This window comes from Rhizorhabdus argentea, from assembly GCF_037861105.1.
GTDB classification, from domain to species: Bacteria; Pseudomonadota; Alphaproteobacteria; order Sphingomonadales; family Sphingomonadaceae; genus Rhizorhabdus; species Rhizorhabdus argentea.
In genome coordinates, this window is the sequence record NZ_JBANFK010000020.1 from 1 (window position 1) to 52,842 (window position 52,842).

The window sequence follows — 52,842 nt, forward strand, 5'->3', positions numbered from 1 at the left end:
GGCGAACATCGCGCTCGCGCTGGAACGGCCGGAGATCGCGGACTCGATCCGGGCGTTCATCAAGGATCTGAGATAAGGCTAGCGAAGCCTGCTCAGGCGAACTCCTCGGTCGTCACGGTGGCCTGCATCGTGGGATTATAACGGCTTCCCGATACCGTCCGCTGGTTGATCATGGCGTCGAGTTCCGCGATCTGAGCCGGTGTGAGGCTGACGTCGGCCGCGCCGAAATTCTCCTCCATATAGGCAATATTCTTGGTGCCCGGGATCGTCACCAGATCGGGGTCGCGATGCAGCAGCCAGGCGATTGCGAGCTGCGCCGGGGTGCAGCCGATCGTCCTGGCCAGAGCGCGAAATTCTTCCAGCAAGACCAGGTTTCGATCATAATGCGGCTCCTGGAACCGCGGCATCACCCGGCGCATGTCATTCTGGCCGAAGACATGGCCCGAGCCGAGCGCTCCGCCCAGGAAGCCGCGCCCCACCGGCGAGAAGGCGACGAACGCCGTCCCCAGTTCCCGGCATGCGTCGAGCACCGCGATCTCGGGATTGCGGGTCCATAGCGAATATTCGGTCTGGAGCGCGGCGATCGGATGGATGGCGTGCGCGCGGCGCAGCTGGTCCGCCGAAACCTCGGACAGGCCGATCGCGCCGATCTTGCCGGCCTCGACCGCGCGGGCCAGTGCGCCGACCGACTCTTCGATCGGCACCTTGGGATCCGGGCGGTGAAGGTAATAGAGGTCGATATGCTCGACGCCGAGTAGCCCCAGGCTACGGTCGAGTGTCCGCGCGATCGACTGCGGCGATCCATCGACGGCGCGGACGCCAGGCTCCAGGCTGAAGCCAGCCTTGGATGCGAGCGTGAATTCTCCGCGACGGCCCCTGAGCGCCCGGCCGACCAGAGCCTCGTTATGGCCATTGCCGTAAATCGCGGCGGTATCGAGAAAGTCATAGCCGATATCGATGGCGCGATTGAGCAGACGCTCGGCATAATCAGGCGGCGGTATGTCGCCATAGCCCTGGCTCAGCACCATGCAGCCAAAGCCGATGGGGTGGACCAGGAAGGGGCCTAGCTTACGCCTGGGAATCACAGCTTTCTCCTCGCGTTGCGGGCGGCATGTGGCACACGCGATGCCGCTTGGCAAAAGCCGCGGCGCGCGCGACAAGACGTCGATGCACAGCCTGCCGATCTTTCTCGACATGACCGGACGGCAGGTGGTCCTGATCGGCGATGGCGCCATGGCGGCGGCCAAGCGCCGGTTGATCGAACGGGCCGGCGCAGTGCCGGTGAGCGAAGGCGATAGCGATGCACGGATCGGCTTCGTCGCACTCGACGACGATGACGATGCGACCGCCGCCGCGCTGCGGCTGAAGGCGCGTGGCCTGCTGGTCAACGTCGCAGATCGGCCCGCTTTGTGCGATTTCACCCTCCCGGCGATCATCGACCGCAATCCGGTGTTGCTCGCGATCGGCACCGGCGGCCGATCGGCGGGCCTCGCCAAGGCGCTGCGCCAGCGGCTGGAAACCATGCTGCCCGCCAGGCTCGGAGCGCTCGCCGACCATCTGTTCGCAGCCCGCGGCCGGATCCGCGCGCGCTGGCCCGATGCCGATGCGCGGCGCCGCGCGATCGACGCCGGCCTGGCCGAGGGTGGCCCGCTCGACCCTCTGCGCGACGGCAGCGAGAGCGCCGTAGACGCCTGGGCGAGTGGCGAGCAAGGCGCGGCGCAGGATCGGCTCGTCGTTATCCGCCTGCTCTCGGCCGATCCCGACGACCTCACCCTCGGCCAGGCGCGGCTGCTCGGCCAGGCCGACCGGGTCTTCCACCGTGCCGACGTGCCTGACGCGATCCTCGACCGTGCCCGCGCCGACGCGTTGCGCGTAAGTTGCCCCGTTGCGCCCGCCATGCCTGGTCCAGGCCTTTCGATCGATCTGGAGATCGCATGACAACCAGCTGGACGATCGGCGAGCGCCACAATGGGCATTTCTGCTGGACACATCTCGACGGACGAGACGAGGAGGCGATGCGCTGGCTCGACGACGATGCGCACGCGCTGCCGCCGACCGCACGCCTCAACCTGACCACTGCCGAAACCCGGCCGCGCTGCCAGCCGCTCCACGAGGGCGTGATCATCAACCTTCGCGGACCGCGCCTCAGCGTCGAGGAGGAAGGCGACGAACTGGTCTCGATCCGGATCTGGGCAGAGCGCGGGCGAGTAGTGTCGGTGACCTATCGTCATATGGCCGGGCTCGAAAATCTGCGCGAACGGATGGAGCGGGGCGAGTTCCTCGATCCCGGCGACTTCATCGCGGCGCTCGCCGTCCAGATCAGCCACCAGCTCGATCCGGTGGTCGCCGATCTCGGCGACCAGGTCGACGACTGCGAGCTGGCGCTGTCCGCCGAGGGTTTCGCGCTGCGGCGGAACATCGCCAAGGCGCGGTCGACCGCGATCAGCTACCGCCGCTTCATCGTCCCGCAGCGGCAGGCGCTCGAGGCGATGTCGCAGCTCGAATATGGCTGGATCGAGGATGAAGACCGCATCCACCTGCGCGAGGCCGCCGACCGCTTCGCACGCATGGCCGAGGAGCTCGAGGCGGTGCGCGAGCGATCGGCGCTGCTGCACGAACAGATCACCGATCTCCGCGCGGAGAAGATCGATCGCCGCTCGCTGATCATCGCGGTGGTTGCGCTGATCTTCCTGCCGCTCACCTTCGTCACCGGCCTGTTCGGGATGAACGTCGATGGCATCCCCTATGCTCACCACCCGCTGTCCTTCTGGGCGGTGACCGGGTTCAGCGTGCTGGTCGGACTTGGCGTCGCAGCTTATTTCGCCGCGGCGCGCTGGTTCAGGAGCTGATGGCGACCGATCCTGTCATCGACGCTCGCCGAACAAGGCCGTGCCGACGCGCACATGGGTCGCGCCCAGCATCACCGCCGTTTCGAAGTCGGAGGACATGCCCATGCTGAGGCCCGCCAGCCCATGCCGCCGGGCGAGCTTGGCGAGCAGCGCGAAATAGGGTGCGGCCTCGACTTCGGCGGGCGGCACCGCCATCAGGCCGGCCACCGCCAAGCCGGCGTCGCGCGCCTGCTGCAGGATGGTCGGTAGATCAGCGATCGCGCAGCCGCCCTTCTGCGCCTCCTCGCCGATATTGACCTGGATGAAGCAGTCGGGCCGGCGCTCGCTCGCGCCGAGCGCGCGCGCCAGCGCCTCGATCAGCGAAGGACGGTCGATCGAGTGGATCGCGTCGAACAGCGCGACCGCTTCGCGCGCCTTGTTGGACTGGAGCTGGCCGACGACATGGATGCGCAGGGCGCGGCCCTCCCGCAGCGCCGGCCATTTCGCTTCGGCCTCCTGGACACGATTCTCGCCGAAGCTCGCCTGGCCGGCCGCGAGCAGCGGGGCGATGTCGGGCGCTTCACGCGTCTTGGAGATTGCGATCAGCTCGATTCCGGCGGGATCGCGTCCGGCAAGCTCGGCGGCATGGGCGATGCGCTTGCGGATGTCGGCAAGGCGTCGGGCGGCGGTGGTGTCGATATCGGCCATGCGCTTCGCTATAGGTGGCGCAATGAGGCCCCGCCACCCCGAGCTTCCGCGCCTGTGGATGATGACCGACGAGCGCCAGGGCAACGGCTTATGGGCGGCGATCGCGCGCCTGCCGGCCGGAGCGGGTATCGTTTTTCGTCACAAGGCCAGCGCCATGACGGAACGGCGGCAGCTGTTCGAGCGGGTGCGGCGGATCGCCCGGAAACAGGGCCTCGTTCTGCTGCTTGCCGCCGGAGATCGCGAGGCGCGCCGCTGGCGGGCAGACGGCGCGCATCATGCCCTGGCCCACCCGCCCCGCTACGGTACCGCTCCGGCCCATAGCCTGCGCGAGATCAGGCGTGCGGAGCGTTCGGGCGCAGCCGCGATCTTCCTGTCGCCACTGCACGCGACGCGCTCGCATGCCGGCGCCCGGTCGCTCGGCCGGATGCGTTTCGCCACGCTGGCTCGAGCGACCCTGCTACCTGTAATCGCACTGGGCGGCATGGACCGGATCAGGGGAAGGATGGCCGTGCGCTGCGGTGCTTACGGATGGGCGGCGATCGACGCGTGGGGCCCTAGACTTTTGTTGCCGTGATTTCCGGTCGTCAGGTGATTCGACCTGACTTGAAATCACTCTAGAAGCGGAACGCCGTCCCGATATAGATCGCCTGGCTGTCGCGGCGCAGATCGCTCGTCATGTCCAGGCGCTCGCGCTGCGTCTTGTAGCGCAGGCCACCGGACAGTTCGAGATTGCGGGTGAGCGAATAGGAGCCGCCCAGGTCGACCGACAGCGCTTCGTCGGGACCGCCGAGATTGTTCTGACCGGTGGCGCGCTCCGCACCGAACAACAGGCGGGTGCTCCACTTCGAGCCCGAATAGCTCACGCCGATATCCGCGAGCTGACGGTCGTCCGGCACCGCACCGCCATCGATCCGCGCGAAATCGCCCGATAGCGCGAAATGCTTCCAGCCAAGCGAAGCGCCCAGGCTATAGGCCGAGGGCGCCAGCCCGGCATTGATCGCAGGGCTGTTGACCGCCACCGTCATTCCGGCGTTCGAACGGTTGTTGCGCGCGCGAATCGCAACGGTGACCGCGCGCTTGCTGCTGCCGCCCGAAGGCGTAAACCGGAAGTTGGGTTCGGCGAAGCTGCCGCCCACGCGATCGAACAGCGCCGCCTGCCGCGGATCGGCGGCGACCGGCGCGAAAAAGCCGATACCTCTGGCCTTCTTGCGGTCGATCTTCACTTTGGGAGTGGGCGCGGGGTTCGCGGATATGGCCGGGGCGCACAGCAGCAGCGCCGCCGCAACGACGGCGCCAACCAGCTTTCCGTGGACCCCCTGATATGTCATCCTGCGTAACTCATTCTTTTATATATGGGATGCCTATCACCCCCCGTGAGTCGTTGCCATATGCCTTTTGGCGAAATCCGGCGGCTGTTGCACAGACTCCACAATCTGTTCGCTCTCCCGCCCTCGATGACCGGCATCGACCTCCACTCCGCTTTGCACGTCATGAGGTTGAGGGGCCATGACGCCCGGGCCCGTTCGGTCTTGCGGGGCCGGTCGGTACGTCTATAACGGCGCATCGCGCAGAACGCCCCGCAGATTGAGCCGCAAGGACCGCCTCCAAGATGACCAGCCCTACCCTTCGCACCGGGATCGCCCTAGCCCTTGTCGCCTCGCTGGCCGGCTGCGGCGGCGGCAAGAACAAGGCTCAGTTTGCATCCGACGTGGCAGCGGCGAAGACCACGACGATCGGCGTGAACGCCTATCTGTGGAAAGCGTCGCTCGAGACGCTTTCCTTCATGCCGCTGCTGCAAACCGATTCGAACGGCGGCGTGATCGTCACCGACTGGTACACCAATCCGAACCAGCCGGCCGAGCGGATGAAGCTGACCGTCACCATCCTCGACTCGGACCTGCGCGCCGACGCGGTGCGCGTGGCGCCGCAGCGTCAGGTGCTGGCGAACGGCAGCTGGGTCGATTCCGCGGTGCAGGCCGCGACCGCCCAGAAGCTTGAAGACATCATCCTGACCAAGGCGCGCGATCTGCGCCGCGCGACCATTGCCGGCTGAGCGCCGGGTAAAAGGCCAATGACCACGTGAACGCGCGTTTCAACCATGTGAAGGCGGACGCGCACTGGCAGGGGGTCTGGGAGAGCCAGGGCACCTTCCATGCGCGCGACGACAGCCCCAAACCGAAAAGCTATGTGCTTGAGATGTTCCCCTATCCATCGGGGCGCATCCATATGGGCCATGTCCGCAACTATACGATGGGCGACGTGCTCGCCCGGTTCCGGCGTATGCAGGGCCATGAGGTGCTCCACCCGATGGGTTGGGACGCCTTCGGCATGCCCGCAGAAAACGCGGCGATGGAAAAGAAGGTCCACCCTGGCGACTGGACCCGCGCCAATATCGCGGCGATGCGCGAGCAGCTGAAGCGGCTGGGCTTCGCGCTCGACTGGAGCCGGGAACTGGCCACGTGCGAGCCCGATTATTATGGCCAGGAACAGGCACTGTTCCTCGATCTCTACGCCGCCGGCCTGGTCTATCGCAAGGAAGCCGCCGTCAACTGGGATCCGGTCGACATGACCGTGCTCGCCAACGAGCAGGTGATCGACGGCCGCGGCTGGCGCTCGGGCGCCCTGGTGGAACGACGCAAGCTCAGTCAGTGGTTCCTCAAGATCACCGACTTCGCCGAGGAACTGCTCGAAGGCCTCTCCACGCTCGACCAGTGGCCCGAAAAGGTCCGGACGATGCAGGAGAATTGGATCGGCAAGTCGCAGGGCATGCGCTTCACCTTCCAGCTCGACGCGCCCGCCCGCAACATCACCGACCTCGAGGTGTTCACGACGCGGCCGGATACGCTGTTCGGCGCGAGCTTCGCGGCGATCGCCGCCGATCACCCGATCGCGCAGGCGCTCGGCGCCGGCGACCCGGCGCTCGAGGCGTTCATCGCCGAATGCAAGCGCACCGGCACCGCCGCGGCCGAGATCGAAACCGCTGAAAAGAAGGGATATGATACCGGATTATCGGTGATCCACCCGCTCGATCCAAGCTGGAAGCTGCCGCTGTTCGTCGCCAATTTCGTGCTGATGGACTATGGCACGGGCGCGGTGTTCGGCTGCCCGGCCCACGACCAGCGCGATCTTGATTTCGCGCGCAAATATGCGCTGCCGGTCAAGCGCGTCGTCGCCCCCTCGCCCGACGAGGCTGCCGCGCCGATCCACGACGAAGCCTATGTCGGCCCCGGCAGGATCGTCAATTCCAGCTTTCTCGACGGCCTGTCGGTCGAGGACGCCAAGGCCGCGGTGATCGCACGGGGCGAAACCGAGGGCTGGGGCACCGGCACCACGGTCTGGCGGCTGCGCGACTGGGGCGTCTCGCGCCAGCGCTATTGGGGCACCCCGATCCCGATCATCCACTGTGAGGATTGCGGGCCGGTCGGCGTCCCCAGGGAGCAGCTTCCGGTGGTGCTGCCCGAGGATGTCAGCTTCGACATTCCTGGCAATCCGCTCGACCGCCACCCGACGTGGAAGCATGTCGATTGCCCGAGCTGCGGCAAGCCGGCCCGACGCGAGACCGACACGCTCGATACCTTCGCCGATTCCAGCTGGTATTTCATCCGCTTTGCCAGCCAGCCGGGTGACAAACCGTTCGATCGCGCCGTCGCGGAAAGCTGGCTGCCGGTCGGCCAGTATATCGGCGGGGTAGAGCATGCCATCCTCCACCTGCTCTACGCCCGCTTCTGGACCCGCGCGCTCGAGCGGATCGGCAAGATCGGCATCAAGGAGCCGTTCACCGGGCTGTTCACCCAGGGCATGGTGACGCACGAGACCTACCGGGCGCCGGACGGCCAGTGGCTCAGCCCCGAAGAAGTCACGAACGGTATCGTCACTGCGACCGGCGAGCCGGCGACGCTGGGCCGCATCGAGAAGATGTCGAAGTCCAAGAAGAACGTCGTCGATCCCGGTCCGATCGTCGATCAATATGGCGCCGACGCGGTGCGCTGGTTCATGCTGTCGGATAGCCCGCCCGAGCGCGACCTGGAATGGACCGAGAGCGGCATCGAGGGATGCTGGCGCTTCGTCAACCGGCTGTGGCGGATCACCGATGCGTCCGAGCCGGGCGAAGGCGCCGACAAGGATCTCGATCGCAAGCTGCACCGGGCAATCGCCGGCATCGCCGCCGATATCGACACGCTGGGCTTCAACCGGGCGATCGCCAAGGTCCACGAACTCACCAATACGATCGAGAAGGCCGCTCCCTCGGCAAGCCGCACCGCCGCGGCGCGTACGCTGGTGCGCCTGATCGCGCCGATGGTGCCGCACCTGGCCGAGGAAGCCTGGGCCCGCCTGGGCGAAAGCGGGCTGGTTGCGGATGCGGCCTGGCCGGCGCATGATCCCGCGCTGCTGATCGACGACGAGGTCACGATCGCCGTACAGATCAACGGCAAGCTGCGCGACACCCTGACCGCCCCGAAAGGCGCCAGCAAGGACGCGCTCGAGGCGATGGCGATGCAGTCGGACAAGATCGGCAAATTGCTCGAAGGCGTTGCTCCGAAGAAGGTGATCGTTGTGCCGGACCGTCTCGTGAACATCGTCGCATGAAGCTGGCCGCCCGCCTCCTCGCCCCGCTGGCGCTGGCCGCCATGCTGTCCGGCTGCGGACTGCATCCTCTCTATGCCGATGGCGGCGCCGGGCCGGTCGCAACGACGCTGAGCGCCGTCGAGGTTGGGCCGATCGGCGGCCAGCGCGGCTGGCTGGTTCGCAATGCGCTCAACGACCGGCTCCACCGCCAGGGCCAAGCCAGTCCCCGCTTCCGCCTCGAAGTCGAACTGGACGACCAGATCACCGGCTTCGGCGTACGCCAGGACAATGCCATCAGCCGCGAACGGCGGACCTTGCGCGCCCGCTACCGACTGCTCGATGCCGCCACGGGCAGCGTGCTGCTGGACCAGAGCGCCTCGGCCGATGCCGGCATCGACGTCGCCGGGTCGGAATATGCCACCGCGGCCGCCGAACAGACCGCGCTTGAACGGCTGACCGAAACCCTCGCCGACCAGATCGTCGCGCGGGTCGCAACCTATGCGGGACGCAGCGCGGGCAAGTGAAGGCTGATGCCGGCCAGATCGCGCGGGCGCTCGACAAGCCCGACCCTGCCGTCCGCCTGTTCCTGCTCTACGGGCCCGATGAATCGGGTTCGCGCATGCTGGCATCGCGGATCGACAAGGCGTTCGGCGCGGATGCGGAGCGGATCGATTTCGCTTCCGGCCAGCTCAAATCCGATCCGGCATTGCTCGCGGATGAGGCGGCATCGATTTCTCTGTTCGGCGGCGCCCGCCATATCCGCGTCGATCCCGCGACCGATGACGCGATCGATGCGGTCGAGGCGCTGATGGAGGCACCGTCGGCCGGCAACCCGGTCGTGTTGGTCGCTGGCAATCTGCGCAAGGATGCCAAGCTGGTGAAGCTCGCCCTCGCCTCTCCGGCGGCGCTCGCCTTCGCGAGCTATGTTCCCGAGGGCGCCCAGGCCGACAAGGTCGTGATCGACATCGCGCGCGAGCACGGTTTGCGGCTCGAGCCACGCGCCGCCCAGGCGCTGGTCTCCGCCACCAATGCCGATAGGGCGTTGATGAGCCGCGAGATTGAAAAGCTGGCGCTGTATCTCGACGCCTCACCGGAGGATCCGAAACCGGCCGACGCCGCCGCGCTTGCGGAGATCGGCGCCGCCAATGACGAAAGCGATCTCAGCGCGATCGTCGACGCCGTACTGGGCGGCCGCCCAGAGCGTGCCGCGGCCGAGCTGGCGCTGATCGGAGCGACCGAGGGAATCAGCCTGGTTCGCGCGCTGCTCCGCCGCCTCGCCCAGATCGCGCCGCTCCGCGCAGAGGTTGCGGCCGGCCAGAGCGTCGACGCGGTAATGGCGAGCTCCGGCCGCGGCATTTTCTGGAAGGACCAGAAGGTCGTGTCCGGACTCCTGCAGCGCTGGTCGCCGGACCGCATCGCCACTGCCACCACCCGCCTCGCCGCGCTCGAACGCGCCTACAAGCGCTCGGGAACCGCCGGCATGGTGCTGATCGGCGATGAGATATTGACCATCGCGCGAGCAGCGGCAGCGGGCCGGCGCTGAGAAACCTCTCCTCACGGACGGGGTTTAAATGGCAACCCTCATAGAACCCTCAGATCGGCTCGCCGCTCAGCCGCTGACAGATCAGGTCGAGCTGGTCGAGCGTCGAATAGCCGACCGTCAGCTGGCCGCCCCTGTCGCCATGCTCGATCGTTACCTTAAGGCCCAGTATATCGCCAAGCTGGCGCTCGAGCGCGCCGACATCGGCATCGAGCGCACCGGCGGCCTTGGGGGGCCTCGCGCTGCTGCTGCTGCTGCCGGTCTTGCCCGCCCGCGCCAGCTTCTCGGTGTCGCGTACGGACAGGTCCCGGCGCAGCACCTCCCCGGCCAGCGCCTCGGCGTCCGGCGCCGTGATCAACGCGCGGGCGTGTCCCATCGACAGCCGGCCATCGGCCACCATGTCGCGGACGGGCTTGGGCAATTCCAGCAGCCGCAGCAGATTGGCGACATGGCTGCGCGATTTGGCGACAAGCTTGCCCAACGCTTCCTGGGTATGGCCAAAATCGCTGGTAAGCCTCTGATAAGCCTCAGCCTCTTCTATCGCGTTAAGATCCTGTCTCTGGATGTTCTCAACGATTGCGAGCTCGAGCGTCTGGGTATCCGAAAGTTCACGCACGATCACAGGAACGTCGTGCAACCGCGCGCGCTGGGCCGCTCGCCAGCGTCGCTCACCCGCGACGATCTGGTAGCCGCCCATCGTCGGATGCGGCCGGACCAGGATCGGCTGGATCATCCCGCGCGCTGCGATCGAGCCCGCCAATTCGTCGAGCGCGTCCGCGTCGAACTGCCGCCGCGGCTGATCGGGATTGGGCTCCAGCAGCGAGATCGAAACGGTCTGGACGCCGGCCGGCCGCGCTGCGCCGGGCGCGGTCGGCTGCTCGATCGCCGCTTCACCCATCAACGCGGACAGGCCGCGGCCGAGACCGCGACGCGGAGTATCGGCGCTCATGCCGCCTGCGCCGTCTTGGTCAGCCGAGTGATGCATTCCCGGGCCAGCGCGATATAGGCTTCGGAACCGGCGCAGCGATGATCGTAGATCAGCGCCGGGACGCCATGGCTCGGCGCCTCCGACAGACGTACATTGCGCGGAATCACCGTTTCGAACACTACATCCCCCAACACTGCGCGCACATCGCTCGCGACCTGGTCCGACAGCCGGTTGCGTCGGTCATACATGGTGAGGGCGACACCGAGGATCGACAGCTGCGGATTGAACCGCGCGCGCACCCGCTCGATCGTCTGGAGGAGCTGGCTCAGCCCCTCCAGCGCGAAGAACTCGCATTGCAGCGGCACAAGCATCATGTTCGCCGCGACCAGGGCGTTGACGGTGAGGAGTCCGAGCGAGGGCGGGCAGTCGATCAGGCAGACATCCCAGCGCGACTCCTCCTGCGCGATGGCGGCGTGCAATCTGTGGGTCCGCCGCTCGACCTCGATCAGCTCGATCTCCGCACCGGACAGGTCGACAGTCGCCGGGACGATATCGAGCCGCGGCACCTTGGTCGGGATCACCGCCTCGGCCAACGAGCAGTCGTCCCGCAGCAGTTCGTAGCTGGATTTGTCGCGCTGTGCCTGGTCGATGCCCAGGCCGGTGGAGGCGTTGCCCTGCGGGTCGAAATCGATGAGCAACACCCGCCAGCCGGTCGCCGCCAACGCCGTAGCAAGATTGATCGCGGTGGTGGTCTTGCCCACTCCGCCCTTCTGGTTGGCGATCGCGATGCGGATCATCGGCGTTCCTTTTGGCCTCTGGCCCTTGGCTGCACCTTCGCTGCGGCGATGATCGCCGCCTCGGGATCGGTCATGCTGGGTACGATCCGGAAATCACCCTGCCACGAAGTCATGACAGCTTCCAGTTCGGATACGGCGCTTCGCCCTTTCGGAAGCAGCCAGCATGTCTCGTCGCGGGAAAACCGGTGAGCGAGCGGCAGCAGTCGATCCAGCGGCGCAAAGGCACGCGCGCTGATCACGTCAAAATGGGTGGCATCGAGCATCTCGAGCCGCTTGCCGGCCACGGTGACCCGAGCCGCCAAACCCAGGGTCTCGACCGCCGATGTCAGGAAATCGATCCGCTTACGGCGGGACTCGACGAGGGTGACGCGCAGGCTCGGGACCATCAGCGCGATCACGATACCGGGGAAGCCCGCCCCGGCGCCGAGATCGATCCAGCTGCTCGCGCCCATGGGTGCGAGCGCCAGGAGCTGGGCCGAGTCCAGAATGTGACGTACCCAGATATGCTCGGCGGTAGAGGCCGCGATCAGGTTCTGCCGCGGCATCTCCCGCACGATCAGCCCCGCAAAGGCTTCGACCCGCGTCAGCGTTTCACGTGGAACATTGGACGCCATCCAGGTGCGGGCTTCATCCTCCGTCACGCGGCATGCCGCCGGGCGTGCACCATGATCGCAGCAAGCGCCGCCGGAGTGACGCCGCGGATTCGTCCCGCGGCGCCCAGATCGGCGGGCCGGGCGGCGTTGAGCCGCTCGACCATCTCGTTGGAGAGGCCGCCGATGGAGCCATAGTCGGTGATCCGGCCCAACGCGATTCGCTCGTCAGCGCGAAGGCGGGCAATCTCCAGGTCCTGCCGGAGCAGATAGGGCGCATAACGGCAATCCTGGATCACCTCGCCCACCACATCGGGTGCGACGTCGCTCAGTTCCGCAACGAAGCCGCCGAGATGCTCCGCACCGACGTCGGTGAATCTGAGCCATTCCGACAGGCTGCGTTTCGCGTGATCCGCCGTAACCGACGCGCCGGCCGACGCCATCTCGACGGCACCGACAGCACGGCTGTCGAGCGCCGACAGCAGCTTTTCCCGCGCCGAGCTTCGCGATCGGTGCAGCGCACGGCGAGCAGCGCCGACCACGCCATGGCCATCTGCCCAGTCGGTCAGCCTCGTGCCCGCATTGTCCGCCCGCAATCGTAGTCGGTATTCGGCGCGCGCCGTGAGCATCCGATAGGGCTCCGAAACACCCTGCAACGTCAGATCGTCGAGCATTACGCCAATATAGCTGGTCGCCCGATCGAACAGGATTTCGTCCCGCCCTGCAGCGTGGGCAGCCGCATTCATCCCGGCGGCAAGACCCTGTGCGGCGGCTTCTTCATAGCCGGTGGTGCCGTTTATCTGCCCCGCGCAGAACACACCGGGCAGCGCGCGCAGCGCCAGTCCGGCGGTCAGCGCGCGCGGATCGACATAATCATATTCGACGGCATAGCCGGGCTGGACGATCTCGACACGCTCAAGCCCCTTCACCGTCCGCAGCATGGCGAGCTGCACATCCGCAGGAAGCGATGTCGACACCCCATTGGGATAGACGGTGGAATCGTCGAGTCCCTCCGGCTCCAGAAAGATCTGATGGCTGTCGCGGTCGGCGAAGCGGTGGACCTTGTCCTCGATCGAAGGACAATAGCGCGGCCCGACCCCCTCGATCACGCCGGAGAAGAGCGGTGACCGGTCAAGGCTGTTGCGGATGATTTTGTGGGTCTCGCCGTTGGTCCGCGTGATCGCACAAGCGAGTTGGGGTACCGAACGGCCCAAGCTCATCGCGGAAAAGGTCCACGCCGTTTGATCGGACGGTTGTCGATCGAGCCCCGCCCAGTCGACGGTGCGACCGTCCAGCCGCGGTGGCGTCCCGGTCTTGAGACGCCCCATCGGCAGATTCAGTGCCCGGAGTTGATCCGCCAGCCCGATGGCGGCCGCTTCCCCAACGCGCCCGCCGCTGCGGCAATCCAGGCCAAAATGGAGACGCGCGTTCAGGAACGTGCCGGTTGCAAGCACGACCGCCGATGCGTGGAGTCGCCTCCCGTCTGCCAACAGCAGTCCACCCGTTCCACGTGGAACATCGCCGATAAGACGCTCGGCCGATCCCTCGATAATATCGAGGCCGCTGGTTTCGCCGAGAAGATCATGAATCGCCGCCTTGTAGAGTCGACGGTCGGCCTGAACCCGCGGCCCCTGCACCGCCGCGCCCTTGCTGCTGTTGAGCATGCGGTAATGCAGTGCCGCCCGATCGGCAGCGCGCGCAATCAGGCCATCGCAGGCATCGACTTCGCGCACGAGATGTCCCTTGCCCAAACCGCCGATCGCCGGATTGCACGACATCGCGCCGATCATGTCCCGGCGCATGCTGACCAGCGCAACCCGTGCACCCATCCGCGCCGCAGCGGCCGCTGCTTCGCACCCAGCATGGCCGCCGCCGACCACAATTACGTCATAGCTATCCGCCATGTCGCGCGGCTATCCCAGCCACGCCGCCGAGTCAAAACTGTTCCACGTGGAACAGTCATTTGCCGATGCAGAAACGCCCGAACAGGCCATCGAGCATCTCCTCCGTTCCCGCACGACCGGTCAGTGCATCGATGGCGCGGCGCGCGAGCCGCAATGCCTCGGCGATCAGCAGGGGATCATCCTCTCCCCCTGCCAACACCAAGGCTTCGCCGAGCCGTGCCAGTGCGTCGCGTTGCCGCGCAGACAGCGCCGCCTCCCCTTCCCCGGGCAAAAGTTGCGCCGCGCGGCGCATGAGCAGGGTGGTCAACGCGCCCATGCCGACACCTGATCGGGCGGACAGCAGGAGGTCGAAACGCGCGACCTCATGCGACATCCGGTCCGCCTGGGCTCCGAGCCGGATCGCGCCGGCTGGCGCGTCTTCGGGTTCGCCCAGCCACAGCAGGATATCGGCCGCGGCGATGGCCTGGGCGGCGCGGTCCATGCCGATCGCCTCGACGATGTCGCCGCTGCCGGCGTGCAGCCCGGCAGTGTCGACCAACAGAAAAGGAAGGCCACCGATCGCCACCGGTACCTCGATGAGGTCCCTTGTGGTTCCGGCGGCCGCGGTGACGATCGCCGCCTCCCGCCCAGCCAATGCGTTGAGCAGCGTCGATTTGCCTGCATTGGGCGGACCGGCGAGTACCACCCTTATGCCGTCGCGCAGCCGCTCGACGGGCGCGCGGCCCTGCCAGTGCGTCACCTCCGCGCCGAGCCGGGCCAGCGCATCCGCAAAACCCGGGTCGAACGGCGTGACATCATCCTCGTCGGAAAAGTCGAGCTCGGCCTCAAGTCTCGCGGACAGCGCCAGGATTCGGTGCTGCCAATCATCGATGGCGCGGCTCAGCGCGCCGCTGGCAAGCAGCATCGCGTTTCGCCGCTGCGCTTCGGTTTCCGCCGCCAACAGATCCCCGAGCGCTTCGGCCTCGTTGAGATCAATCCGGCCATGTTCGAAGGCCCGACGGGTGAACTCACCGGCTTCTGCTGCCCGCAGCCCCGCCAGTCTCGCCAGTGCCTCCAGCACGGCGGCCGTCACGGCACGGCCGCCGTGGAGATGAAGTTCGACCATATCCTCGCCGGTGGCGCTGCCGGGGCCGGGCAGCCAGAGCAGCAGCGCCCGATCGAGGGGCGTGCTATTCCCGGGGTCTCGCAATGTCCGCAGCACCGCGCGGCGCGGCACGGGCCGCGGGCGCCCGGTCAGGCGATCAACGACGCTGCCGGCATGGGGGCCGCTGATCCGGACCACCGCAACCCCCGCCGGCGGCGCGCCGCTCGACAGGGCAAAGATCGTCGCGGTGGCGCTCGCCTTACTGTCCGCCGCCTGCACGACTCATCTGATCGAACATGGTCCGCCACAGATTCATGCCCGCTTCGCCCATCGGCATCCAGTTGCGCATCATGTCCTGCAGCGCATCGGGCGTGACGCCTTCCTCGACGAACTTCCGCATCTTATCGGTATAGACTTCGTGGACAGCCGACATGTCAGGCAATCCCATGAACCGGCGCGCCTCTTCGGGCGTGCAATCGACATCTACCGTGACCTTCACGCACGCCTCCAACATCATTGAAACGCCATACGCTATCGCTAGAGTCTCGCGAAGCGCACGTCCATGACAAAAGCGATCCTCCTCTCGGCCCTGGGGCCCATCCTTATCGATGGCGATGATCTCCATCTGCGGTCGATTCATATTCTTGACGGCGGCGAACCGATGCCGGCCGCTCGCGACGACGATCCATCGGCACCAGCACCGGGTTCGCCCGTCGCCGAGGCGGTGCGGCAGCTAAGCGCCTATTTCTCGGCGGGCTTCACCGCCTTCAACGTGCCGCTCGCTCCGATGGCCACCGTGCGCGGCGAAGCTTTGCGCGCGGCGATCACCGGCATCCCGCCCGGCGAGACGTTGAGCTACGGGGCGGTCGCGAAGGCCGCAGGATCGAGCCCCCGCGCCATCGGTCAGGCCTGCGCGCGCAACCCCTTCCCGATCGTGATACCCTGCCACCGCGTGGTAGGCAGCGGCGGCGCGATCGGGCACTATTCGGCGGGGCGCGGAACCGTCACCAAGACATGGCTGCTGGACCATGAGCGAAGAGGAGGCCTTCTATGAAAAGCTACACTGAAATCAACACGTTAGGTGGAGATGAGGAGTTTCTTGCCTATACGTCGCAGCCGGTTTCCGCACCGAAGGCGGCCGTCATCGTGATCCAGGAGATCTTCGGCGTTAACGCCGGGATTCGCGCGAAATGCGACGAGTGGGCGTCGAAGGGCTATCTGGCGATCGCGCCCGACCTGTTCTGGCGCATAAGGCCCGGCATAGAACTCGACGCCGATGTACCCGATGACCTGCAGGAAGGCTTTAGGCTGTTCGGCGAATTCGATCAGGAAGCCGGGATCAGAGACATAGAGGCAACGATCCGCGAAGCCCGCAAGATGGTTGGCGGCGGCAAAGTCGGGGCGGTCGGCTATTGCCTGGGCGGACGGCTCGCCTTCCTGACCGCCACCCGCACCGACATCAACGCGACAGTGGGCTATTATGGCGTCGGTCTCGATGGCCTTCTCGGCGAGGCGCACGCCATCGCCCATCCGCTGATGCTCCACATTCCCCAAGCCGACGGTTTCGTACCGGCCGAGGCCCAGCAGAAGATGCACGAGGGGCTCGACGGCCACCCCAAGGTGACGCTGTACGACTATCCCGGCCTCGACCATGGCTTTGCCGCCCAGATGGGCAATCGCCGCAACGAGGCAGGCGCGCAACTTGCAGATGGCCGCACCGAGGCGTTCTTCGCACAGCATCTCGCATGAGCGGCTACCGGCTCGTCGCGCAGGCTTTTGGCGGTCCCGAGGTCATCGCCGCCGTGCCGATCGACGACGGGCCGGTGCCGCCCGGCCATGTGCGGGTTCGCCATCGCGCGATCGGCGTGAACTTCATCGACATATATCATCGCACTGGCCTCTACCCACAACCGCTGCCGGCGGCGCTGGGCGTCGAAGCGGTTGGGATAATCGAAGCGATCGGCGAAGGCGTGACCGCGCTGCAGACCGGTAAGCGCGTCGGCTATGCGCTGTGGACACCGGGCAGCTATGCGACTTGGCAGGACGTCCCGGTCGATCGGCTGATCGCCCTTCCCGATGATATCGGTGACGAAACGGCAGCGGCAGCTATCCTCAAGGGCCTGACCGCGCACGCGTTGATAGCCGGTTGCGCCAAGATGAAGGCGGGGCAGACCGCCCTCGTGCTCGCTGCGGCCGGTGGCGTCGGGCGGCTCCTCGTGCAGTGGCTGAATGCCATTGGCGTGAAGGTCATCGCCCATGGCGGTAGCGCCGAGAAGGCCGCGCTGGCGAAACAGCTCGGCGCCGAGCTGTCGCTGCACTGCGGCTTCGACGTCTTGGCGGCGGCGGTGCGTGAGACGACCGATGGCTGCGGGGTCGACGCGGTATTCGACGGCGTCGGTGCGGCCAGCTGGGAGGCTTCGCTCGATTCGTTGAGGCGGCGCGGGCTGATGGTCAGCTTCGGCAATGCCTCGGGTCCGGTGCCGCCGACAAGCCCGCTCGAACTGACCCGCCGCGGTTCGCTGTTCCTCACCAGACCGAGGCTGTTCGACTATATTGCCGATAGGGCGGAGCTCGATGCAGCGGCAGGAGCGTTGTTCGCGATGATCGCAGCAGGAAAACTCGATATCGAGATCGGCCTCCGCCTGCCGCTACGCGATGCTGCCGAAGCACAGCTGGCACTCGAAACGCGTCGCACGAGCGGATCGATCATCCTGATACCGTGACCAGCATCCTCCTGCCCCGCAGCGCCGAAAGAAGCAGGTATCAGACGGCTCGCGTCGTCAACGTCGTTCCGCGCCGCCGCAGAACTGCGCCGATCAAACCGCGCGCTCAAAGCTTGTGAAAAGCCGCGCCGGCGCACTCAGCCGGCCATCGACAGCAGCGGGACGGCGCCTTCCCAGATCATCTTCACGGCGACATAGAGAATCACCGCCAGGCCGACATAGGCGATCCAGCGATAGCGCTCGATATAGCGGGCGATCAGATTGGCCGCGATGCCCATCAGCGCTACCGAAAGCAGCAGGCCTATCACCAAAATGCCCGGATGCGCGCGCGCCGCACCCGCCACGGCGAGCACGTTGTCTAGGCTCATCGAAACATCGGCGAGCGCCACTGCCCAGGCAGCCGAGACGAAACTCCTGCTCTGCGGGATGCCGTCATGCTCGGCCTGGTCGTCGCCCTCGGCAGCCCCGGCGTGACGCAATTCGCGGAACATCCGCCAGGCGACCCACAGCAACAGCAGGCCACCGGCAAATACCAGCCCGACGATGTTCATCAGCAGGCTCACACTCACGGCGAAGATGATACGCAGGACGAGCGCCGCGATGATACCGATCAGAATGACCTTGCGGCGCTGCTCGGCCGGCAAGCCCGCCGCAAGCGCCCCAACGACGATCGCATTGTCGCCGGCTAGCATCACGTCGATCATCAGCACCTGGAAAAAGGCCGAAAGTGCGGAGGGACTGCCAATATTGGCGAAATCGGCGGCGATGTGGTTCCAGAGCTCGAGCATGTGCTGTCCCTAGCCTAAGGAGCGCTCATGTCGAGCCTGTTACGGTAGCGTCAAAGCTACACACGACCGAGGCAAGCCAGCCGCGAAGCTTCGCCAGCGCCTCGAACGCGTGAAAGCCTTCTCGTAGAGCATCGCGATAAGGAACAGCGCCCCACCGATAGAACATAGCCGATATTGGCCGTGCCGATCGAAACGATCGATCCGGAAGCCAAACACCCCGCTCCTCGCGGTTACTGGTTCATCGAGTCGAAGAAATCCTCGTTGCTCTTGGAGTCCTTCATCTTGTCGAGCAGGAACTCCATCGCGTCGATCGTGCCCATCTGCATGAGGATACGGCGCAACACCCACATCTTGCTGAGCTTGCCCTTGTCGACGAGCAGCTCTTCCTTGCGGGTGCCGGACTTGCCCACGTCCATCGCCGGGAAGATGCGCTTGTCGGCTACCTTGCGATCGAGCACGATCTCGGAATTGCCGGTGCCCTTGAACTCCTCGAAGATCACCTCGTCCATGCGGCTGCCGGTGTCGATCAGCGCGGTTGCGATGATCGAGAGCGAGCCGCCCTCCTCGATGTTGCGCGCAGCGCCGAAGAAACGCTTAGGCCGCTGCAGCGCATTGGCGTCGACGCCGCCGGTCAGCACCTTGCCCGACGACGGCACCACCGTGTTGTAGGCCCGGCCAAGGCGGGTGATCGAATCGAGCAGGATCACCACATCCTTCTTGTGCTCGACAAGGCGCTTGGCCTTCTCGATCACCATCTCGGCGACCTGGACGTGGCGCTGGGCGGGTTCGTCGAAGGTCGAGGAGATCACCTCGCCCTTCACCGAGCGTTGCATGTCGGTGACTTCCTCGGGCCGCTCGTCGATCAGCAGCACGATCAGGAACACTTCGGGATGGTTGTCGGTAATCGCCTTCGCCATGTTCTGGAGAAGCACGGTCTTGCCGACCCGCGGCGGCGCGACGATCAGCGCGCGCTGGCCCTTGCCCTGCGGCGAGATGATGTCGATCACCCGGGCAGACTTGTCCTTGACGGTCGGATCGAGCGTATCGAGGTTGAGCTTCTGCTCCGGATAAAGCGGCGTAAGATTGTCGAAATTCACGCGGTGACGAACCACGTCGGGATCGTCGAAGTTGATCGAGATCAGCCTGGTGAGCGCGAAATAGCGCTCGCCATCCTTGGGGCCGCGGACCTCGCCTTCGACGGTATCGCCAGTGCGCAGGCCGAATTTGCGGACCTGGTTGGGCGAAACATAGATGTCGTCGGGACCGGCCAGATAATTGGCCTCAGGTGACCGCAGGAAGCCGAAGCCGTCGGGCAGCACCTCGATCGTGCCCTCGCCCATGATCTGCTCGCCATTTTCCGCCTCGACCTTGAGGATCGCGAACATCAGGTCCTGCTTGCGCATCGTCGATGCACCCTCGACCCCGAGCTCCTCAGCCATGCTGACCAGATCGGCGGGGCTTTTCTTCTTGAGGTCCTTCAAATGCATCTACGGAGTTCCTGGGTGCTTGACCGGCTGGTTCGGAAGAACGGGAGCGGGCGTGAAGCGCGCTATCTGACAACGGAAAGGGAGAAAGGTACCCAGCACGAACGGCAGGCCTGTTCTACGATGCGGATTAGGCGGCAGCCGCGATCAAGTCAAGCCGGCAACGGAGGATGAACGCTGTTCAAGCAGCGCCGAACCGATAGTCTTCCTGGCCAGAAAAAGTCTAGCGTGTGTCGCGCCGAGCCGCCTGGTCCTTCAGTCTCTTGCCGATCCGCTCCATCATCGCGCCACGCTCGGCGAGCTCCCGGCCGCAGCGGCCGACTTCGGTCTGGAGAGATTCCTTGGTCATGCTCGCCGAGATCGCCGCGATGCGCTTTTCGATCACCGCCTCGCTGAGCGTGGGATCGAGCCGGCCGAGCCAGTACAGGCTGTTGAGCACGCCGATCTGGGCAATGCCCTTGTCGCTGCTCGAGGCAAGCGAAGACGTTGCAGTGAGACAGCGCAGGATCGGCTCCTGCTCCTCGGCCTGGGCTGCCGATCCGGCGAACAGGGCGGCTATGGCGAACCACTTCAGGGTGGATGGCGGGAGCGGCATCAGAACGGCCTCACGATCACGAGGATGACGATGACGGCGGTGGCGATTCCGGGGATCTCGTTCATCAGCCGCAGTGGTCCGTCGGAGGGTGCGCGATACCCTGCGGCCATCCGGCGGCCATAGCCGACCGCCCAGCCATGATAGCCGCTCAGCAGGAAAACCGCGAGAAATTTGGCCTGGAACCAGCGCACGCTCCACAGGTCCTGATCGAAGGCGAGCGTCAGCCCGAACAGCCAGACCAATATCATCGCCGGATTGATGATGATCGACCGCAGCCGTCGCTCGCGCTCGATCCAGGCGCGATCTTCCGTCGATCCGGGTGTTGAAGCCTGATGATAGATGAAGAATCGCGGCAGCATGAACAGCCCGGCCATCCAGAAGATCACAAAGATCAGGTGCGCGGCCTTCACCCAGGGATAGGCATTGCCCAGGAAGCCTGTTGCGAGCCCGCTCATCGATCAGCCCCGCACGCGCGCAAGCAGCTGTTCGACATGGGCGATCGGAGTGTCGAGCAGGATTCCATGGCCAAGGTTGAACACATGCGGCCGCCCTGGGAAAGCCCCCATGATCGCGTCGACCGCCTCGTCGAGCGCTGTACCGCCGGCAATCAGCGATAGCGGATCGAGGTTGCCCTGCACTGGCAGCCGTTCGGGAAGGTTGGCGTGGGCCCAGCGTGGATCGACGGTTTCGTCGAGCCCGATCGCGTCCACACCGGTTTCGCGCGCATAGGCTGGCAGCTTGCCGCCCGCCCCCTTGGGAAAGCCGATCACCGGAACCCCGGGATGCCGTGCATGGAGGCGCTTCACCAGCTCGACGGTGGGCGCGATCACCCAGCGCTCGAACTCGCGCGGAGCAAGGCTTCCCGACCAGCTGTCGAACAGCTGGACCGCATCGACGCCCGCTTCGATCTGCTTGCCGAGATAATCGGCAGTGGCATCGACCAGCGCATCGATGATCGCGCCGAACGCGACCGGATCGCGATAGGCCATCCGCCGGGTCTCGGCCTGTTCCTTGCTGCCCTGCCCCGCCACCATATAGGTCGCCACCGTCCAGGGACTGCCCGCAAAGCCCAGGAAGGTCGTCTCGGCGGGCAGCGAAGCGCGGACCTTGCGCACCGTATCGTAGATCGGCAGCAGCCGCTGGGGCGCAGGGGCCAGCGTCGCCAGGGTGCGGTCGACGAGGGTCGGCGAGAGGCGAGGCCCCTCGCCGGCCTCGAACCGCAGATCCTGGCCCAGGGCATGCGGGATGACGAGGATATCGGAGAACAGGATCGCGCCGTCGAAACCGAACCGGCGGATCGGCTGTAGCGTTATCTCCGACGCGGCATCGCTGTCATAGGCCAGCTCGAGGAAGCCACCCTTCTCTGCCCGGAGCGCGCGATATTCGGGCAGATAACGACCCGCCTGGCGCATCAGCCAGATTGGCGGCCGCTCCTGCTTTTCGCCCTTGAGCACGGATAGCAAGGGGCGCGATTCGACGAACAGAGCAGCCATCTTCTTCCTTATATAGAATATTAAGAGAGAGTCTGAAGAGGTAGTAGGCAGGCGCGAGCCGGGGTTTATTCACAGTTGCTTCGATTGCCAACAGCTTGACTCGGGTGAAACCAAAGGACTGTACCGAGTCTCGGCCGCCCATGCCCATTATCCACAGCTAGCTGGGCGATTCGCTCCACTGTGGATGATATGTCGGAGGAAATGCTAGCGATGGGGATGAAAGCGCCGCTTGAAAGCGCCCCCGTGGTTCCGCTAGCCCCATCCCCATGGTTTTCCACAGAGTCGTCCCTGTAACGAACACAAGTTGCACAGCGGTTTCCGACCAGGCAACGACGTGCCGGCGGGCCGGCCGATGATCCGGCTTCATCTCCACCTTCTGTCGGACTCGACCGGTGAGACTCTGGAGAATATCGCCAAAGCCGGGCTCGCCCAGTTCGACGGCGTCGAGACCATAAAGCATTTCTGGCCGATGGTCCGCAGCCAGGGCCACCTCGATCGGATCATGCTCGAAATAGCCCAGCGTCCCGGACTGGTCATTTTCACCCTGGTCAACAACGACATCCGCAAAAGGCTTGAGACGCGCTGCCATGCGCTTGGCCTGCCGATCGTGTCGGCGCTCGACCCGGTGATCGACGCGCTGTCGCAGCTGCTGGGCCAGGAAGCGCTCGCCCGGCCGGGCCGCCAGCATATCCTCGACGCGGCTTATTATGCCCGGGTCGAAGCGATCCAATATACGATCGCCCATGACGACGGCATCGGTGGCGAAGACTGGGAGGAGGCGGATGTCATCCTGACCGGCGTGTCGCGGTCGTCGAAGACCCCGACCTCGATCTATCTCGCCAATCGCGGCTACAAGGTCGCCAATGTGCCGCTGGTGGTGGAATCGCCGCCACCGCCGGCGCTCTACCGGCTGGTCCACCCGCTGATCGTCGGCCTGACAACCAGTCCCGACCGGTTGATCCAGATCCGCCGCAACCGGCTGCTGACGCTCAACCAGTCGCCGGAAACCGCCTATGTCGACCAGGAAGCGGTGGTCGCCGAGCTTACCTTTGCCCGCCGTATCTTCTCGGACCAGGGTTGGCCGGTGATCGACGTTACCAGGCGCTCGATCGAGGAAACCGCCGCGGCGATCATCAACCTCGTCAACGAGCGCTCGCCGCAGGGCGATCCGGGCCCATGATGTATCTGCGGGTCTCCACCTGTTCTTCTTCGTCATCCTCCCGCATGCGCGGGAATGACGGTGGCCGCGGCAAGGCGACATGATGATCCTTGCTTCGCAATCCGCCTCTCGCCGCGCGATGCTCGATGCCGCCAGGGTCCCGCACCAGGCGATGGCCGCCGGCGTCGATGAGGACGCGATGAAGGCATCGCTGCGCGCCGAAGGCGTCGGCGCCCGCAATCTCGCCGACGCGCTCGCCGAACTGAAGGCGACCAAATTGTCGCGCCGCCATCCGGCCGAATTGGTGCTCGGCTGCGACACCACAGTCGCGCTCGACGACGGCACCATGCTCGACAAGGCCGAAAGCCGCGATGAGCAGCGGGCGCTGTTGCGCGCGATCAGCGGGCAGCGGCACCGGCTCTATAGCGCTGCGGTGATCTGCCAGGGAGGCACGGCGGTGTGGCGGCATGTCGACATGGCCGCGATGCATGTCAGGCCGCTAAGCGACGCCTTCATCGACTCCTATCTCGACCTCGAATGGCCCGAGATCGGCGGCTGCGTCGGTGGGTACCGGATCGAGGGCCCCGGCGCGCAACTGTTCGCGAGGATCGAGGGCAGCCATTTCACCATCCTCGGTTTGCCGCTGCTGCCGCTGCTCGATTATCTGCGCATCCGGGGGGTGTTATCGTCATGAGCCAGCAGCTCGACCTGCCGATCATGGCGGCCGCCAAGCCATATGCCGAAGTGATCGGCGATCCGATCAGCCACAGCAAATCGCCTATCATCCACAAGCATTGGCTCGAACGTGCTGGTATCGCTGCGGAATATCGTGCGTCTCATATCCGGTCCGAACAGCTTGAGAGCTATTTCGAACAGCGGCGGAGCGATCCGCTCTGGCGCGGCTGCAACGTCACCATCCCCCACAAACAGGCGGTGATCGCTCTGCTCGACCGGCTCGACCCCGCCGCCGAGCGGATCGGCGCGGTCAACACGGTGCGGCGTGAAGACGGAAAGCTCGTCGGCTATAATACCGATTATGCGGGATTTCTCGAGCCGCTGCAGCCGCTGCTCCGGCAGAACCACCTGTTTCGCATGGCGCGAATCTTCGGTGCCGGTGGTGCCGCCAAGGCGATCTGCCTCGCGCTCCACGATTACGGCTTCACCATCGTCGTTGCCGCCCGCAACATCGATCAGGTGCGCAGGCTGCGCGAGAGCTTCGAGCCCGACGAGCGGCTGATGGCTTCGCTCGACCATTTTGCCACCCCGACCGACTTTCCCTGGGACGATCGCGAGGGGATGCTCGATCTTGTCGTCAACGCCACGTCGCTCGGCATGGCCGGCCAGCCGCCGTTGCTGCTGGACTTCAGCCATGTCCCGCCCGGCTCGGTCGTCTATGACATCGTCTATGCGCCGCTGGAGACGCCGCTGCTGGCCGAGGCGCGCGCGCGCGGGTTGCGCACCATCGACGGGCTGCACATGCTGATCGGCCAGGCGGCAGCTGCATTCGCCCTGTTCTTCGGGACGCCCGCCCCGCGCGACGCCGATGACATGTTGCGGGCGAAGCTGCTGGCATGATCATATTGGGTCTCACCGGTTCGATCGGCATGGGCAAGTCCACCGTGGCGGCGATGTTCGCCCGGGCGGGCGTACCGGTCTATGATGCGGATGCCGAAGTGCATCGGCTGCAGGGCCGCGGCGGGCAGTTGGTCGCTACGATTGAGGCCGCCTTTCCCGGCACCGCAGGCCCCCATGGGATAGACCGGGCTGTGCTCGGCAAGGCGGTGCTCGGCGACCGCGCGGCGCTGCACCGGCTCGAACGCATCATCCACCCGGTGCTCGCCGAGTCGCGGCGGCTGTTCCTGCGCCGCCATCGCGCCCGGCCGCTGGTGGTGCTCGATATTCCCTTGCTGTTTGAGAAAAAAGGATGGCGGCAGGTCGATGCGATCGCGGTCGTGTCCGCTCCGCCCTGGAAACAGGCGCGACGCGTACTCGCGCGGCCGGGAATGAACCCGTTGAAATTGCGGCACATCCGCTCGCTGCAGCTGCCCGACCAGGTCAAGCGCGCGCGGGCCGATTTCGTGATCGATAACGGCGGGACGATTGGACGTACCCGCGCCGCCGTTCGTCATCTGATCACTTGCTTGCAGGCGCATGGAGTCCGATATTGCCAGACATGCGCGAAATCATATTCGACACCGAAACAACCGGTCTGAATCCAGTCACTGGGGACAGGCTGGTCGAGATAGGCTGTGTCGAACTGGTCAACCGGGTCGAGACCGGACGCACTTTCCACGCCTATTTCAACCCCGGCCGGCCGATGCCGTTCGAGGCGGAACAGGTCCATGGCCTGTCGGATCGGTTCCTGAGCGACAAGCCACTGTTCGGTACGCGCGCGCTCGAGCTGCTCGAATTCATCGGCGACAGTCCGCTGGTCGCGCACAACGCCAGCTTCGACTTCGGCTTCCTCAACTGGGAACTGAAGGCCTGCGGCCATCCTGAGGTCCATGTCGGGCGCATGATCGACACGCTGGCGCTGGCCCGCAAGGCGCATCCGGGCGCGAAGCATAGCCTGGACGCGCTGTGCAGCCGCTACGGCATCGATCGCAGCCACCGCGTCAAGCATGGCGCGCTGCTCGATGCCCAGCTACTCGCCCAGCTTTATGTCGAGCTGACCGGCGGCCGGCAGATCGGCCTGTCGATCGGCAATATTGTCGTCGAGGAGACGATCCTGGTCACGACGCCCTCGCTGGTCGCGGCGCGCCGCACGATCAGGACGATGCGACCCCATCACCCAAGCGAGGAGGAACTGGAGAGGCATAAGGCATTTGTTGCGAAGCTCGACGCGCCGCTCTGGCTGGAGGGCGCTGCGAGCTGACTATCTGATCCGTGTTTGTGCGGATGGTGCCGTGGCTCCGGCCGCTTCACCACCGCCTGACCAAGAGTGGAGATTTGTTATGGAAATTCGCGTTTCGGGACATCAGGTGAACACGGGCGACGCGCTCAGAACCCATGTCGAAGAGCGGCTCCACGCAGTTGCCGACAAATATTTCTCCCGAAGTCTGTCCGCGCATGTGACCTTCGGCCGCGGTCAGCACGGCAACGGCTTTTCGTGCGATATCGTCGCGCATGTGATGCAGGGCGTGATCCTCAAGGGCAGTGGCAACGCAATGGACGCCCATCCCTGCTTCGACCAGGCCGCGGATCGCATCGAAACCCAGCTGCGCCGCTACATGCGCCGGCTCAAATCCCGCAACGGTGCCGCGGTCACGCCGCCGCTCGAGATGATCGACGACAATGCGAACTACACGGTGTTCGAGGCGTCGCGTGAAGACGAGGTCGAAGGCGACAGTCCGGTCATCATCGCGGAGACGCGGGTCGACGTGCCGGACGCCAGTGTCTCGGACGCGGTGATGATGCTCGACCTCAGAAATACCACGGCGCTCCTGTTCCGGAATTCTGGTACCGGCGCCTTCAATATGGTGTATCGGCGCACGGACGGCACGATCGGCTGGGTGGAGCCGAGCAGGGTGGCCGGATAAGGAATGCGAATCCCGTTGAAATGACTGACAGCAAATCGATGGATGACCTGAGCGACCTGCTATCGCCTCAGGCGATACAGGCCGCTATCGCCGTTCCCAATAAAAAGGCTCTGTTCCAGCAGCTTGCGACGATCGCTTCGAAGCTGGTGGGTACCGATGCGCGTGCCATCGTCGATCGGCTGGTGGAACGCGAGCGGCTGGGCTCGACGGGATTCGGCGGCGGCATCGCCATTCCCCATGGCAAGATCGAAGGATTGGATCGAGTCGTCGGCCTGTTCGCGCGACTCGCCAACCCGATCGACTTTGCAGCCATCGACGACCTTCCGGTCGATCTCGTATTTCTCCTGCTCTCACCGGTTGACGCCGGCGTCGAGCATCTCAAGGCACTTGCCCGGGTCAGTCGGCGGATGCGGGACAAGGGCTTCGTCGCCAAGTTGCGCGGCGCCGGCTCGGAAGATGCCCTCTACGCGCTGTTCGCGACCGGCGAGGCCCGCCACGCCGCCTGAAGCACGGTGAGCGGCGACCGTCCCGCCGAGCCGGCGCCATCGGGCGCCGAAGCGCATTATCGCGCGCTGGAATCGCTCTACGCGGCCGCGCCCATCAACAACATGTTCCAGTCGCGCCTCGAGATTCCTGGCGAGGGACAATCACGAATCCACTTCACCGTCGAGCCGGGTCATTTCCATGCTGCCGGAGCGGCGCACGGCACTACCTATTTCAAGATGCTCGATGACGCCGCCTTCTATGCGGCCAACAGCCTGGTCAACGACTTCTTCCTGCTGACGACTGCTTTCAACCTGCTGCTGACCCGGCCGATGGGTGCGGGCCCGATCACCGCCGAAGGCCGCTGGATCAACGGCCGTCGCCGCGTGCTCGTCGCCGAAGCGGCGCTGATCGACGCCGATGGCGAGGAGATCGCGCGCGGCACCGGCACCTTCATGCGCTCGCGCATCCCGCTCGCCACCCTCCCCGGCTACGCCCGAAAATGATCGAGCCGCGGCCCGCATCGGGGCTGCTCGTCTCGGCGCTGATCCGGCGGGTCGAGTCCGAAGGGGGATCGGCGATGGTGATCGCGAAAGGCGATGCGATCGCCGGTGCCCTGCTGCTGCTGCTGGCCGACCGCGGCATGCTCATCCGGATCGCCGAGCGGACCTGGCGGTTCGAGGGCGGCTATGGTCTCGAGACGGTTGGCCCGGCTGATCCGGCTGCAGCCGGCGACTATATCGCGCGGCGGCGGAAGTCCGATCCCGACCTGTGGGTGGTCGAACTCGATCACCCGCTGGCCGAGCGGATCGCAAGCGATCTGCTCCTCTCGAACTGATGCTGTCTGGCGAGGCTGCGCGGGGATGTGGAAATCGTTCTCGTCCTGTTCTAGGGTGCTTCGATGGCCGCCGCCCCCGAGTCGTTCGAACCCCTGATCGCCGCGGACGTGGTGCGGGGCGTCGCGCGGCTGTTCCTGCGGGCCGAGATGACTCCGTTGCCTGAAGTGCCGCTCGGCAATGGCCGGCGTGCCGACATCATGGCGATCGACGCCCGCGGCTGCATCACCATCGTGGAGATCAAGGTCTCGCGCGCCGATCTGCTCGGTGACGGCAAATGGCCAGACTATCTCGACTATTGCGATCGCTTCTTCTGGGCGGTGCCGGGCGGATTCGACCTGGCGCCGTTCGAGACCGAGCCATTTCGGCCGGGCTGCTGCGGCCTGATCGTCGCCGACCGCTACGACGCGGCGGTGATCCGCGAGCCGCAGCACCGCCCGCTCTCCGGATCGCGCCGCAAGGCCGAAACGCTGCGCTTCGCCCGCCGCGCCGCGCGGCGGCTGTGGGGCGACCTCGATCCATTTCCGGAGAGCTGCGTCTGAGGACGGCGCGATTCCTCGAACCCCGTCATGCTAAATTGATTTCAGCATCCACTTTGCGGCAGGTTCAGCATGACGGCAGGGTTATCGCCCGGGGTTAGAGTCCGGGCCCTGACATCTTCGGCTTCGGCTTCACCTCGACCTTGGACTCGTCGATCACCTTGAGCACGGCGGCGCTGCGCGGGTCGTCGCTGGCATAGTCGCGCGCGGTTTTGCCGGCGATGCGATCGGCCAGTTTGGGATTGGCGCCGTTGGCGAGAAGCAAGCGGACAAGCGCCACGTTGCGCTGCTGAACCGCGATGATCAGCGGAGTCTCGCCGCTGTTGTTGGCGATGTTGACCTGCGCGCCCCGCCCGAGCAACAGTTCGGCGCCCTCGTTGAAGCCGAGCAGCGCGGCGGCGTGAAGCGGTGTGTTGCCTTGGCCGTCCCGGACGTTGGGATTGGCGCCCTTGCTCAGCAGGAAGTTCGACCAGTTCATGTCGCGGCGCTTGATGGTGATGGCCAATGCCGTCTCGCCGGTCTGATAATCGCGCGTGTTGATGATCGTCGCGCCATTGCCGTTGAGCGCCTTCGTGGCCTTCTCGCCATCGGCGTCGCGAACCGCCTTGAGGAAATTATAGCTGTCGGAAAACTGCGCTGCGGCAGGCGTCGAGGCGATCGCCAACGCTGCGGCGGCCAGCACCATATGGATGTGACGGCGGACCATAGTGTCTGTCATGTCCCTGTTATCAACGCCCTTGCGAAAGGGCCAATAGCAAAGCATGGCTGGCCGCACCATGAACAATCCACGCCTCGCCGCCTGGGCCGCGCTGCTGATGGCCGCGTCTCCGCTGTTGCTGACCGGCTGCGGCGGCTCGCCCGAGAGTCCGCCGCTGGCAGGCGCGAAGATCGGTGGGCCGTTCACCCTGACCGATCAGGACGGGCGGAAGGTCCGCGAAAGCGATTTCGTCGGCAAGTACCGGCTGATCTATTTCGGCTATACCTTCTGCCCCGATGTCTGTCCCGTCGATGTCCAGACGCTGATGAAGGGCTTTCGCAAGATCGAGGCCGACAAGCCCGAGCTCGCGGCCCGGATCCAGCCGATCTTCATCACCATCGATCCCGCTCGTGATACCCCCGCCGTGCTCAAGCAGTTCGTTCGTGCCTTCCACCCGAGGCTGATCGGTCTGACTGGCAGCGAGGCGCAGATCGCCGACGTCGCCAAGCGCTACGCCATCTACTATAAGAAGCAGGAGCCGGCCGCCGGTGCGTCGGGTTATCTGATGGATCATTCGCGCCAGGCGATGCTGTTCGGACCGACGGGCGAGCCCATCGCCCTGATCACGCAGGACAAGGACGCCGACACCGTGGTTTCAGACATCGAGCGCTGGGCGAGATAATGGTCGAGGCAAAGCCGTTCTGGGAAACCAAGCGGCTCGACCAGATGAGTCGCGCCGAATGGGAATCGCTGTGCGACGGCTGCGGCAAATGCTGCCTCCACAAACTCGAGGACGACGAAACAGGCGAGCTGATGGCCACCAATGTCGCCTGCCGGCTGCTCGATCGCCGCAGCGGCCTATGCAAGGACTATAAGCATCGCCGGACCTTCGTCCCGGAATGCGTGCGACTGACGCCAAAGGTTCTGTCGGAAATCGACTGGCTGCCCGCCAGCTGCGCCTATCGGCTGATCGACGAGGGCAAGCCGCTTGCCGACTGGCACCCGCTGGTCAGTGGGGATCCGGAGTCGGTGCATCGCGCCGGGATGTCGGTGCGCGGCTGGACCGTGTCGGAAGACGAGGCCGGCGATCTCGAACATCATCTGGTCGACCGTGATCTCTAGAGTGATCTCAAGTCAGATGGAATCACCCGACGACTCGGAAATCACGGCAATCAAAGGAAAGCTGGACTCGATCGGATTCAATCGGAACGGGATCGAGTCCAGCCGGGCAACGCCCCGATCATGATTTTCTCGCGAAAAGCGGCCGAGGCCGATCTGATATTCGAAGCCGGTGGCCGCAGCCGGCCGCTGGTCGTGCGGCGCATGGCGCAGGCGCAGGCGATGCGGCTGAGCGTCGATCCGCGCGACGGCGGCGTCCGCCTGGTCATGCCCAGCCGGGCTTCGCTGCGCGCCGCGCTCAAATGGGTGGAGAGCAAGCGCGGCTGGATCGAGGCGGCGCTGGTCGCTCTGCCGGAGGCGCGGCCGATCGAGGATGGCATGACGATCGAGGTCGCGGGCGAGCCGCTGCGCATCGAGCTTGCCGATCGGGGCCGGATCGTGCGGCGTGTGGGAAACAGCCTTGTCGTGCCCCGCCCGGCCGATCTGCTCTGCGCCCGAGTCACGCGTTGGCTGCGCACCCAGGCGTTAGAACGGCTGGAGGCTGAGACCCTGCGTTTCGCGGCGTTGGCCGGGGTCGACATCGGCCGTGTATCGATCGGCGATCCGCGCGCGCGCTGGGGAAGCTGCTCGGCCAATGGCGACATCCGCTACAGTTGGCGCCTGATCCTCGCCCCGCCCGCCGTGCTCGAAGCGACTGTCGCGCACGAGGTGGCGCACCGGCTGCACATGGACCATAGCCGCGCGTTCCATGCGGCGGTCCACCGCCTGCTCGGGCGCGACCCCGCCGCCGAACGCGCCTGGCTGCGCGCTCATGGCCGGGAACTCTACTGGCTGGGGCGCGACCCCTGAGATCTGCGCGGCTTTATTCGCTTCCGTCGAAGTCGATCGACGCCGAGTTGATGCAGTAGCGGAGTCCCTGCGGTCCTGGGCCGTCGGGGAAGACATGGCCAAGATGGCCTTCGCAGCGCGCGCACCGCACTTCGATACGCACCATGCCATGGCTGACGTCGCGATGTTCGGTCACCATCTGCTCGTCGGCCGGCGCGGTGAAGCTGGGCCAGCCGCAACCGGAATCATATTTGCTGTCGCTCGCGAACAGCTCGGTCCCACAGCCGGCGCAGCGATAGGTGCCGTCGTCATGGTTGTTCCAATATTTGCCGGTGAAGGCGCGCTCGGTGCCGGCCTGGCGCAGCACCTGATATTGTTCCGGCGTGAGCCGCTCGCGCCATTCGGCGTCGGTGAGATCGAGTTTTTCCATGCGCCGAATGTGGGTCTGCAGGCAGCGGAGGTCAAGCGCATGCCGCTGTGACGCGGATCACTGCGCGTCGGGATTAACCATCCTATCACCGAAGCAACGTTGCATGGCGTTAGAGTGGTTGCGTTGGCTTATCGGGGGCGCAGGGGAATCGCCCCCACCTTCGAGGTGGCTTGAGAGGCCCGGCAATCCAGATGGATCGCCGGGTCGAGCTCTTTCCGGCCCCCTGGTTCCGATCGCGCACGCCGGCTGGTCAGCTCATCCGATCCGGATCGCCGTCGTGAAACTGCGGCTGGTGCCCGGCGCAATCGTCACCATGCCCGGTTTTTCGCCGAGAGTTCCGTCGAATCCGGCCGGATCGCTGTGGCCTTGCCAGGGTTCGATGCAGAGATAACCTGCTCCCGGCTTCATCCACAGGCCGAGATGCGGCATGTCCTGGAATTCGATGGCGACCGGCGCGCTGCCCGGCCCCTGATAGACCAGCGAGCGGCTCTCGAGCTGGTCGAAGATCATAGCGTCTTCGGCGAAGAGGCTATCGTCGAGCGCGAGCAGCCGGCCATCGACCGTGGTCGGCCGTGGTCGCGGATCGAGCAGGCCTTCCGCATCGAGCCGCCTGATCGCCGCCAGCTCGGGCTTGTCGAACTGCACGAAATGCCCGGCTTTCGATGATGCACCGGGCAGCGGCCAGCGCAACGCGGGATGGAAGCCGAACGATGCCGGCATCGGATCGCCGCCGCGATTGGCGACGCGCGCGGTCATTGTCAGGGTCGCGCCGCTGATCGCGAAGATCATGTCGAGGCAGAAATCGAAGGGCCATGCCGCGCGGGTTGCCGCGTCGGATTCCAGGCGAAGGACGACGCAATCGCCGCGCTCTTCGACAATTGCGAAGCGTCGGCGTCGGGCAAAGCCGTGACGCGGCAGGCTATAGTCCCGCCCCTGCCAGTGGAAGCGATCGCCGTTCAACATGCCGACGATCGGAAACAGGATCGGCGCGCGCCCGGCCCAATAGGCGGGATCGCCGTCCCACAGATAATCGCGGCCGGAGGCGTCGGTCAGCCGCTGCAGCTCGGCGCCGTCCTGGGATATCTCGGCGGTCAGGCGGTCCGATGCGATACGGATCGCCATCGGGCGGTCAGCCTTCCGCGCTGTCGCCGCTGTCCTGGGGCGCGTCCTTGATATAAGGCTCGACCGGCCCGCTCAACTTGATCGTCAGCGCATTGCCCTTGCGGTCACGGGTATTGCCGACCGAGACGCGGATCCATCCCTCGCTCACGCAATATTCCTCGACATTGGTTTTCTCGGCGCCCTTGAACTTGATGCCGATGCCGCGTTCGAGCAGCTCGCCATTATAATGCGGGCTGGCAGGGTTGATCGAGAGGCGGTCGGGCAGGGTGTCGGTCATGATGTCGTCCGGATGATGCGAAGGGAAAAGCTGGTGCGAGGGCTTTAGCCAAGCCGGGGCCGGTCCGCCACCTCTCTCGTTACGAGCGGCCCGCGAGGCGCTAGGTTGTCATCCAGGGTGGTTTGAGGAACGCCGCCGCGAGAAAGTCGATCAGGACCTTTACTCGGGCCGGGCGCATCGCGGTGGGCGGCGTCACCACATGCAGCGCGCTGATCGGACCCATCGACCAGTCGGAAAGCACCTCTTCGAGCCGCCCCTCGCCCAGACACTTCCAGGCCAGGAAGTCCGGCAGCGGGACGATGCCGATCCCGGCGAGCAGCGCGTCCAGCAGCACGTCGCCATTGTTGGTGCGGATCGGGCCCTTGACCTCGATCGCGAATTCGCCCTGCTCGGGATGGCGGAAATGCAGGCGGCCCGGCGTGCGCATATGGGTGTAGGCGAAGATCGGATAGCGGACCAGGTCGCGCGGATGCTCGGGGCGGCCGAGCCTGTCGAACAGGGCCGGGGCGCCGACCAGCGGCAAACGCACCGGAAACAGCCGCCGCGCCTTCAGCGCTGAATCCTCGAGCTGGCCGATGCGCAAGGCGACGTCGAATCCCTCCTCGATCAGGTCGGTGCGCGCATCGGAGAGATGGAGCTCGACGGTGACCTGAGGATAGGCCTGGTGGAACAGCGGCAGGATCGGCCCGAGATGCGCGATCCCGAACGACATCGGCGCTGCCAGCCGAACCAGCCCGCGGGGGGCGGCTCCGCGCTCGGAGATCGCTTCCTCGATCGCCTCGCCATCGGCGAGCATTTGCGCCGCGCGTTCCTGAGCAAGCTGGCCGCTGTCGGTGAGCGACAATTTGCGCGAGCTGCGGTGGAATAGCGGCGTCGCCAGCCGCAGCTCCAGGCGGGATACCGCCTTGGAGACCGTCGCCTTGGACAGCCCCAGATCGTCGGCCGCGCCCGAGAAACTGCCCATCTCCGCGACCTTGGCGAAGATCGCCCATGCCTCGAAGTCCGGAAGGTGCGCCATATGACATTGCCTATTTTGGAAACGATGGGTTTCGATCATCTCCATTTATTTGCTGACCTGCAACCCTAGATTGTCCTCAACGAGCCGCTGCGGCGGCCCAGCACAGGAGTAGACGACATGATCGAAGTTCGGCCCTTTTCCTCGCTCGGTGGCGGCAAGCATGGCTGGCTCGACGCCAAGCATCATTTCTCCTTCGCCGACTATCGCGATCCCAAGCGGGTCAATTGGGGTGCGCTGCGCGTCTGGAACGACGACGCCATCGCCCCGCACACCGGCTTCGCGCCGCATCCGCACAATGACATGGAGATCATCACCTATGTCCGTTCCGGCGCGATCACCCATCGCGACAGCCTGGGCAACGAAGGCCGCACCGAGGCGGGTGACGTCCAGGTGATGTCGGCTGGCACCGGAATCGTCCATTCGGAAAAGAACGAGGAGGATGTCGAAACCACCCTGTTCCAGATCTGGATCATTCCAGACAAGCGGGGCGAAAAGCCCAGCTGGGGTGCACGGCCTTTCCCCAAGGGCGATCGTGCCGGACGCTTCGTGACGCTGGCGAGCGGCATCGAGGGCGATGACGACGCGCTGCCGATCCGGGCCGATGCCCGGGTGCTGGGCGCCACCATCACCGCCGGCGAGACGGTGGAGCAGGCGATCGGCAGGGATCGCAAGGCCTATCTGGTGCCGACCCGCGGCAGCATCGAGGTAAACGGCGTCGCGGTTTCCCCCCGCGATGGCGTCGCCATCGCCGATCTCGACGCGATCAGCATCAAGGCGCTCGACGACGCCGAGATCGTGTTGGTGGACGTAGCCTGAATCCGGTGGACCGCCCCGGGCCAAGGCTCGGGGCCGTCCTTTCCGTCAACATGTTCGGAGTGAAGCAGATGCCGAAGATCCTAGTTCTCTATTATTCGACCTATGGCCATATCGAGACGATGGCGCACGCCGTCGCCGATGGCGCGCGCAGCGCCGGCGCCCATGTCGACGTCAAGCGCGTGCCGGAGACGGTTCCGCTCGAGATCGCCCAGAAGAATTTCTTCAAGCTCGATCAGCCGGCGCCGGTCGCGACCGTGGCCGAACTGGCAGATTATGATGCGATCATCATCGGCACCGGCACCCGCTTCGGACGCATATCTGGACAGATGGCGTCTTTCCTCGATGGCGCCGGCGGCCTGTGGGCGAGCGGGGCGCTCAACGGCAAGGTCGGTGCCGCCTTCACCTCGACCGGATCGCAGCATGGTGGGCAGGAGACGACGCTGTTCTCGATCATCACCAACCTGCTCCATTTCGGCATGGTGATCGTCGGCCTGCCCTACAGTTTCGCCGGCCAGACCGGGGTGGACGAGGTCAAGGGCGGCGCCCCCTATGGCGCCACCACCATCGCCGGCAGCGACGGCTCGCGCCAGCCGAGCGCGATCGAGCTGGATGGCGCAAGATTTCAGGGAAAACATGTGGCGGAGATCACAGCCAAGCTGTTCGTCTGAGCAGATAACAATAGGTGAGAATCGGAGGAAGACATGACTATCGCGATGCCGATCCAGGCCGAAACCGACGCTTCGACACCCCCTCTGTCGGCGCTCGAGTGGAAGGTGGTCAGCCTGGCGATGCGCGAGGCGGCCGAGACGCGCCGGCGCGGATGGTTCGGCCGGCTGGTCGAGGGCAGCAACGGGATTCGCCCCAAGCTCCCGCTGGCCGACCCACGGCTCGAAACCCTGCGCCGCTTCGTCGGCCGCGTGCGCGACCGGGCGGACGCTTCCGATCTCAAGCACCGGCTCGTCGAGTTCGGATTTCATCCCAACCAGGTCACAGCGGTGGCGATGATCGCCCGCTGACGCTTAGCTGCCGCGGACTTCCCCCCGATCGTCCGTGGCCTAAGGCCGCCCGTTTCTCCTTCGGGAGGGACGGGCGGTTTGTTATGTGCGAAGTTGCGGCGCTGACGATCGGGGAGTCGGGATGAGATATGTTCGGATCCTTGCCGGCCTGGCACTGGCGGCGGCTTCGCCTGCCCCGGCCGAGGTCAAGGCAGTCGAGAGCGGCGGCTTCGTAGTGGCGTTCTCCGCAACCGTATCGGCGTCGCCGCCCGCCGTCTGGGCAGCGCTGATCGCGCCTGGCCGCTGGTGGGACATGACCCACAGCTATTCTCAGGATGGGGCCAACCTGACCCTCGATCCAACGCCAGGCGGCTGCTTCTGCGAGAAGGTGCCGCAGGCGAAGGGCGCGGTGGAGCATATGCGCGTCGTGCAGATCATGCCGAACCGCCTGCTACGCCTGCAGGGCGCGCTCGGGCCGTTTCAGTCGATGGGCGTCGCGGGCGCGATGACCTGGGAGCTCAAGCCGTCGGGCAGCGGCACTGCGGTGAGCCTGAGCTACGCGCTCGGCGGCTACATGCCGGGTGGCGGGCAGGGCTATGCGCCGATCGTCGATCAGGTGATCGGCGGACAATTCGCGCGGCTGACGGCCTTCGTCGACAAGAAATAGGATAGTCTGGGCGGCGGCGCGGCGGTTATCAGCTGCCCACCCATGTCGCCACGTCGCCCGCGACGGCATTGGCGGCGCGGTTGAGCGCCGCGCTGACGCTGGCGGCATCTTCCTCCGCAACTGGCGAGGTCGCCTCGAAGCGCCTGGTCTTCAGAATGTCCGAGCCGCTGGTCGTGAGCGTCGCGTCGAAGATCACCAGCACCTTGCCTTGCCCGCCGAGCAGCTGGAAGGCCGCTAAAGTACCGGCCAGCCGCGTGTCAGGCATGATCGCGCCGTTGCGCTGGTCGGGCACGAAGCGGCCCGTCTTCGCCTCGATCGTCTCGGCGAGGACGGCACGGAACAGCGCCGCGGGCGTGTCGGCCCAGGCGGCTTTCGGAAGATAGGCGAAGGCGGCGCCGCTCTGCACCGCGATCCGCTGGTTGCGCAGCGCTGCGGGCAGGACCGGGATGGAGACGGCGATTGCCTGGGCGTCGCGGGTCGACTTGCCCTGATCGGCGGGCACGCGCGCGTCCGATGTCAGGCTGAGCAGCGCCTTGGGTGGCTTGGCGCCGAGGCTGATGCACCCTGACAGAGTGGCGAGCAGCACGATGGCGACGAGCGGGCGGATCATCTTCACTCTCATTGTCCCTTATAGTCGGGCAGCTTGCCCCCGCCCAGCACCGCGCCGGCGCCGCCGCGATCGAGTTTGGCCGAGATTGCGTTGAGCGACTCGGACATCTCGGCGAGGTTGCGGACGAGCTGGTTGATCTGCGGCACCGTCTGGGTCGAGAAGGCCTTCACCCCCGGCCTTGCGTCGGTGATCGCCTGATCGAGCGACTCCATCGTGTGCTGGGCTGCTGTGGTGGCGCGGTTGAGATTGGCCATCGCCGGCTTGACGTCGCTCGACATTACCCCGTTGGTCGTCTCGGCCAAGTCGCCGATCTTCGCGGCGGCGTCGCCCGCCTGCTGGAGCGTGACCTTGAGCTGCGCCACCGACGCGGCGATCTCGGGCCCGCGGTCGGCGAGATCGCCGCTGAGCTGCTCGACATGGGCGAGGATGCCGCTGATCGATTTCTGGTTCTTGTCGTTGAGCAGGTCGGTGAGCCGCTCGGTCAGCGCCGATATGCGGTTCAGCAGCTCGGGCGCGGAATTGAGCAGTTCGCCGAGTGCACCGGGCTTTGTCGGGATAACCGGCACGCCATAAGGACCCGGCTCGACGATCGGCGGGGCGCCCTTGATCGCGCCATCGAGATTGATCTGGCTGACCCCGGTGAAGCCGACTCCCGCGATGGTTGCCGTGGTGCCCTGCAGGATCGGCGTCTCCTGATCGACCGAGATCCGCACCCGGACGAATTCCGGACTGTCCGGGAGCAGCTTGATCTCCTGGATCTTGCCCACCGGAACGCCGGAGAAATTCACTGGCGACCCCTTGGCGAGGCCGTCGACCGAGGTCTTGAAGAAGATGTCATAGCGCTGCTCGGTGGCGGTGTTGAAACCCGCCAGCCACACGATGAACGCGAGCAGTCCGACGAGCAGGGCCAGCACGACGCCGCCCACCAGCACATGGTTCGACCGGGTTTCCATCAGTCCGTCATGCCCTGCTGTCCTTCGCCGCTTCGCGTTTGGCCGCGTCCGATGCAACCCGCCCCCGCGGGCCGTTGAAATATTCCTGAATCCACGGATGGTCCAACGCCAATAGTTCCGGGATCGTTCCAACCGCGATCACCCGCCGGTCGGCGAGCACCGCGACACGATCGCATATCGCATAGAGCGTATCGAGGTCATGGGTGATCAGGAAGACGGTAAGGCCGAGCGTGCGCTGGAGCGCCTGGATCAGTTCGTCGAACGCGGCGGCGCCGATCGGATCGAGCCCCGCGGTCGGTTCGTCGAGGAACAGCAGCTGCGGATCGAGCGACAACGCCCGGGCCAGGCCGGCGCGCTTGCGCATGCCGCCCGACAGTTCGGAGGGATATTTAGGCCCGGCTTCGGGCGGAAGCCCGGTCATCGCGACCTTGTAGGCGGCGATCTCGTCGAGCAATTGCGCATCGATCTGCGGGTAATATTCGCGGATCGGAACCTGGACATTTTCGGCCACGGTCAGGGTCGAGAACAGCGCACCGCCCTGGAACAGCACGCCCCAGCGCTTGCGAACCTGCTTCGCTTCATATTCCTCGCGGCCGATCATCGGCTCGCCGAACACCTCGACGTCACCCTCGATCGGGGTCTGCAGGCCGATGATCGAGCGCATCAGCACCGACTTGCCGGTGCCGGAACCGCCGACCACCCCCAATATCTCGCCGCGGCGGACATCGAGGTCGAGCCCCTCGTGCACCACCTGATCGCCGAAGCTGTTCCTGAGCCCCGAGACGTGGATGATGGTGTCGCCCTCGGCGGTGTTGAGCCGTGCCATCAGATCCACCCGATCGAGCTGAAGAACACCGCGAACACCGCGTCGAGCACAATTACCAGGAAGATCGCCTGCACCACCGATGCGGTGGTGCGCAGGCCGACCTCCTCGGCATTGCCCTGGACCTGCATGCCCTGGTAGCAGCCCGACATCGCGATGATCAGGCCGAACACCGGCGCCTTGATCAATCCCACCCACAGATCGGTCAGCGGCACCACCTCCTGCAGCCGCTGGACGAAGGTGATCGGCGGGATGTCGAGGTCGATCCAGCAGAATATGCCGCCGCCGACGATCGCGACGACCGCCGAATAGAAGCCGAGCAGCGGCATCAGAAACACGGTGGAGATCACCCGCGGCAGAATCAGCGCCTCCATCGGCGACACGCCGATCGTGCGCATCGCGTCGACTTCCTCGGCGAGCTTCATCGAGCCGAGCTGCGCAGCGAAGGCGCTGCCGGAGCGGCCGGCAACCATGATCGCCGTCATCAGCACGCCCAGCTCGCGGATCGTGATCCGGCCGATCAGGTTGATCGCGAACACCTCGGCGCCGAACTGGCGGAGCTGGACCGCGCCCTGCTGGGCGATGACGATGCCGATCAGGAAGCTCATCAAGCCGATGATGCCGAGCGCCTTGACGCCGACCACCTCAAATTGCCGGGCCATCGCGTTGAAGCGGAACCGCCGCGGATGGGTGACGAGGCCCCACAACCCGATCACGGTGGCGCCGAAGAAAGCCAGCAGGCCGACCAGAGAATAGGCCGCCGCCGCGGTGGCGTCGCCGATTTCGCGCAGCACGCGCAGGAAGGGCGGGCTGGAGTCCGGACGGATCTTGAGCGGCTTGTCGGCCGCGGCGATCTGTTCGAGAAGATGGCAGACATCCTGGTCCGCGCCGACCACCTCGGCGTCATGATCGCGGGCGATGCGGTGGACCAGCCAGGCGCCGACGGTGTCGATGCGGTCGACAGCACCGAGGTCGATCCGGCTGGGGATCTCGCCGAGCCCCGCGAGCCGCTGCGGCAGGTCGCCGATCCGGGCAAGCGTGAGCTCTCCGGTGAACCGCAGGGTTCCCTCGTGTAACTCGAAATCCGCTGGCGCGTTCATGGCGCCCAGAAGTGGTCGAAAAGCTGGAGATCGGCAAGCATCCGAAATGAAATCCTGGCCGCATGCGAAGGTTCCCATATTCTTTATGCCAGCAAATCGCCTAAGGCCATTGCATGACCGAGCTCGCCATCTACGACATGGACCGGACGATCACCCGGACCGGCACCTTCACCCCGTTCATGATCCATGCTGCGCTCCGCCTGGCGCCGTGGCGGCTGGTGTTCGTGCCCTTCGCGGTGCTGGTGATGCTGGCCTATGCGGCGCGGCTGATCGAGCGCAAGCGGGTCAAGGAACTCAACCAGGCGATGCTGATCGGGCGCATGCGGATTGCCAGGCTGAGGCCGGTCGCCGAGAGCTTCGCCGAGAAGATGGTGACGCGGAACAGCTATCGTAAGGCGCTCGAAAGCCTCGCCGAAAACCGCGCCGCCGGGCGGCGGCTCGTGCTAGCGACCGCGTCGTCGCGGCTATGGGTCGAGCCGATCGCGGCGAAGCTGGGGATCGACGACGTCATCGCGACCTCGACGATCAAGGGGCTCGACGATTTCGTCAGCCACAAGGTCGATGGCGAGAACTGTTATGGGCCTGCGAAGCTCCGCATGATCCAGGCGTGGATGGGGCTCGAAGGGCTCGATCGAAGCGATTGCCATATCCGCTTCTATTCGGACCATGTCTCCGATGTGCCGGTGCTCGAATGGGCCGACGAGCCCATCGCGGCGAATCCGCACCAGGGCCTGCGCGCAGTGGCGAAGGCGCGGGGTTGGACGATCGTCGACTGGGATTAGGGGTGGATTGTTTGCGCCACTCGGACGCTCAGCTCGGCGCCGGGCCTCGTCAGAGGCCCGCAAGCGCGACGGCGCCCGAGCTTAATGCGAGGAAGCCAAGGACAGCGGATGCTGGCCGCCCGGCGTTTGAGGACCGAATAAAGGGCCCTTATCCCTCCTGGCCGTTGACCTCGGAGATGGCGCTCGCAGTCGACTTGCCGTTATTGTAGATGAAGCCGTTGACTGGATAGGCCTTGTTGCCGACCTTGCCGATCGGCGCGAACCAGACCTTGACCTGGCTCCAGTCGTTGCGCGGCGAGGCATCGACGACGGTGACGTCGCGCTCGACCTGGCCGCGGCGGCCGTTGATGATCGACCAGTTGGCATGGGTGATCTTGATGACACGCTCGCTGACGACCTGGGTAACGGTGGCGACATGGCCCGAGCGCATCGAGCCGATCGCCTTGAATACCATGACCGAGCCGATCGCAGGGTTGTTGCCGCGCAGATATTTGCCCGCGGCCTGGTCCCACCATGCGGCGGCCGCGCCAAACAGCTGAATGCCGGAGAACATGCGGGCGAAGGGCGCACACTGGAGCATCTGGGCGTTGGCGGCAGCGGGCACGACAGCCATGCAGGCAAGCAGCATCGAACCGACAATTGCGCGCATCGTTTTCGTCATCTGGTAGTCCCCACCCGATCCCGTAGGCGTCTGGTAGCCACTCCTTTCGGCGAGAGGGAAGAGCAAAAGGTTAACAAGTTGCTGCAACGCGGCGAGCGGGTTCTATCCTGCGTTAAGCTGCGGCTTGGCCGGGACCGACTGCAGAGCCGGGCTTGGTCAGCTCAATCCCACCAACCGAATCATCTCTCTTGATCATACGAACGTAATTCGGATCGTCATCTCGGCGAAGGCCGGGACCCATAACCGCAGCCTCTTCGCTCGGCATGCGACGTTGCGCGTCTGGGTCCCGGCTTTCGCCGGGATGACGGATAGCGAATGGGATTGGGGCGATCCGGGAGCGATCGAGAGCCTAAGCCAGCGCGACGCTGTCGAACCGAATCGGCGTGCCGATCGCTGCATTGGCGAGACCGCCGTCCCACATCACCCGATGCCCGCGAACGATCGTGCCGACCGGCTTGCCGGTCAGTGTCATGCCGGTGAACGGTGACCATCCGCAGCGAGACGCCAGCCAGTCCTCCGCGATCGTCCAGCGCGCCCTGAGATCGACGATCGAGAAGTCGGCGTCATAGCCGAGCGCGATACGGCCCTTGGTGCGCAGCCCAAATACGCGCTGCGGGCCGGCAGACGTGAGCTCGATCAGCTGCTGGAGCGTCAGACGGCCCTCGGCGACATGATTGAGCATCAGCGGCAGCAGCGTCTGGACGCCGGGCATGCCGCTGGGCGATGCCGGATAGACCTTGGCCTTCTCGTCCTTGGTGTGCGGCGCATGGTCGGACCCGAGCACGTCGGGCACTCCCTGGCGCAGATAGTCCCACAGTCCATCGCGGTGGGCGGCGGACCGGATCGGCGGATTCATCTGAGCATAGGTGCCGAGCCGCGGATAAGCCTCCTCACCGGCCAGCGTCAGGTGCTGCGGGGTGACCTCGCAGGTGGCGATGTCCTTGTTCTGCGCGATCAGAGCGAGCTCGGCCGGGGTGGTGATGTGGAGGATGTGAATCCTGCGCCCGGTCTCGCGGGCGATCCTGAGGATGCGGCGGGTGGCGAGCAGCGCGCTTTCGTCGTCGCGCCAGACCGGATGGCTCGACGGGTCGCCTTCGATGCGCTCGCCCTGCCGCGCGATCATCCGCGCCTCGTCTTCGGCATGGATGGCGACGCGGCGCTTGCCCGAGCGCAGCACGCGCGCCAGATTTTCGTCCTCGGCGACGAGCAGATCGCCGGTCGACGCGCCCATGAAGATCTTGACGCCCGCCGTGCCGGGAATCATCTCCAGCTCGGCGAGCTGCTCGGCATTGGCCGCGGTCGCGCCGACATAGAAGGCATGGTCGCACCACATCCGGTCCTTGGCGCGCGCCAACTTGTCGGCGACCGCTTCGGCCGAGTCGGTATTGGGTTTGGTGTTCGGCATTTCGAACACCGCGGTGACCCCGCCGAGCACCGCGGCGCGGCTACCCGATTCGAGATCCTCCTTGGCCTCGAGCCCGGGCTCGCGGAAATGGACCTGGCTGTCGATCACGCCCGGCAGCACGTCCAGGCCGGTGCAGTCGATCGTCTCGCCCGCGTCACCGGCGACGCCGATGCCGGCGATTCTGCCGTCCCGGATGCCGACGCTGGTCTGCACTGGACCGCCCACCGTCCAGACGGTGCCGTTCTTCAGGAGGAGATCGTAGGTCATCAGAGCCTCGCCAATTATTCATCTCGTCGCCCGGCGGAGGCCGGGGCCGCCATCGCCGACATGCACCGCTTAACTTCGCGCGCAATAGCTCCTACCTTCGTGCCATGTCCGATACCACCCTGATCGATCGCGCGCTCATCCGTCTCTCCGGGCCGGAGGTCCGCGACTTCCTCCAGGGGCTCGTCACCAACGACGTAGGCGACACGCTGCCGGTCTGGGCGGGGCTGCTGACGCCGCAGGGCAAGGCCCTGTTCGACTTCCTCATATGGGCGGATGGCGAGGATCTGCTGATCGACTGCGAGGAGAGCCAGGCCGATGCGCTGGCGCGGCGGCTGTCGCTCTACCGGCTGCGCAAGCCGATCGTCATCGCGCGCGAACCGGCGCTGGCGGTGCACTGGGCGCTCGACGGCAGCCAGGGCGTTCCGGACCCGCGTCTGGCCGCGCTCGGCCGGCGGTGGATCGCGGCGCCCGATGGAGCGGCGACCGGCTGGCGCGAGCATCGGCTGTCGCTTGGCGTGCCCGAAGGGGTGGCGGAGCTCGGCTCGGACAAGAATCTCTGGCTCGAATGCAATGCCGATCTGCTGCACGGGGTGAGCTTCACCAAGGGCTGCTATGTCGGCCAGGAAAACACCGCGCGCATGAACTGGCGCAACAAGGTCAATCGGCGGCTGGTGGTGCTGCCGGACGGTACTGTCGAGCGGCGCTCGGTCGACAAGCTCGGCGATGCGCTGGTTCCGGCGTGGATGTGCGACGGGGCAGCCGCGGCGAGCGAATAGCCGCGAGTCTGCCTGGACGCGCTCTGGCCCTGCGCGATCAGGCGAAAAGGAAGTCGGAAGCCGAGAAGCTGGCGGCGCTCAATGTTCCGAGCGGGTCCGCGACATCGATTCGGAAAGCCGCGCCGCTCGACGTGACCGCCAGCAGCTGAACGCTGCCATCGGCCAGATCCTGCGCGAAAACCGTTCCGGGCGCCCCGCCAGAGACATATTGCCCGATGCCGAGGCCTTCGAGCCGGATATAGTCCACCCCGTCTTCGAAATCCTGGATGCTGTCGCCCGAAGCCGCGCCCAGACGGCTGAACGCGAACCAGTCCGCTCCGGCACCGCCCCACAGCTGGTCCGCGCCTGCGTCTCCATAAAGCCTGTCGGCACCGCTGTCGCCATGGAGCAGATCGTCGCCGTCGCTGCCCATCAGCAGATCGTCGCCCCGCCCGCCGGTGATGAGGTCGTTGCCTGTCTCGCCATAGAGCGAGTCCGCTCCGTCGCCGCCGTCTAGCCGGTCATCGCCGGCGCCGGCCTGCAGGATATCGCCGCCGTCACCGCCGTATAGCGCGTCGATGCCATATTCGGCGGAGAGCACGTCGTTGCCGGGCCCGCCGTCCAGATAATTATTGCCGTCGCCGCCATCGAGGCGATCATTGTCGAGGCCGCCGAAGAGATCATCGTCGCCGGCCTGTCCCTTGAGCTTGTCGTTGCCGGCCTCGCCATAGATCAGGTCGTCGCCCGCCCCGCCGCCGACGGCCTGGGTGGTCAGTTTCCCGGTGGCGGGATTGATCTCGTTGTAGAAGCCGTCGTCGCCGCCGCCCGCGTAGATCACGTCGTTGCCGGCCGATCCGTCGATATAGTCGCGACCGTCTCCCGCCATGATCGTGTCGTTGCCGGCATCGCCCAATATCTGGTCATGCCCGTTGCCGGCCTCGATCAGGTCGCTGCCGTTTCCGCCGGAAAAGATGTTGTTGCCCGACAGGTCGGACAAACGGTCGTCATCCTCGCCGCCATCCAGCTTGTCGTTGCCGGCGGCGCCCAGGAGGAAGTCCTTGCCGGCACCACCCTTGAGGAAATCCGCACCGGCCTCACCATAGAGCGTATCGTTCCCGACGCCGCCCTCGACATAGTCGTCGCCCAGCGACGCCCAGATACGGTCGTTGCCGCCGCGCCCGTAGATCTCGTCCGCGGCGCTCGTGCCGACCATGTCGTCGGCGATTTCCCGTCCGATCAACCTCGCCAATGGACCATCTCCATCCGCCGGAATCCCTTCCCGCGCAGGCGGGGCAGGACGAATCGCAACGGGAGCAGGATACCGCCACGCAACACCCAGTACCGTGACTCTTCTGCGGCAATACTTATGCGCCAGGTGCCCCCCGAGGCGCGGCGGGCAGCACATCGGTGCGAAAAGGGTTCACCGCGTCGCGCTGTTTCGCCTAAGCGGAACGGGTGATCCCCTTTGTGCCGCGCCCCCGCCCCAGCCTCCGCCTCGTCCTCGCAGCCGCGCTCGTTGCCGCAGTCGGGCTCTGGGTCCGCGCCTGGGGCATAGCCGGCGAGCCGATGTGGCTCGATGAGGGCTATAGCGCCTATGCCGCCTCGAAGGGCTGGCATTTCCTGTGGCATGTCGTGCCGCGCTACGAGACGCATCCGCCCTTCTACTATTCGCTGCTGCGCGCCTGGACGCTCGTTGTGGGCGATGGGCTGGCGGGGCACCGCGCGCTCGGGCTGGTCTGCGGGCTGGCGGCGTTGCCGGTGATCGCTGTGGCCGGGCATCGGCTGGCGCGGCTGTGCGGGGCGCCGGCGGGGCGTGTAGCCTTGGCCGCACTCGCACTGGCTGCGGTGTCGCCGATCCTGGTCGAGATGACCCGCGAGGTGCGGCCTTATCCGGTGATGATCCTCGTCTATGCCGCCGCCACGCTCGCCCTGCTGGCAGTTGCGGCGCGGCGGGGCGAGGGGCTGCCGCTCGCCGGGCAGGCCTATGCGGGGTATCTCGCCTGCGCCGCGCTGATGCTGTGGCTCCACAATCTGGGGCCGCTCTATGCCGCGGCGCTGGGCCTGGCGCTGCTGTGCGTGCTGCGGGTCCGGACGATGCGCCGTGCCGACTGGCTGTGGCTGTTCGGCGGCCATCTGCTCATCCTCCTGATCTGGCTGCCGGCGCTGCTGATCCTGATGGACCAGGCGCCCGAATGGGTGAAGGCGACCTGGCTGAGCTTCTCGACCGCCGATCTGGCGCGGCGCGCGACGGTGATGTTCAGCGGACCGACCGACGACATGCGAGTGGCGGCGGCGATCCTCGCGCTGCTCGGCGCAGCGCTGTTGTGGCGCACGCGCCGGGCGCGGCGGTGGCTCGCCGCGGTGCTGCTGCTCAGCCTGCTGCCGGTGGCGCTGTCGCTGGTCCTGTCGGCCACGGTCGCGCCGATCTTCATCATCCGGACGATGACGCCGCTGGCCGTCCCTGCGATATTGCTGATGGCTGTCGGGCTGGGCTGGCGCTGGCGCATCGGGCTGCTCGTCGGCACGGGTGCGCTGGCCTGGCTATGCGTTTCGCAGATCGCGTTCGACATCCGCATGCGCGAGCATCCGCGGCGCGACTGGTATCGGACGATGGCGTGGCTGAAGCCGCGTTTCCAGCCGGGCGATGTCGTCTTCGCCTACCCGAACGAGGGCGCGCTGCCGTTCGACCGGGCCGTGCGCGACAAGGGGCTGGCGATGCCAAGCCGTCCGATCCCGACCGCCATCCCGAGCCTGAACCCGCCGCCGGGCAGCATCTATGTCAGCGGCTCGCGCGGGGTGCCCTCGCTCGACCGGCAGCATCTGCGCGCCATCGCGCAGGCGCCGGAGACCCGGGCGGTGCCGACCATCTGGCTGCTGCGGCTGGGGCCATGGGCCTATGACAAGGGCGACGTGTTCCTCGAGGAGCTGTCGCGCGGGCGGGTCGAGGTCGGTCGGTTCAGGGATGGCGCGATCGATATCGTCGGCCTCCGCCGGGATGACGCTCGGGGGCGAATCAAAGCCCGTCGCGCCGCCCCAGCAGCCGCAGCCGCAGCGCCTGGAGCTTGATGAAGCCCGCCGCGTCGCGCTGGTCGTAGGCGCCGGCGTCGTCCTCGAAGGTGACGACCTTCTCAGAATACAGCGTGTACGGCGACTTGCGGCCGATCACATGGACGCCGCCCTTGTACAGCTTGAGCCGCACCGTGCCGGTCACCTTGGCCTGGCTATGGTCGATTGCGGCCTGGAGCATTTCGCGCTCGGGGCTGAACCAGAAGCCGTTGTAGATCAGCTCTGCATAGCGCGGCGCCAGCTCGTCCTTGAGGTGCGCGGCACCGCGATCGAGGGTGATCTGCTCGATGCCGCGATGGGCGAGGTGGAGGATGGTGCCGCCCGGCGTTTCGTACATGCCGCGCGACTTCATGCCGACGAAGCGGTTTTCGACCAGGTCGAGCCGGCCGATGCCATGGACGCGGCCATAGTCGTTGAGCTTCGCCAGCAGGGTGGCGGGGCTCAGCCCCTCGCCATTGATCGCAACCGCGTCGCCATGCTCGAAGTCGATGGTGATGATCTCGGGCGTGTCGGGCGCGTCCTCGGGGTTGACGGTGCGCGAGAAGACATAGTCGGGCACCTCCTCCCACGGATCCTCGAGGACTTTGCCCTCTGACGAGGTGTGCAGGATGTTGGCGTCGGTCGAGAAGGGCGATTCGCCGCGCTTGTCCTTCGGAACCGGGATCTGGTGCTGCTCGGCGAAGGCGATCAGCGCGGTGCGGCTGGTCAGGTCCCACTCGCGCCACGGCGCGATCACGCGGATATCGGGGGCGAGGCCGTAATAGCCGAGTTCGAAACGGACCTGATCATTGCCCTTGCCGGTCGCGCCATGGCTGACCGCGTCGGCACCGACCTGCCGGGCGATCTCGATCTGGCGCTTGGCGATCAACGGGCGCGCGATCGACGTGCCGAGCAGGTACAGCCCTTCGTACAGCGCATTGGCGCGCATCATCGGATAGACATAATCCTTCACGAACTCCTCGCGGAGATCGTCGATGAAGATATGCTTGTCGGGCACGCCCATCAGCCGCGCCTTGGCGCGCGCAGGCTCGAGTTCCTCGCCCTGGCCGAGATCGGCGGTGAAGGTGACGACCTCGCAATTATAGGTCTGCTGGAGCCATTTGAGAATCACGCTGGTGTCGAGGCCGCCCGAAAAGGCCAGCACCACCCGCTTCACGTCATTGGTCATCTCGATCTCCCGCCCCGCCATCTAAGCGCGCGCGGCCCTTGCCATGCGGGGGGCCGCCATTCAAGTTGCTACCCGAACTTCGTGGCGGCGCGGTGCCGGCAGGCGAGGAGGAGTAGCGATGCGTATCTGGGCCATCCTGGCGGGTGCCGTGCTTGCAGTGCCGGTTGCGGCGCAGGAGCTGCCGATGACGCGCGAGGGGCTGGACAGCGCGCTGGCGCAATATTTCGCCGGTGCCGACCAGGACCAGAACGGCACGCTGGATCGCGCCGAGGCCGCAGCTGCGCTGGGCGTGGCGCGCTCGATGCTGAGCAGTCAGCGCGACGAGGAGCCGTTTACGATGGACGTGGGGCCCGACGGCCGGCCGCGACTGATGCTGAACGATAATGGCCCGCTCAGCCGGGGCGGCATGCTGGACATGCTGTTCCGCCGCACCGACCGCGACTCCAGCGGCACGCTTTCGCTGGCCGAGGTGCAGGCGGCGGGACGCGAGCGCTTCGATGCGGTGGATGGCGACCATGACGGGATATTGGACGAACAGGAGCGGCAGGCGGCGAAACAGCAGCTCGGCATGCTCAAGGGGTTGTTGTCGAGCCCGCGCTGAGCTGCGCCGGGCCGGACGATGAGGCGCGCGAAAAGTCGTGATCGGGCCCGATATATTTCATCGCCGACACGGGATTTCACCATCGAACTATCCGGGCAAGCTTTGCGTTTCATCAGCCCGACAGGGTGGGCCGGTGTTCCCTGTCGCAGCCGGTCCGCCCGCCCCATTTGTGAGGTTGCCATGATGACGAAAACCCCTTGGCTCGCCGGAGCAGCGCTCGCCGCGACGCTCGCGGCCGCCGCTTACGCCCAGGCGACACCCGATAGCCCGCCGCGGACCCGCGCCGAGCTGCAGGCCAAGGTCGCCGAGCATTTTCGCAAGGCCGACGCCAATGGTGATGGCTTCATCACCCGGGCCGAGTTCGATGCCGCCCGCACGGCCATGCGTGCGGAATTCGCCGAGCGCCGCGAGGAGATGTTCGCGATGCTCGACAAGGACCGCAATGGGTCGCTGTCGAAGGACGAGTTCATGGCGCCGCCGCAACCCGGAGGGCCGGATGGTCCCGAAGGCATGGATCGCAGCCATGATGGGCATGGCGACGGAATGATGCGGCACGGCCGGATGGGCGGCGACTGGTTCGCCCGTACCGACACCGACAAGGATGGCAGGATCAGTCTCACCGAAGCTTCGGCCGGCGCGCTGGCGATGTTCGATCGGGTCGACACCGATCACGACGGGACCGTCAGCCCGCAGGAGCATGATGCCGCCCGTGACGCGATGAGGGCGCGGTGGAGAGACGGCGGAGCGGGCTGATGACCAGAACCTCGCCGGCCGCCATCGCCCTGCTGGGCGCGGCCATATTGCTCGCCGCCTTTGCCCAGCCAGGGCCGGATCGGGCACCGCAGAGCCGTGCCGAGCTAGCCGTCAGGCTGGCCGATTATTTCGACATCGCCGATGGCGACGATAGCGGCGGCGTGACGTGGGCCGAGTTGCAGGAGTCGCAGGATGCCGTCGACGACCGGTACGCGATGGGCCAGAACAATTTCCGGATCTGGCTGGTCGACAAGCTGGATGTCGATAGGGATGGCGCCCTGACGCATGCGGACTTCAACGGTACGGCACGCGCTCCTGCCTGGCCAAGCCACCCCTATGGCGGCGATGCCGTCGCCAACCAGGCATGGCAGCTGGTCGTTGCCGGCCAGGCGCCGGCGATCGGCACCAGCCGCGACTGGTTCACACAGGCCGACCGCGACAAGGACGGCAGGCTCAGCCTGGCCGAGGCCTCGGCCGGCGCCCTGGCCATGTTCGACAGCATCGACCTGGACCATGACGGGACGATCAGCCTGGCCGAACGGGATGCGGCGCGCGCGAAGTGGACGGGTGGTGGCCACAGCTGAGCTCGGCGGCGTCGCGCCGCTCTAGCCATCGCCCCAAGGATCAGACTATATCGTTCCGGCGGGGGCGGGGGCCCCCTTTGCCGGCCATTGGCCGGGAATTAGAACCGGGGGGTTCCACATGAGCAAGAGTTTGTCGCTGGCTGCTGCATTGCTGGTCGGATCGGTGCTGCTTGCCGCCTTCGGACAGAGGGGGCCGGATGGGCCGCCGCGGACGCGGGCGGCGCTACGGACGCAGCTGACCGAATATTATGACGCCTCCGACTGGGATGAAAATGGCACGCTCCAATGGTGGGAAATCCAGAGCCGCCAGGAGCGCATTGCCGAGGAACATGCCGAAGGGCGCGACAATCTCCGCGAGTGGTTCATGGCCAGGTTCGACGCCGACAAGGATGGCTCACTGTCGGAAGCCGAGCTGGCGGGCGAGGTCCGCCCCTATAAGGCACCGGTTCGCCCTTATGGGGACGACGCGATCCGCAACCAGGCGTGGCATATGGTGGTGAGCGGCGACGGCCCTGGGATCGGCACGAGCCGCCGCTGGTTCCGGCAGGCCGATACCAATGCGGACGGCTTACTCACCCGCGTCGAGGCCGCGCGGGGGCCGGTTGGGATGTTCGACCATGTCGACGCCGACCATGACGGTACTATCAGCGACCAGGAAAGACTCGCCGCCCGGCACGCCGTTTCGGCGGGATAGAGCATCGCCTGCTTCGCCCGTGCATGCGGTGCTCAGATCTAATCACAACCTGCTTTAGCCATGGACTCTAGCGCGGCAGCGCCGCTTCCACCGCGCCCATATAGTCGCGCGTGATCGGCAGCGCGCGGCGGTTGCGGATATATTGGAGCTGATAATTGCACAGATTGCCGTGCATGAACGCCGCGCGCGCTCCGGCCAGGTAGAAGGTCCACATCCGGAAGAAACGCTCGTCGTATAACGCGACGATCCCATCCCTGGCGGCCATGGTCCGGTCGTACCAGTGATCGAGGGTCATGCCGTAGTGGAGCCGCAATGTCTCGACATCGGCGACGATCAACCGGGCAGGCTCGCTGGCCGACAGGATCTCCGACAGGGCGGGATTATAGCCGCCGGGGAAGATATATTTCAACGTGAACGCATCGGTCTTGCCGGGCACGCCTAGCCGCCCGATCGTGTGGAGCAGCATCACCCCGTCTTCGGCGAGCAGATCACGGCATTTCAGGAAGAAGGTTTCGTACTGCGGCACGCCGACATGCTCGAACATGCCGACCGAGACGATCCGGTCGAAGCGGCCTTCGAGCAGGCGATAGTCGATCAGCTCGAATTTCACGCGATCGGAAACTCCTGCCGCTTCGGCGCGCGCGCGAGCCACCTTCAGCTGCTCTTCCGACAGGGTGATGCCGAGCACGTCGACATCGGCGGCGCGATTCAGGTAGAGCGCCATCCCACCCCAGCCGCAGCCGATATCGAGCACCCGCTGGCCGGGCTTCAGATGCAGCTTGGCCGCGATATGCGCTTTCTTGTCGGCCTGCGCCTGATCGAGGCTGTTGCCGGGATCGGCGAAATAGGCGCAGCTATACTGGCGGTCAGCGTCGAGGAAGAGATCGTAGAGCCGATCGTTGAGATCATAATGATGCGCGACGTTGCGCTTGGCGAGGCGTGCGGTGTTGAAGCTCTGCAGCCGTGCGCGGAGCCGGTCCCGTATCAGGCTCGCGAAGGTCCCGCGCAGGGTGATGCGGCCTTCTTCCCAGCGGCCGTTATAGCGCACCAGGTCGACGAGATCGCGGATGTCGCCCCGTTCGATGATCAGCCGGCCATCGAGATAGGCTTCGGCCGCGCCGAGATGCGGATTGCTCGCGATCGCGCGGATCACGCCCTTGTCGGCGAGCCGGATGGTGACCGGTTTTACCGCGGGATCGGGCGCTCCATACTGTTTCTGGCTGCCGTCGGCGAAGATGATGGTGAACTCACCGCGCTTGAACAGGCGGTTGGCGAACTTGTCGAATAGCGACATTCATGCGCTCCCAAGGGTTGCGCATAAAACCGCCGGGAGCGCTGTGATGCAAGGGGGACGGCCGGCTAAATTTGGCGGTTAAACATAGGTTATGGGACGGCGGAGTTGGTGAGCAGTCATCCGCTGTGAATCCCTGCCGGGATCCCGGCCTCCGCCGGGATGATGGACAGGCTCACCCCAGCGCCGCCTGCTTCTCCGCTGCCAGCCGGTCGAGTTCGGCGCGGCTCTTCTTCTCCGATGCCGACTTGAGCTGGCCGCAGGCCGCCATGATGTCGCGTCCGCGCGGCGTACGGACCGGGGCCGATATGCCGCCTTTGAAAATGATGTCGGAGAAACGCGCGATCCGGTCCGGATCGGAGCATTCATAGTCCGCGCCCGGCCACGGGTTGAACGGGATCAGGTTGACCTTGGCCGGCAGCTTGTACTTCTTGAGCAGGCGCACCAGCTCGCGCGCGTCGTCGTCGCTGTCATTCTTGTCCTTGAGCATCACATATTCGAAGGTGATGCGCCGGGCATTGTTCGCGCCCGGATAGTCGGCACAGGCCTGGAGCAGTTCCTCCAGCCCATATTTGCGATTCAGGGGCACGATCTCGTCGCGGACCTCCTTGGTGACCGCGTGGAGCGAAACCGCGAGGTTGACGCCGATCTCCTCGCCCGCGCGCGCCATCATCGGCACCACGCCCGAAGTCGACAGCGTGATCCGCCGCTTCGACAGCGCAAGACCATCGCCGTCCATCACGAGCTTGAGGGCATCGCGGACATTGTCGAAATTA

Annotated in this window: 63 protein-coding genes (1 of these 63 only partly in view); 34 read left to right on the forward strand and 29 right to left on the reverse strand. The window is 65.9% G+C overall.

Features of this window, described 5'->3' with window-relative positions:
• Positions 1 to 92: 92 nt before the first annotated feature.
• Entirely contained in the window at positions 93 to 1,085 is a 993-nt protein-coding gene (locus tag AAC645_RS15860; protein WP_340317427.1) for an aldo/keto reductase, read from the reverse strand.
• 82 nt (positions 1,086 to 1,167) lie between these two features.
• Here AAC645_RS15860 and AAC645_RS15865 point away from each other — a divergent pair, with 82 nt between their 5' ends.
• Positions 1,168 to 1,938 (forward strand): precorrin-2 dehydrogenase/sirohydrochlorin ferrochelatase family protein, encoded by a 771-nt coding sequence (locus AAC645_RS15865; RefSeq protein ID WP_340317549.1) that lies wholly within the window; start codon positions 1,168 to 1,170, stop codon positions 1,936 to 1,938.
• The gene (locus tag AAC645_RS15870) at positions 1,935 to 2,849 is read left to right on the forward strand and encodes a zinc transporter ZntB (protein WP_340317429.1); all 915 of its coding nucleotides are present in this window, start codon (positions 1,935 to 1,937) and stop codon (positions 2,847 to 2,849) included. Before AAC645_RS15865 ends, AAC645_RS15870 begins: the two co-directional genes overlap by 4 nt.
• Before the next feature lie 15 nt (positions 2,850 to 2,864).
• On the opposite strand, the gene AAC645_RS15875 is transcribed toward AAC645_RS15870, so the two are convergent.
• Positions 2,865 to 3,536: a YggS family pyridoxal phosphate-dependent enzyme gene (locus AAC645_RS15875; protein ID WP_340317430.1), complete on the reverse strand. Its 672-nt coding sequence runs from the start codon at positions 3,534 to 3,536 to the stop codon at positions 2,865 to 2,867.
• A 22-nt stretch (positions 3,537 to 3,558) separates the two neighbouring features.
• Here AAC645_RS15875 and AAC645_RS15880 point away from each other — a divergent pair, with 22 nt between their 5' ends.
• Positions 3,559 to 4,110 carry a thiamine phosphate synthase gene (locus tag AAC645_RS15880; RefSeq protein WP_340317431.1) on the forward strand — a complete coding sequence of 184 codons (552 nt, stop codon included), beginning with the start codon at positions 3,559 to 3,561 and terminating at the stop codon, positions 4,108 to 4,110.
• Between the two features lie 40 nt (positions 4,111 to 4,150).
• On the opposite strand, the gene AAC645_RS15885 is transcribed toward AAC645_RS15880, so the two are convergent.
• The gene (locus tag AAC645_RS15885) at positions 4,151 to 4,864 is read right to left on the reverse strand and encodes a porin (RefSeq protein WP_340317432.1); all 714 of its coding nucleotides are present in this window, start codon (positions 4,862 to 4,864) and stop codon (positions 4,151 to 4,153) included.
• Positions 4,865 to 5,145: 281 nt separating this feature from the next.
• Between AAC645_RS15885 and AAC645_RS15890 the strand changes: the two genes are divergently transcribed.
• Genes AAC645_RS15890 through holA form a run of 4 tightly spaced genes read left to right on the forward strand, consistent with a single transcriptional unit; the run spans position 5,146 to position 9,645 of the window.
• A complete protein-coding gene (locus tag AAC645_RS15890; RefSeq protein ID WP_340317433.1) occupies positions 5,146 to 5,589 on the forward strand; it encodes a DUF3576 domain-containing protein in 444 nt (147 codons plus the stop codon).
• Positions 5,590 to 5,615: 26 nt separating this feature from the next.
• A complete protein-coding gene (leuS, locus tag AAC645_RS15895; RefSeq protein WP_340317434.1) occupies positions 5,616 to 8,123 on the forward strand; it encodes a leucine--tRNA ligase in 2,508 nt (835 codons plus the stop codon).
• On the forward strand, positions 8,120 to 8,626 hold the full coding sequence (gene lptE, locus AAC645_RS15900; RefSeq protein WP_340317435.1) for an LPS assembly lipoprotein LptE: 507 nt from the start codon (positions 8,120 to 8,122) through the stop codon (positions 8,624 to 8,626). Before leuS ends, lptE begins: the two co-directional genes overlap by 4 nt.
• On the forward strand, positions 8,623 to 9,645 hold the full coding sequence (gene holA / locus AAC645_RS15905; RefSeq protein ID WP_340317436.1) for a DNA polymerase III subunit delta: 1,023 nt from the start codon (positions 8,623 to 8,625) through the stop codon (positions 9,643 to 9,645). Before lptE ends, holA begins: the two co-directional genes overlap by 4 nt.
• A gap of 49 nt (positions 9,646 to 9,694) precedes the next feature.
• Here holA and AAC645_RS15910 read toward each other — a convergent pair whose 3' ends face one another.
• From AAC645_RS15910 to AAC645_RS15935, 6 genes are read right to left on the reverse strand one after another with little or no spacing between them, the layout of a single operon-like run.
• Positions 9,695 to 10,591 carry a ParB/RepB/Spo0J family partition protein gene (locus AAC645_RS15910; protein ID WP_340317438.1) on the reverse strand — a complete coding sequence of 299 codons (897 nt, stop codon included), beginning with the start codon at positions 10,589 to 10,591 and terminating at the stop codon, positions 9,695 to 9,697.
• Entirely contained in the window at positions 10,588 to 11,367 is a 780-nt protein-coding gene (locus AAC645_RS15915; RefSeq protein ID WP_340317440.1) for a ParA family protein, read from the reverse strand. The genes AAC645_RS15910 and AAC645_RS15915 overlap by 4 nt, the downstream gene beginning before the upstream one ends.
• Positions 11,364 to 12,008 (reverse strand): 16S rRNA (guanine(527)-N(7))-methyltransferase RsmG, encoded by a 645-nt coding sequence (gene rsmG / locus AAC645_RS15920; protein WP_340317442.1) that lies wholly within the window; start codon positions 12,006 to 12,008, stop codon positions 11,364 to 11,366. Before rsmG ends, AAC645_RS15915 begins: the two co-directional genes overlap by 4 nt.
• Positions 12,005 to 13,861, reverse strand: coding sequence for a tRNA uridine-5-carboxymethylaminomethyl(34) synthesis enzyme MnmG (gene mnmG, locus AAC645_RS15925; RefSeq protein ID WP_340317444.1), 1,857 nt, complete (start codon positions 13,859 to 13,861; stop codon positions 12,005 to 12,007). The genes rsmG and mnmG overlap by 4 nt, the downstream gene beginning before the upstream one ends.
• Before the next feature lie 55 nt (positions 13,862 to 13,916).
• The gene (gene mnmE, locus AAC645_RS15930; RefSeq protein WP_340317446.1) at positions 13,917 to 15,224 is read right to left on the reverse strand and encodes a tRNA uridine-5-carboxymethylaminomethyl(34) synthesis GTPase MnmE; all 1,308 of its coding nucleotides are present in this window, start codon (positions 15,222 to 15,224) and stop codon (positions 13,917 to 13,919) included.
• Positions 15,205 to 15,444, reverse strand: a complete 240-nt coding sequence (locus AAC645_RS15935; protein ID WP_340317448.1) for a DUF6489 family protein — start codon at positions 15,442 to 15,444, stop codon at positions 15,205 to 15,207. The genes mnmE and AAC645_RS15935 overlap by 20 nt, the downstream gene beginning before the upstream one ends.
• 63 nt (positions 15,445 to 15,507) lie before the next feature.
• Between AAC645_RS15935 and AAC645_RS15940 the strand changes: the two genes are divergently transcribed.
• The 3 genes from AAC645_RS15940 to AAC645_RS15950 are packed head-to-tail and all read left to right on the forward strand — an operon-like array spanning position 15,508 to position 17,668.
• Positions 15,508 to 15,999, forward strand: coding sequence for a methylated-DNA--[protein]-cysteine S-methyltransferase (locus AAC645_RS15940; protein WP_340317450.1), 492 nt, complete (start codon positions 15,508 to 15,510; stop codon positions 15,997 to 15,999).
• On the forward strand, positions 15,996 to 16,694 hold the full coding sequence (locus AAC645_RS15945; RefSeq protein WP_340317451.1) for a dienelactone hydrolase family protein: 699 nt from the start codon (positions 15,996 to 15,998) through the stop codon (positions 16,692 to 16,694). The genes AAC645_RS15940 and AAC645_RS15945 overlap by 4 nt, the downstream gene beginning before the upstream one ends.
• Positions 16,691 to 17,668, forward strand: a complete 978-nt coding sequence (locus AAC645_RS15950) for a quinone oxidoreductase family protein (protein ID WP_340317452.1) — start codon at positions 16,691 to 16,693, stop codon at positions 17,666 to 17,668. Before AAC645_RS15945 ends, AAC645_RS15950 begins: the two co-directional genes overlap by 4 nt.
• 137 nt (positions 17,669 to 17,805) lie before the next feature.
• Here AAC645_RS15950 and AAC645_RS15955 read toward each other — a convergent pair whose 3' ends face one another.
• The 5 genes from AAC645_RS15955 to hemE all read right to left on the reverse strand — a co-directional run bounded on the left by AAC645_RS15955 (position 17,806) and on the right by hemE (position 22,028).
• Complete coding sequence (locus tag AAC645_RS15955; RefSeq protein WP_340317454.1) at positions 17,806 to 18,456, reverse strand: TerC family protein; 651 nt, start codon at positions 18,454 to 18,456, stop codon at positions 17,806 to 17,808.
• A gap of 230 nt (positions 18,457 to 18,686) precedes the next feature.
• The gene (rho, locus tag AAC645_RS15960; RefSeq protein ID WP_340317456.1) at positions 18,687 to 19,943 is read right to left on the reverse strand and encodes a transcription termination factor Rho; all 1,257 of its coding nucleotides are present in this window, start codon (positions 19,941 to 19,943) and stop codon (positions 18,687 to 18,689) included.
• Between the two features lie 220 nt (positions 19,944 to 20,163).
• Positions 20,164 to 20,535, reverse strand: a complete 372-nt coding sequence (locus tag AAC645_RS15965) for a hypothetical protein (protein ID WP_340317457.1) — start codon at positions 20,533 to 20,535, stop codon at positions 20,164 to 20,166.
• Positions 20,535 to 20,990 (reverse strand): CopD family protein, encoded by a 456-nt coding sequence (locus AAC645_RS15970; RefSeq protein WP_340317458.1) that lies wholly within the window; start codon positions 20,988 to 20,990, stop codon positions 20,535 to 20,537. The genes AAC645_RS15965 and AAC645_RS15970 overlap by 1 nt, the downstream gene beginning before the upstream one ends.
• 3 nt (positions 20,991 to 20,993) lie before the next feature.
• Positions 20,994 to 22,028, reverse strand: coding sequence for a uroporphyrinogen decarboxylase (hemE, locus tag AAC645_RS15975; RefSeq protein WP_340317459.1), 1,035 nt, complete (start codon positions 22,026 to 22,028; stop codon positions 20,994 to 20,996).
• A gap of 352 nt (positions 22,029 to 22,380) precedes the next feature.
• Here hemE and AAC645_RS15980 point away from each other — a divergent pair, with 352 nt between their 5' ends.
• The 10 genes from AAC645_RS15980 (at position 22,381) to AAC645_RS16025 (ending at position 28,587) form a co-directional block, all read left to right on the forward strand.
• On the forward strand, positions 22,381 to 23,208 hold the full coding sequence (locus AAC645_RS15980; protein WP_340317461.1) for a pyruvate, water dikinase regulatory protein: 828 nt from the start codon (positions 22,381 to 22,383) through the stop codon (positions 23,206 to 23,208).
• A 79-nt stretch (positions 23,209 to 23,287) separates the two neighbouring features.
• Entirely contained in the window at positions 23,288 to 23,881 is a 594-nt protein-coding gene (locus AAC645_RS15985) for a Maf family protein (RefSeq protein ID WP_340317462.1), read from the forward strand.
• Positions 23,878 to 24,762, forward strand: coding sequence for a shikimate dehydrogenase (aroE, locus tag AAC645_RS15990; RefSeq protein WP_340317463.1), 885 nt, complete (start codon positions 23,878 to 23,880; stop codon positions 24,760 to 24,762). Before AAC645_RS15985 ends, aroE begins: the two co-directional genes overlap by 4 nt.
• Positions 24,759 to 25,400, forward strand: coding sequence for a dephospho-CoA kinase (gene coaE / locus AAC645_RS15995; RefSeq protein ID WP_340317465.1), 642 nt, complete (start codon positions 24,759 to 24,761; stop codon positions 25,398 to 25,400). The genes aroE and coaE overlap by 4 nt, the downstream gene beginning before the upstream one ends.
• Positions 25,361 to 26,062, forward strand: a complete 702-nt coding sequence (gene dnaQ, locus AAC645_RS16000; protein ID WP_340317467.1) for a DNA polymerase III subunit epsilon — start codon at positions 25,361 to 25,363, stop codon at positions 26,060 to 26,062. The genes coaE and dnaQ overlap by 40 nt, the downstream gene beginning before the upstream one ends.
• A gap of 79 nt (positions 26,063 to 26,141) precedes the next feature.
• Positions 26,142 to 26,726: a ribosome hibernation-promoting factor, HPF/YfiA family gene (hpf, locus tag AAC645_RS16005; protein WP_340317469.1), complete on the forward strand. Its 585-nt coding sequence runs from the start codon at positions 26,142 to 26,144 to the stop codon at positions 26,724 to 26,726.
• Positions 26,727 to 26,746: 20 nt separating this feature from the next.
• A complete protein-coding gene (ptsN, locus tag AAC645_RS16010) occupies positions 26,747 to 27,232 on the forward strand; it encodes a PTS IIA-like nitrogen regulatory protein PtsN (RefSeq protein WP_340317470.1) in 486 nt (161 codons plus the stop codon).
• A 6-nt stretch (positions 27,233 to 27,238) separates the two neighbouring features.
• A complete protein-coding gene (locus AAC645_RS16015; protein ID WP_340317471.1) occupies positions 27,239 to 27,715 on the forward strand; it encodes a PaaI family thioesterase in 477 nt (158 codons plus the stop codon).
• Positions 27,712 to 28,047, forward strand: a complete 336-nt coding sequence (locus AAC645_RS16020; RefSeq protein ID WP_340317472.1) for a DUF1491 family protein — start codon at positions 27,712 to 27,714, stop codon at positions 28,045 to 28,047. The genes AAC645_RS16015 and AAC645_RS16020 overlap by 4 nt, the downstream gene beginning before the upstream one ends.
• A gap of 63 nt (positions 28,048 to 28,110) precedes the next feature.
• On the forward strand, positions 28,111 to 28,587 hold the full coding sequence (locus AAC645_RS16025) for an MmcB family DNA repair protein (RefSeq protein ID WP_340317473.1): 477 nt from the start codon (positions 28,111 to 28,113) through the stop codon (positions 28,585 to 28,587).
• A gap of 94 nt (positions 28,588 to 28,681) precedes the next feature.
• On the opposite strand, the gene AAC645_RS16030 is transcribed toward AAC645_RS16025, so the two are convergent.
• Entirely contained in the window at positions 28,682 to 29,302 is a 621-nt protein-coding gene (locus AAC645_RS16030; protein WP_340317475.1) for an ankyrin repeat domain-containing protein, read from the reverse strand.
• Positions 29,303 to 29,345: 43 nt separating this feature from the next.
• On the opposite strand from AAC645_RS16030, the gene AAC645_RS16035 reads away from it, so the two are divergent.
• The 3 genes from AAC645_RS16035 to AAC645_RS16045 all read left to right on the forward strand — a co-directional run bounded on the left by AAC645_RS16035 (position 29,346) and on the right by AAC645_RS16045 (position 31,249).
• Positions 29,346 to 29,963, forward strand: a complete 618-nt coding sequence (locus AAC645_RS16035; RefSeq protein ID WP_340317477.1) for an SCO family protein — start codon at positions 29,346 to 29,348, stop codon at positions 29,961 to 29,963.
• Positions 29,963 to 30,403 carry a YcgN family cysteine cluster protein gene (locus AAC645_RS16040; protein WP_340317479.1) on the forward strand — a complete coding sequence of 147 codons (441 nt, stop codon included), beginning with the start codon at positions 29,963 to 29,965 and terminating at the stop codon, positions 30,401 to 30,403. The genes AAC645_RS16035 and AAC645_RS16040 overlap by 1 nt, the downstream gene beginning before the upstream one ends.
• A 120-nt stretch (positions 30,404 to 30,523) precedes the next feature.
• The gene (locus tag AAC645_RS16045) at positions 30,524 to 31,249 is read left to right on the forward strand and encodes a M48 family metallopeptidase (protein ID WP_340317481.1); all 726 of its coding nucleotides are present in this window, start codon (positions 30,524 to 30,526) and stop codon (positions 31,247 to 31,249) included.
• 13 nt (positions 31,250 to 31,262) lie between these two features.
• Here the strand turns inward: AAC645_RS16045 and msrB are convergent, their stop codons facing one another.
• From msrB to AAC645_RS16065, 4 genes are all read right to left on the reverse strand, one after another.
• Entirely contained in the window at positions 31,263 to 31,658 is a 396-nt protein-coding gene (gene msrB, locus AAC645_RS16050; RefSeq protein ID WP_340317483.1) for a peptide-methionine (R)-S-oxide reductase MsrB, read from the reverse strand.
• A gap of 255 nt (positions 31,659 to 31,913) precedes the next feature.
• On the reverse strand, positions 31,914 to 32,780 hold the full coding sequence (locus AAC645_RS16055; RefSeq protein WP_340317485.1) for an aldose 1-epimerase family protein: 867 nt from the start codon (positions 32,778 to 32,780) through the stop codon (positions 31,914 to 31,916).
• A 7-nt stretch (positions 32,781 to 32,787) separates the two neighbouring features.
• A complete protein-coding gene (locus AAC645_RS16060) occupies positions 32,788 to 33,057 on the reverse strand; it encodes a DUF3297 family protein (RefSeq protein ID WP_340317487.1) in 270 nt (89 codons plus the stop codon).
• 100 nt (positions 33,058 to 33,157) lie between these two features.
• Complete coding sequence (locus tag AAC645_RS16065; RefSeq protein WP_340317489.1) at positions 33,158 to 34,075, reverse strand: LysR family transcriptional regulator; 918 nt, start codon at positions 34,073 to 34,075, stop codon at positions 33,158 to 33,160.
• A gap of 117 nt (positions 34,076 to 34,192) precedes the next feature.
• On the opposite strand from AAC645_RS16065, the gene AAC645_RS16070 reads away from it, so the two are divergent.
• From AAC645_RS16070 to AAC645_RS16085, 4 genes are all read left to right on the forward strand, one after another.
• Complete coding sequence (locus tag AAC645_RS16070) at positions 34,193 to 34,891, forward strand: pirin family protein (RefSeq protein WP_340317491.1); 699 nt, start codon at positions 34,193 to 34,195, stop codon at positions 34,889 to 34,891.
• Positions 34,892 to 34,959: 68 nt separating this feature from the next.
• Positions 34,960 to 35,559: an NAD(P)H:quinone oxidoreductase gene (gene wrbA, locus AAC645_RS16075; RefSeq protein WP_340317493.1), complete on the forward strand. Its 600-nt coding sequence runs from the start codon at positions 34,960 to 34,962 to the stop codon at positions 35,557 to 35,559.
• Between the two features lie 33 nt (positions 35,560 to 35,592).
• Positions 35,593 to 35,907: a hypothetical protein gene (locus AAC645_RS16080; protein ID WP_340317494.1), complete on the forward strand. Its 315-nt coding sequence runs from the start codon at positions 35,593 to 35,595 to the stop codon at positions 35,905 to 35,907.
• A gap of 121 nt (positions 35,908 to 36,028) precedes the next feature.
• Positions 36,029 to 36,553 (forward strand): SRPBCC family protein, encoded by a 525-nt coding sequence (locus AAC645_RS16085; RefSeq protein WP_340317496.1) that lies wholly within the window; start codon positions 36,029 to 36,031, stop codon positions 36,551 to 36,553.
• 28 nt (positions 36,554 to 36,581) lie between these two features.
• Here AAC645_RS16085 and AAC645_RS16090 read toward each other — a convergent pair whose 3' ends face one another.
• From AAC645_RS16090 to AAC645_RS16105, 4 genes are read right to left on the reverse strand one after another with little or no spacing between them, the layout of a single operon-like run.
• On the reverse strand, positions 36,582 to 37,163 hold the full coding sequence (locus tag AAC645_RS16090) for an ABC-type transport auxiliary lipoprotein family protein (protein WP_340317498.1): 582 nt from the start codon (positions 37,161 to 37,163) through the stop codon (positions 36,582 to 36,584).
• 8 nt (positions 37,164 to 37,171) lie between these two features.
• Positions 37,172 to 38,116 carry an MlaD family protein gene (locus AAC645_RS16095; protein ID WP_340317499.1) on the reverse strand — a complete coding sequence of 315 codons (945 nt, stop codon included), beginning with the start codon at positions 38,114 to 38,116 and terminating at the stop codon, positions 37,172 to 37,174.
• Between the two features lie 7 nt (positions 38,117 to 38,123).
• Complete coding sequence (locus AAC645_RS16100) at positions 38,124 to 38,942, reverse strand: ABC transporter ATP-binding protein (RefSeq protein ID WP_340317500.1); 819 nt, start codon at positions 38,940 to 38,942, stop codon at positions 38,124 to 38,126.
• Complete coding sequence (locus AAC645_RS16105; protein WP_340317501.1) at positions 38,942 to 40,039, reverse strand: ABC transporter permease; 1,098 nt, start codon at positions 40,037 to 40,039, stop codon at positions 38,942 to 38,944. Before AAC645_RS16105 ends, AAC645_RS16100 begins: the two co-directional genes overlap by 1 nt.
• A 113-nt stretch (positions 40,040 to 40,152) precedes the next feature.
• Here AAC645_RS16105 and AAC645_RS16110 point away from each other — a divergent pair, with 113 nt between their 5' ends.
• Entirely contained in the window at positions 40,153 to 40,821 is a 669-nt protein-coding gene (locus AAC645_RS16110) for an HAD family hydrolase (RefSeq protein WP_340317503.1), read from the forward strand.
• Between the two features lie 148 nt (positions 40,822 to 40,969).
• Here AAC645_RS16110 and AAC645_RS16115 read toward each other — a convergent pair whose 3' ends face one another.
• Positions 40,970 to 41,482, reverse strand: coding sequence for a CHAP domain-containing protein (locus AAC645_RS16115; RefSeq protein ID WP_340317505.1), 513 nt, complete (start codon positions 41,480 to 41,482; stop codon positions 40,970 to 40,972).
• A gap of 349 nt (positions 41,483 to 41,831) precedes the next feature.
• Positions 41,832 to 43,154 (reverse strand): dihydroorotase, encoded by a 1,323-nt coding sequence (locus AAC645_RS16120; RefSeq protein WP_340317507.1) that lies wholly within the window; start codon positions 43,152 to 43,154, stop codon positions 41,832 to 41,834.
• A 104-nt stretch (positions 43,155 to 43,258) separates the two neighbouring features.
• On the opposite strand from AAC645_RS16120, the gene ygfZ reads away from it, so the two are divergent.
• Complete coding sequence (gene ygfZ / locus AAC645_RS16125; protein WP_340317509.1) at positions 43,259 to 43,930, forward strand: CAF17-like 4Fe-4S cluster assembly/insertion protein YgfZ; 672 nt, start codon at positions 43,259 to 43,261, stop codon at positions 43,928 to 43,930.
• A gap of 37 nt (positions 43,931 to 43,967) precedes the next feature.
• On the opposite strand, the gene AAC645_RS16130 is transcribed toward ygfZ, so the two are convergent.
• Positions 43,968 to 45,158, reverse strand: coding sequence for a calcium-binding protein (locus tag AAC645_RS16130; protein ID WP_340317511.1), 1,191 nt, complete (start codon positions 45,156 to 45,158; stop codon positions 43,968 to 43,970).
• Between the two features lie 218 nt (positions 45,159 to 45,376).
• Between AAC645_RS16130 and AAC645_RS16135 the strand changes: the two genes are divergently transcribed.
• The gene (locus AAC645_RS16135) at positions 45,377 to 46,975 is read left to right on the forward strand and encodes a glycosyltransferase family 39 protein (RefSeq protein ID WP_340317512.1); all 1,599 of its coding nucleotides are present in this window, start codon (positions 45,377 to 45,379) and stop codon (positions 46,973 to 46,975) included.
• Here the strand turns inward: AAC645_RS16135 and AAC645_RS16140 are convergent.
• Complete coding sequence (locus AAC645_RS16140; protein ID WP_340317513.1) at positions 46,923 to 48,143, reverse strand: argininosuccinate synthase; 1,221 nt, start codon at positions 48,141 to 48,143, stop codon at positions 46,923 to 46,925. The two genes, AAC645_RS16135 and AAC645_RS16140, sit on opposite strands and share 53 nt — an antisense overlap.
• 118 nt (positions 48,144 to 48,261) lie before the next feature.
• Between AAC645_RS16140 and AAC645_RS16145 the strand changes: the two genes are divergently transcribed.
• The 4 genes from AAC645_RS16145 (at position 48,262) to AAC645_RS16160 (ending at position 50,775) form a co-directional block, all read left to right on the forward strand.
• Positions 48,262 to 48,744 (forward strand): EF-hand domain-containing protein, encoded by a 483-nt coding sequence (locus tag AAC645_RS16145; protein ID WP_340317514.1) that lies wholly within the window; start codon positions 48,262 to 48,264, stop codon positions 48,742 to 48,744.
• Between the two features lie 180 nt (positions 48,745 to 48,924).
• Complete coding sequence (locus AAC645_RS16150; RefSeq protein WP_340317515.1) at positions 48,925 to 49,497, forward strand: EF-hand domain-containing protein; 573 nt, start codon at positions 48,925 to 48,927, stop codon at positions 49,495 to 49,497.
• On the forward strand, positions 49,497 to 50,081 hold the full coding sequence (locus tag AAC645_RS16155) for an EF-hand domain-containing protein (protein ID WP_340317516.1): 585 nt from the start codon (positions 49,497 to 49,499) through the stop codon (positions 50,079 to 50,081). Before AAC645_RS16150 ends, AAC645_RS16155 begins: the two co-directional genes overlap by 1 nt.
• 118 nt (positions 50,082 to 50,199) lie before the next feature.
• A complete protein-coding gene (locus AAC645_RS16160) occupies positions 50,200 to 50,775 on the forward strand; it encodes an EF-hand domain-containing protein (protein ID WP_340317517.1) in 576 nt (191 codons plus the stop codon).
• Between the two features lie 67 nt (positions 50,776 to 50,842).
• Here AAC645_RS16160 and AAC645_RS16165 read toward each other — a convergent pair whose 3' ends face one another.
• Positions 50,843 to 52,069 carry a cyclopropane-fatty-acyl-phospholipid synthase family protein gene (locus AAC645_RS16165; RefSeq protein ID WP_340317518.1) on the reverse strand — a complete coding sequence of 409 codons (1,227 nt, stop codon included), beginning with the start codon at positions 52,067 to 52,069 and terminating at the stop codon, positions 50,843 to 50,845.
• A 172-nt stretch (positions 52,070 to 52,241) separates the two neighbouring features.
• On the reverse strand, positions 52,242 to 52,842 hold the end of the coding sequence (rlmN, locus tag AAC645_RS16170; protein WP_340317519.1) for a dual-specificity RNA methyltransferase RlmN. 608 nt of this gene lie beyond the right edge of the window; only the last 601 of its 1,209 coding nucleotides appear in the window; the start codon falls outside the window, past its right edge; its stop codon occupies positions 52,242 to 52,244.

Bases quoted from the DNA above. Each gene is read 5' to 3' on its own strand.
- AAC645_RS15865 (WP_340317549.1), top strand. From the start codon at position 1,168: ATGCACAGCCTGCCGATCTTTCTCGACATGACCGGACGGCAGGTGGTC.
- AAC645_RS15870 (WP_340317429.1), top strand. From the start codon at position 1,935: ATGACAACCAGCTGGACGATCGGCGAGCGCCACAATGGGCATTTCTGC.
- AAC645_RS15875 (WP_340317430.1), bottom strand. From the start codon at position 3,536: ATGGCCGATATCGACACCACCGCCGCCCGACGCCTTGCCGACATCCGC.
- AAC645_RS15880 (WP_340317431.1), top strand. From the start codon at position 3,559: ATGAGGCCCCGCCACCCCGAGCTTCCGCGCCTGTGGATGATGACCGAC.
- AAC645_RS15885 (WP_340317432.1), bottom strand. From the start codon at position 4,864: ATGACATATCAGGGGGTCCACGGAAAGCTGGTTGGCGCCGTCGTTGCG.
- AAC645_RS15890 (WP_340317433.1), top strand. From the start codon at position 5,146: ATGACCAGCCCTACCCTTCGCACCGGGATCGCCCTAGCCCTTGTCGCC.
- lptE (WP_340317435.1), top strand. From the start codon at position 8,120: ATGAAGCTGGCCGCCCGCCTCCTCGCCCCGCTGGCGCTGGCCGCCATG.
- AAC645_RS15910 (WP_340317438.1), bottom strand. From the start codon at position 10,591: ATGAGCGCCGATACTCCGCGTCGCGGTCTCGGCCGCGGCCTGTCCGCG.
- AAC645_RS15915 (WP_340317440.1), bottom strand. From the start codon at position 11,367: ATGATCCGCATCGCGATCGCCAACCAGAAGGGCGGAGTGGGCAAGACC.
- mnmG (WP_340317444.1), bottom strand. From the start codon at position 13,861: ATGGCGGATAGCTATGACGTAATTGTGGTCGGCGGCGGCCATGCTGGG.
- AAC645_RS15940 (WP_340317450.1), top strand. From the start codon at position 15,508: ATGACAAAAGCGATCCTCCTCTCGGCCCTGGGGCCCATCCTTATCGAT.
- AAC645_RS15945 (WP_340317451.1), top strand. From the start codon at position 15,996: ATGAAAAGCTACACTGAAATCAACACGTTAGGTGGAGATGAGGAGTTT.
- AAC645_RS15950 (WP_340317452.1), top strand. From the start codon at position 16,691: ATGAGCGGCTACCGGCTCGTCGCGCAGGCTTTTGGCGGTCCCGAGGTC.
- AAC645_RS15955 (WP_340317454.1), bottom strand. From the start codon at position 18,456: ATGCTCGAGCTCTGGAACCACATCGCCGCCGATTTCGCCAATATTGGC.
- rho (WP_340317456.1), bottom strand. From the start codon at position 19,943: ATGCATTTGAAGGACCTCAAGAAGAAAAGCCCCGCCGATCTGGTCAGC.
- AAC645_RS15965 (WP_340317457.1), bottom strand. From the start codon at position 20,535: ATGCCGCTCCCGCCATCCACCCTGAAGTGGTTCGCCATAGCCGCCCTG.
- AAC645_RS15970 (WP_340317458.1), bottom strand. From the start codon at position 20,990: ATGAGCGGGCTCGCAACAGGCTTCCTGGGCAATGCCTATCCCTGGGTG.
- hemE (WP_340317459.1), bottom strand. From the start codon at position 22,028: ATGGCTGCTCTGTTCGTCGAATCGCGCCCCTTGCTATCCGTGCTCAAG.
- AAC645_RS15980 (WP_340317461.1), top strand. From the start codon at position 22,381: ATGATCCGGCTTCATCTCCACCTTCTGTCGGACTCGACCGGTGAGACT.
- AAC645_RS15985 (WP_340317462.1), top strand. From the start codon at position 23,288: ATGATGATCCTTGCTTCGCAATCCGCCTCTCGCCGCGCGATGCTCGAT.
- aroE (WP_340317463.1), top strand. From the start codon at position 23,878: ATGAGCCAGCAGCTCGACCTGCCGATCATGGCGGCCGCCAAGCCATAT.
- coaE (WP_340317465.1), top strand. From the start codon at position 24,759: ATGATCATATTGGGTCTCACCGGTTCGATCGGCATGGGCAAGTCCACC.
- dnaQ (WP_340317467.1), top strand. From the start codon at position 25,361: ATGCGCGAAATCATATTCGACACCGAAACAACCGGTCTGAATCCAGTC.
- hpf (WP_340317469.1), top strand. From the start codon at position 26,142: ATGGAAATTCGCGTTTCGGGACATCAGGTGAACACGGGCGACGCGCTC.
- ptsN (WP_340317470.1), top strand. From the start codon at position 26,747: ATGACTGACAGCAAATCGATGGATGACCTGAGCGACCTGCTATCGCCT.
- AAC645_RS16020 (WP_340317472.1), top strand. From the start codon at position 27,712: ATGATCGAGCCGCGGCCCGCATCGGGGCTGCTCGTCTCGGCGCTGATC.
- AAC645_RS16025 (WP_340317473.1), top strand. From the start codon at position 28,111: ATGGCCGCCGCCCCCGAGTCGTTCGAACCCCTGATCGCCGCGGACGTG.
- AAC645_RS16030 (WP_340317475.1), bottom strand. From the start codon at position 29,302: ATGACAGACACTATGGTCCGCCGTCACATCCATATGGTGCTGGCCGCC.
- AAC645_RS16035 (WP_340317477.1), top strand. From the start codon at position 29,346: ATGGCTGGCCGCACCATGAACAATCCACGCCTCGCCGCCTGGGCCGCG.
- AAC645_RS16040 (WP_340317479.1), top strand. From the start codon at position 29,963: ATGGTCGAGGCAAAGCCGTTCTGGGAAACCAAGCGGCTCGACCAGATG.
- AAC645_RS16045 (WP_340317481.1), top strand. From the start codon at position 30,524: ATGATTTTCTCGCGAAAAGCGGCCGAGGCCGATCTGATATTCGAAGCC.
- msrB (WP_340317483.1), bottom strand. From the start codon at position 31,658: ATGGAAAAACTCGATCTCACCGACGCCGAATGGCGCGAGCGGCTCACG.
- AAC645_RS16055 (WP_340317485.1), bottom strand. From the start codon at position 32,780: ATGGCGATCCGTATCGCATCGGACCGCCTGACCGCCGAGATATCCCAG.
- AAC645_RS16060 (WP_340317487.1), bottom strand. From the start codon at position 33,057: ATGACCGACACCCTGCCCGACCGCCTCTCGATCAACCCTGCCAGCCCG.
- AAC645_RS16065 (WP_340317489.1), bottom strand. From the start codon at position 34,075: ATGGCGCACCTTCCGGACTTCGAGGCATGGGCGATCTTCGCCAAGGTC.
- AAC645_RS16070 (WP_340317491.1), top strand. From the start codon at position 34,193: ATGATCGAAGTTCGGCCCTTTTCCTCGCTCGGTGGCGGCAAGCATGGC.
- wrbA (WP_340317493.1), top strand. From the start codon at position 34,960: ATGCCGAAGATCCTAGTTCTCTATTATTCGACCTATGGCCATATCGAG.
- AAC645_RS16080 (WP_340317494.1), top strand. From the start codon at position 35,593: ATGACTATCGCGATGCCGATCCAGGCCGAAACCGACGCTTCGACACCC.
- AAC645_RS16085 (WP_340317496.1), top strand. From the start codon at position 36,029: ATGAGATATGTTCGGATCCTTGCCGGCCTGGCACTGGCGGCGGCTTCG.
- AAC645_RS16090 (WP_340317498.1), bottom strand. From the start codon at position 37,163: ATGATCCGCCCGCTCGTCGCCATCGTGCTGCTCGCCACTCTGTCAGGG.
- AAC645_RS16095 (WP_340317499.1), bottom strand. From the start codon at position 38,116: ATGGAAACCCGGTCGAACCATGTGCTGGTGGGCGGCGTCGTGCTGGCC.
- AAC645_RS16100 (WP_340317500.1), bottom strand. From the start codon at position 38,942: ATGGCACGGCTCAACACCGCCGAGGGCGACACCATCATCCACGTCTCG.
- AAC645_RS16105 (WP_340317501.1), bottom strand. From the start codon at position 40,039: ATGAACGCGCCAGCGGATTTCGAGTTACACGAGGGAACCCTGCGGTTC.
- AAC645_RS16110 (WP_340317503.1), top strand. From the start codon at position 40,153: ATGACCGAGCTCGCCATCTACGACATGGACCGGACGATCACCCGGACC.
- AAC645_RS16115 (WP_340317505.1), bottom strand. From the start codon at position 41,482: ATGACGAAAACGATGCGCGCAATTGTCGGTTCGATGCTGCTTGCCTGC.
- AAC645_RS16120 (WP_340317507.1), bottom strand. From the start codon at position 43,154: ATGACCTACGATCTCCTCCTGAAGAACGGCACCGTCTGGACGGTGGGC.
- ygfZ (WP_340317509.1), top strand. From the start codon at position 43,259: ATGTCCGATACCACCCTGATCGATCGCGCGCTCATCCGTCTCTCCGGG.
- AAC645_RS16140 (WP_340317513.1), bottom strand. From the start codon at position 48,143: ATGACCAATGACGTGAAGCGGGTGGTGCTGGCCTTTTCGGGCGGCCTC.
- AAC645_RS16145 (WP_340317514.1), top strand. From the start codon at position 48,262: ATGCGTATCTGGGCCATCCTGGCGGGTGCCGTGCTTGCAGTGCCGGTT.
- AAC645_RS16150 (WP_340317515.1), top strand. From the start codon at position 48,925: ATGATGACGAAAACCCCTTGGCTCGCCGGAGCAGCGCTCGCCGCGACG.
- AAC645_RS16155 (WP_340317516.1), top strand. From the start codon at position 49,497: ATGACCAGAACCTCGCCGGCCGCCATCGCCCTGCTGGGCGCGGCCATA.
- AAC645_RS16160 (WP_340317517.1), top strand. From the start codon at position 50,200: ATGAGCAAGAGTTTGTCGCTGGCTGCTGCATTGCTGGTCGGATCGGTG.
- AAC645_RS16165 (WP_340317518.1), bottom strand. From the start codon at position 52,069: ATGTCGCTATTCGACAAGTTCGCCAACCGCCTGTTCAAGCGCGGTGAG.